This is a genomic window from Piscibacillus salipiscarius JCM 13188, assembly GCF_001311865.1.
Taxonomy (GTDB): domain Bacteria; phylum Bacillota; class Bacilli; order Bacillales; family Alkalibacillaceae; genus Piscibacillus; species Piscibacillus salipiscarius.
The window spans coordinates 1-48,383 of record NZ_BBCD01000022.1; the positions used below are offsets into that span (position 1 = coordinate 1).

The following is a 48,383-nucleotide window of genomic DNA, read 5'->3' on the forward strand; positions in this document are numbered from 1 at the left end:
AGTTACACTCAATATTCGTTTATAGTAAAGCTATTTTTCTTTTGTCATACCCTCATTTTATAATTTATCTCTTTTTTCTGGAACAGGATCAAATCCACCAGGGTGAAAGGGGTGACACTTTAAGATTCGTTTTACTGTTAAATAAAACCCTTTTAAAAACCCAAATCTTTTAAAACGACTCAATGCCATACTGTGAACACGTTGGGTAAAACCTGCAAGATGGTCCTTTTAAAGGAGAGATGAATTTTTGATAAAAACGAATCATGTAAATAAATATATATTTCATTAACATCACTTTTCCTTACGTTTGTCGTACGTAATTGATGCAATGGCGTCATGTAGATGAATAGATTCTTCATTGACACATTTAACATGGAACTGCTTGATAAAATCATGTTCGTATAAATCACTTGATACAAGTCTTACCATATCTTCAACGAAGCGTGGGTTTTCGTAAGCTTGTTCTGTAACCATTTTTCATCAGGTCTTTTTTAAAACAGGGTGAATTCTTGCGCTAGCATTTGACTCAGCAGCTTCAAGTAACACTGTCTTCCAGTCTACATGTTGTTCATCAAACTCGGAATCTAATGTCACTTCAATAATTACATTTCCGCGTTGGTTATGCGCACTGTATTCACTAATTTCTTTAGAACAAGGACATAACGTAGTGATTTTACCTTTTAATCCTACTTTTATATCATAACCATTCTCACGGTGATACTTTACTCGAATCCACGCATCTGCGTGATTCATACCTGGTTTCCCAGTGTAAGGTGCTTCCCTTTCAAAAAACCAAGGAAACTCAACCGATAATTCAGCATCCTTTTGTTTCAACCGACCTTGCAGCTCTTTAGCGAACTGTTTCATTGTATGAATATCAACTTTAAAACCATTTTCGTAATAGTTATTAAGTTGTTCGGTAAAGCGGCTCATGTTTGTTCCTTTTGAGTCTTGAGAAATCGTTGATGCAAAATAAAAGTTCCCAATAGTTGTTTGTTCTTTTGGTTTGATTGAGCTAGGGACCGTAATAGGGTGTTTCACATTTTGGATACCAACTGCATCTAGTTCGAACAGAAAATCTTTTTTGGTATTTTGTAGGTCTGGCATTTTATTTTTTTCTTCTGGTTTGGTTCGTGGCCCAGGTTCTACAGATCCAAATAATTTATGACGTTCTACCTTAGTAGGTAATTGTTTCTTCGTCTTAATCTCGTTCATATCTAGGACTCCTTTCAATTAGAGCAAATCCATAGGCAATATAATTTAAGTATAATTAATGATAATTCGTATATCAATTTATTAAACTTATTCTAAATAAGGAACCACTTCAACTCGATTTGTAAATGTTTGTATAAGTTCTTTTTTATCTTCAAACCATTGCTTAGCATTGGATAAACTATACTGATTAGCTTCTACCAGTGGAACGACTTTATAGTTCTGGAAGTTTTCATATTGGTTGTAAGTCGGCATCATTTTAGCGTCTGAAACTTTATATTCGGTAGTCAAATTAGAGTTAATGGTTTTAGTTAATTTAATCTGCATGATAGCTCCAATTAAACGATCAGTCCCTTTTTGACCAGATAAGAAATTACCAAGTGAGTATGCGACAAATTTATCTTCACCTTCATCAGTCGAGATCCAATCAACCGGCTGTATGACATGTGGATGATGGCCTATAATTACATCTGCTCCGTTATTTGTCAGCAGTTCAGATAAGTGTACCTGCTCGTCATTTGGAAGTGGCTGATATTGGTTACCAAAATGCATACTTACAACAATAAAATCAGTTTTAGGTTTAAGATCTTGGATATCATTTAGTATTTTATCCTCATCAATATAATTTACTAAATGATTTTTACCATCAGGAATTGGAATGCCGTTTGTTCCGTATGTATAGGCCAAGAACCCTACTGCAATACCTTTTCTATGAATAATTCTTTGGGTTTGTTGATCTTTCTCGTTCTGATAAGCACCAACATATTTAATACCAAGTTGATCAAGGTAGTTAGTTGCGTTTAGAATTGCTTGTTCTCCTCGATCTAATGTATGGTTATTTGCCATTGATACGATATCAACCCCAACGTCTTTTAATGTATCACCCAATTCTTGTGGTGTATTAAATTGAGGATAGGTTGATAAGCCAATTTGACTGCCACCAAGTACAGTTTCTTGATTGGCAAAAGTGATGTCTGCATTCTGCAAGTAATATTTAATATCTTTAAACATTGGATTAAAGTCGTAACCAGAACTCGTACGTGCATCTTTATAAACAGTGCTATGTATAAGTAAGTCGCCAATTGCGTTTAAAGTTATAGATGATTCGAAATACTTTTGGTTTTGAAAGTGATTTTCTGCAATTACAGGATGACCGTTTGCTTGTTTTGTAGCTGAACTATTTTGGTAATCAGAATTAGTAAATATGACAATCATTAAAGTAATGAGAAAAAGAGCAGAGCCAATTATAATTTTATTTCTCATGAAAAGCACCTTTCTTCATTGATATTTAAAGTAAAAAAGCCCACCACTAATGGAGGGCTGATGTTTACATCCACGAAATTTTGGGTTCCGTTTTATTTTTAATTCGCTTGATATTTTCTCTATGTCTATAAATAACGAAAATTGCTAAAAGTAGTGTTACAATTATGAGTCCAATATCCTTCATAATAATGGATGTAATAAAAGCTATAACACCAGTTAACATGGATGCTAATGAGACATATTTAAATAACTTTAAGAAAGTAAAGAAAGACAATACAAGAATTAAAAACAATAACGGACTGACCCCTAATAGTACGCCCCCGGAAGTTGCAACAGCTTTTCCACCTTTAAAACGAGCAAACAATGGATATGTATGTCCAAGCACTGCAAATGCACCTATAATTAATGGTTCAGTTGAAGGTGCTAAGAAAATGGCTAAAACAGTTGCAACTGTTCCTTTTAGTATGTCCATAAGTGAAACAATAAGTCCAGCCTTAACGCCTAGAACACGGAAAGTGTTTGTACCGCCTAAATTTCCGCTTCCATGTTCACGAATATCTATTTGATAGAATAGTTTACCAATAATTAAAGCTGAAGGAATTGATCCTAATAAGTAAGCTGTAATAGCAAAAATAATGTAATCCATAATGGTTCCTCCACTTGAGCTTTAGCTTATTATATTCTATCAAATCTAACCTAAATAAAGAAGTGAATTTTAAATTTTATTAAGTTTATCTTACAATTATTATTTGAGAAAAGGTTAAAAAAAAGCTATGCTAATGACAAAGGAAGTTCTCGGAAGGGATGTCAAGTATGAAAAATCCATCGAATGAAGAATTAAAAAGCATTCTAGAAAACTCCAAGACAATCGCTGTTGTCGGTTTATCAGAAAAACCAAATCGCACTAGTTATCAAGTATCTAAAATTATGCAAAATCAAGGATATAATATTATTCCAGTTAACCCTAATGTTGATGAAGTGTTAGGGGAAAAAGCGTATAACTCTTTAGAAGAAATTGATCAGCCAATTGATATCATTAATGTGTTTAGACGTTCTGAACACTTGGTTGATGTAGCTGAAGAGGCCCTTAATACGAACTGTAAGGTTTTCTGGGCTCAGCTTGGTCTTTCCAATGAAAAAGCCTATAATCTATTGAAAGAACATGACTTTACCGTCATAATGGATTTATGTATTAAGGTCGTTCATTCTAGGTTAATCGGGCAATAAAGCGTTTAACTCGGGAAAAATCTCTGTTGACTAACAGGGATTTTCTTAACTTTTACCGAAAGATTAATAAAGAAATAATCTGATAGAATCAGAAAGGGGTCGTACGATTGTCTCAATCAAACCAAGCATATAATGATGATTCAATACAAGTACTAGAAGGATTAGATGCAGTAAGAACGACCTGGTATGTATATAGGAAGTACAGACCATCGTGGGTTGCATCATTTAGTTTATGAAATTGTCGATAACGCAGTCGATGAAGCGTTAGCTGGTTACGGAGAGAAAATTCATGTAACCATTCATAAGGATGAGTCAATAACTGTTAAGGATGAAGGGCGAGGTATGCCGACAGGATTACATAAGACAGGAAAGCCTACTCCTGAAGTTATTTTCACAGTGCTACATGCTGGCGGGAAATTTGGTCAAGGTGGTTATAAGACAAGCGGTGGCCTTCACGGTGTTGGGGCTTCAGTTGTAAATGCGTTATCAGAATGGTTAGAAGTGACAATCTGCCGAGATGGAACTAAGCATTCTCAGAGGTTTGAACAAGGTGGTAAGCCTGTAACTGGTCTTGAAGTGAAAGGTAACACGAATAAAAGCGGGACGACCATCCGATTCAAGCCAGATCCAGAGATTTTCTCTCAAGTTCACTATCAATTTGATATTCTTTCTGAACGATTACGTGAAGCGGCATTCTTATTAAAAGGTATTGAAATCATACTTAAAGACGAACGCAATGACGTTGAAGAGTCTTACAAGTATCCAGATGGTTTAGAATCGTTTGTTGCTTACCTAAATGAAGAAAAAGATGGATTACATCCTGTCATTTCATTTGAAGGTGAACAGAAAGATATCGAGATTGATTTCGCTTTTCAATACAATGATGGATACTCAGAGAATATTTTATCATTCGTAAATAATGTAAGAACTAGAGACGGGGGGGACACACGAATCAGGTGCACGAACAGCGATTACAAGAGCTTTTAACGATTACGCAAGGAAAATGCAGCTGTTAAAAGATAAAGATAAAAATCTAGATGGTAACGATATCCGCGAAGGCTTTACAGCGATTATTTCTTCAAGAATACCGGAGCAGCTTCTTCAATTTGAAGGCCAAACGAAAAGTAAACTCGGTACTCCGGAAGCTCGTAGCGTAACGGAAAGTATTGTATCGGAACAATTAGCTTATTTCTTAGAAGAAAACCCTGAAACTTCTAAAATGCTTATTAAAAAAGCAATCAAGGCAAGAGACGCTAGAGAAGCTGCAAGAAAAGCGAGAGAAGATGCACGTAATGGGAAAAAGCGTAAAAGAAAAGATTCTTTATTAAGCGGGAAGCTAACACCTGCCCAGTCAAAAAACCCGAAGAAAAACGAGTTATTTTTAGTAGAGGGTGATTCTGCAGGGGGATCTGCTAAGCAGGGGAGAGACCGTAGATTTCAAGCAGTATTACCGCTTCGTGGTAAGGTTATTAACACTGAAAAAGCTAAGATTGATGATATTTTTAAAAATGAAGAAATTGCAACCATTGTTCACACGATTAATGCGGGTGTAGGGGCAGATTTTAATATTGAAGATTCGCAGTACGATAAAGTTATTATCATGACAGATGCAGACACAGATGGAGCTCATATTCAAGTGTTGCTATTAACATTCTTTTATCGTTATATGAGACCACTAATTGAACAAGGAAAAGTGTATATTGCATTACCACCTCTTTTTAAGATTTCAAAAGGAAAAAGGAAAAATTATAAAGAGGATTACGCTTGGGATGAAGATGCCATGCAAAATTATTAAAAGAATATAAAAATGGCTACACGATTCAGCGTTATAAAGGTCTTGGTGAAATGAACGCTGATCAGCTATGGGAAACAACGATGGACCCTGAGACACGTACGTTAATTAGGGTTACGATTGAAGATATTGCTAGAGCAGAAAGACGCGTTGCAACATTAATGGGAGATAAAGTTGAACCACGACGTAAGTGGATTGAAACGAATGTTGCATTTGGAATGGAAGATGATGACACGATATTAGATAACGAGAGATTGCATAGCTAGGAGGAAGAACGTTGGCAGAACAAGCGAAGTATTTAGATTTACCATTAGAAGAAGTCATTGGCGACAGGTTTGGTCGCTATAGTAAATATATTATTCAAGATCGCGCCTTGCCTGATGCCCGTGATGGTTTAAAGCCAGTTCAAAGACGTATTTTATATGCCATGCATCAAGAGAGAAATACACATGATAAAGCTTTTCGTAAGTCAGCTAAAACAGTTGGTACCGTCATTGGTAATTATCACCCACATGGTGATACATCTGTGTATGATGCACTTGTTAGACTTAGTCAAACGTGGAAGGTGCGTCAAGAATTAGTTGAGATGCATGGTAATAACGGGAGTATTGATGGCGACCCTCCAGCTGCAATGCGTTATACAGAAGCAAGATTATCAGGAATAGCCTCAGAACTATTAAGAGATATTGAGAAAGATACAGTTGATTTCATACCAAACTTTGATGATACCGACTACGAACCAGTTGTGCTACCTGCTAAATTTCCAAACCTTTTAGTCAATGGTTCAACAGGTATTTCATCTGGTTATGCAACAGATATTCCACCCCATAACTTAGCTGAAGTAATTGATGCAGTCATTAAAACGTATCGAAAAACCTAACTCAACGGTTGATGATTTAATGGACGTTTTGCCAGGACCTGATTTTCCAACTGGTGGAATCATTCAGGGTGCAGATGGTATTAAAAAAGCCTACGAATCTGGCAGAGGTAAAATAGTTGTCCGAGGTTTAGCTGAGATTGAGCCTTTAAGAGGTGGTAAAGAACAAATCGTCATCACCGAATTACCATATGAAGTTAATAAAGCAAATATGGTTAAGAAGATGGACGAACTTAGAATTGAACGTAAAGTAGAAGGCATTTCTGAAGTACGTGATGAAACTGACCGAACTGGGCTAAGAGTGGTTATTGAGCTTAAAAAAGATGCTGACAGTCAAGGTGTTTTAAATTATCTATATAAGAATACAGATCTTCAAGTCTCTTATAATTTCAACATGGTAGCAATTGCCAATAAAACACCAAAATTATGAATCTCACTCAGCTTCTTGATGCCTATATTAACCACCAACGTGAAGTGGTTGAAAGACAAACAAGTATGATCTAAAAAAAGCTAAAGAAAGAGCTCATATTTTAGAAGGTCTTATGTACGCTATCTCAATTCTAGATGACGTTATCGCAACAATTCGCTCATCAGAAAACAAGAAAAATGCTAAAGAACGACTTAAAGAACAATATCAATTTAGTGAAGAGCAAGCAGAAGCCATTGTCATGCTTCAACTCTATCGTTTAACCAATACGGACATAACAGATCTAGAGAAAGAAGCAGACGAGCTTAAAAAGAAAATTTCTGAATTAACGGCTATCTTAGAAGATGAGAAAAAACTCTTCCAAGTTATTAAAAAGGATTTAAAAACTGTTAAAAAGAATTATAAGACGGAACGAAGAACGAAAATTGAATCAGAAATTGAAGATATTAAGATCAACCTTGAAGTCATGGTACCATCAGAAGAGGTTGTGGTATCAATTACTAAAGAAGGTTACATTAAACGAACAAGCATACGTTCTTATGCAGCTTCCAATATGGAAGATTTACAAATGAAGGATAATGATCAAATTATCCACGTTCTAGAGATTAATACAACAGATACACTTCTGTTATTTACAAATAAAGGTCACTATTTATATATTCCTGTTCATGAATTACCTGATATTAAGTGGAAAGATATGGGCCAACATATAGCTAATATTATCCCAATAGACCGTGAAGAGTCGATTATTAAAGCTATTCCAATAAGGGACTTTAATGAACAGCAATATATCTTGACGGTCTCTAAAAATGGCATGATTAAAAAATCTGATTTAGCTGCTCATAAAGTTCAACGTTATTCAAAGCCAATTACCGCAATGAAGTTAAAAGGTGATGATGAGTTAGTTAATGTTCATTTAACCAACGGACATCAAGATCTATTCTTAGCTTCTAATACTGGTTATGGTCTTTGGTACCATGAAAGTGAACTTAAATCTGTAGGGGTTAAAACAGCTGGTGTGAAATCTATGACATTAAAAGACGGTGAATATGTAGTGAACGGAGAAGTGTTTGATGACCTACAATTACCATCACTATTTGTTATCACACAAAGAGGTGCTTGCAAGCGAATGAGCATTTCGGAATTTGAAATGAGCTCTAGAGCAAAAACGCGGATTAATTATGCTAAGAGAATTAAAGCGGAATCCACACCGCATCACAGGGTTCTATCTAGTCAATGATGATACACACATCACCATTGAAACTGAAAAGGGGAAACGAAAGAAGTTAGGCCACTTGAGTTCAGAGAGAGCGATCGTTATAGTAATGGATCCTTTGTTTTAGATACTGACCAACATGGACCAGTCGTTTACACACAAATCAAACCCGAATACGAAAAGGTATTTGAAGATGATCATGAAGAATAAATGATAGTAAAAAGGCTAGCAGTTTTGTTAGCCTTTTTCTTTATTTAACTCAAAATAATACAATATTCCTATTATTTGAATTTTGATATTTATAAAAATTATGATAATATATACATTAAGTAAGGAGGGGGTTATGTCGGAATTACGCGAAAAAATAATTCAATCATCACTCCAGTTATTCTCTGAACAAGGTTTCCATGGTGTATCAGTTAAAGACATAGTCGAACATTGTCAAACTTCTAAAGGTGGCTTTTATCACCATTTCAAATCAAAAGATGAATTGCTTTATGTCATTCATGATACGTTTGTATCCTATGTGTTAAATGAAGCCAACCGAGCAAAAAGAAGGTACCAACACCCAGTTGAACAGCTACATGAAATGTTGAAATCTTTAGTTCGAGTCTATGATCTTTATAATGACCACATCATTGTTTTTAATCAGGAGTATAATTATCTTAAAGATGATTACTACCAGCTTATTAAAAGCAAAAGAGATGAATATGAGGAAATCTTAAAAGGGGTGATTAAAGAAGGGCAACGATTAGGATACATTAGGGAAGAACTACCTACGACTGTTACAACCATGTCTATACTTGGTATGGTCAACTGGACCTACCAGTGGTATAAAAAAGATGGACCTAAAACAATCGATCAAATTGCATCAACATACATAGACATCATTTTCACAGGATTATTAACAGAAGATGCATTCAATCAATATCAGACGTCTAAGCTTTCAAAGGAATTGGAATTTTAGACTTTTTAATAAGCGCTTATAGTAAGCGTTTTCATTAACATTAATACAGACCAACTAGTCGGTCTTATTCTATAAGGGGGGATGAAAGATGAATTTTGAACTGACAAAAGAGCAAGAGATGATTAGAAAGATGGTTCGTGACTTTGCACAGGAAAAGATTGCACCGAGAGCCATAGATATTGATGTCAATGCAGAATTTCCAGAAGATATTTTTAAAGAAATGGGAGAGTTAGGTTTACTCGGTATTCCATTTCCAGAAGAATACGGAGGTTCTGGTGGAGATACTGTATCATACGCATTAGCAGCTGAAGAAATTGCACGCGTATGCGGAAGCACAGGATTAAGCTATGCTGCTGCGATTTCACTTGGATCAAGTCCAGTCTATTATTTTGGAACTGAAGAACAAAAGAGAAGTTTTTGAAACCGCTTGCAAGTGGTAAAGCATTAGGTTCTTTTGGATTAACTGAACCAAATGCCGGATCTGATGCAGGAGGAACGAAAACAACGGCGAAGTTAGAAGGTAATGAGTATGTGATTAATGGTGAAAAATGTTTCATCACGAATGCATCTTACGCTCAACAAATCATCGTAACGGCTGTCACAGGAAAAGATGACCGTGGCAAAAATATCATATCGGCTATCATCGTACCGACTGATACAAAAGGTGTAACGATTACAGACAACTACGACAAATGGGAGTACGTGGGTCGAACACAGCAGAGATTGTTCTTGAAGATGTGCGTGTACCAAAAGAAAACTTACTTGGAGATCCAGATAAAGGGTTTAAACAATTCTTATACACGTTAGATGGTGGACGTATTTCAATAGCTGCCTTAGGTGTAGGTATTGCTCAAGCCTCATTAGATAAGGCCCTTGAGTATGCGAAAGAACGTAAACAGTTCGGTCAGTCCATTTCTAATTTCCAAGCTATTCAATTTAAATTAGCCGATATGGCGATGGAGGTTGAATTAGCACGCACGATGGTCTTAAAAGCTGCTTGGTTAAAAGATCAAGGCAAAAATTTACTAAAGAAGCTGCTTATGCCAAGTTATTTGCATCAGAAACAGCTACTCGATCAGCCAACCAAGCGATTCAAATTCATGGCGGTTACGGTTACATGAGAGAATATGAAGTTGAGCGTTATTTAAGAGATGCTAAACTACTCGAAATTGGTGAAGGAACATCTGAAGTACAGCGTTTAGTCATTGCTAGACAATTAGGTTGTTAATTTTTAAGGAGGTATGGTTGTATGTCATTACTCGAACTAACGATTGGTGAGCTATTAGATAGGAAAGTAAAGGAGCATCCAGACCATGAGGCAGTCGTATATCCTGAAAGAGATATTCGCTGGACGTATCAAGAATTTGATCAAAAGGTAAATGAAGCTGCTAAAGGGCTTATGGCTCTCGGTGTTGAAAAAGGCGAACATGTCGCCATTTGGGCGGATAATAAACCAGAGTGGGTCACAACACAGTTTGCCTCAGGAAAAAATAGGTGCAGTTCTTGTTACGGTTAACACAAGTTATCGTGCTCAAGAATTGGAATATCTCCTACAACAATCTGACACAACAACCTTGATTTTAACGGAAACGTTCAAAGGAACCTCGTATCTCGACATATTAAATGAAATATTACCAGAATTAAAAAATAGTGAAAAAGGAAACATTCAATCTAGTAAACTACCAAAATTAAAAAATGTCATCTTACTAAGTGATGAGGACTGTCCTGGCTGCTATAACTGGCAAGACTTAATTCAGTTAGGTGAGCGAGTGACAGATCGTGAACTTGAAAAGCGCCAAAGACAATTACACTACAGAGATGTTATTAATATGCAATATACATCTGGCACAACTGGTTTCCCGAAAGGTTATGCTTTCTCATTACAATATCGTTAATAATGGTAAACAAGTTGCTGAATGTATTGAATTATCAAAGGAAAGCCGCTTATGTATTCCTGTACCATTCTTCCATTGTTTTGGATGCGTTATGGGAACTTTAGCGACTGTGTCACAAGGTGCGACTATGGTTGTAATCGAACAATTCGAGCCTGAAGCGGTATTAAAAGCGCTGGATCAAGAGAAGTGTACAGCAGTCCATGGTGTGCCAACCATGTTTATTGCAGAATTAAATCATCCTGACTTTGAGAAATATAATCTGTCTTCATTACGCACAGGAATCATGGCGGGGTCTAACTGCCCAATGGAAGTGATGAAAGATGTTATGAACAAAATGGGCGTATCTGATATTACCATTGCTTATGGCCAAACGGAGTCATCACCAGTCATCACTCAAACTCGTACAAATGATTCGATCGAGCGTAAAGTAAGTACTGTAGGTCAAGCTCACCCTAATGTTGAAGTAAAAATCGTACACCCAGGTACAGATGATGAAGTGCCGCCAAACACACCAGGAGAATTATGTACTCGAGGCTATCTTGTCATGGAAGGTTATTATAAGAATGAAGAAGCTACTCAAGCAGCCATTGATTCTGAAGGCTGGCTTCACACTGGAGATATAGGTGTGATGGATGAAGAAGGTTATGTAGAGATTACAGGTCGCATAAAGACATGGTGATTCGCGGCGGTGAAAATATTTATCCTCGTGAAATTGAAGAATTTTTATACACTCATTCTGATATAGTCGATGTTCAAGTGATCGGCGTTCCGGACCCTAAATACGGGGAAGAATTAATGGCTTGGATTATTACGAAAGAGGGTAAAGAACTAACAGCTGATGAGGTTCGCGAATTCTGTGATGGTAAAATTTCGCGTTATAAAATTCCTAGATACATTGAATTTACGGATGAATACCCAATGACAGCAAGTGGTAAAATTCAAAAGTTTAAACTTAGAGAACAAGCAAAAGAACTGATTATGCAAAACAATAAATAGGAGAGATGTTATGTTTAAAACAGTTTTAATTGCAAATCGTGGTGAAATTGCAAGACGAATCATTAAAACTTGTAAACGACTAAACATTCGTACAATCGCTGTCTATTCTGAGGCAGATGAAGAATCATTACATGTTAGAGAAGCAGATGAAGCACATTTAATTGGTCCTGCTCGTGTTAACGAAAGCTATTTAAATGTAGATCGAATTATAGAGGTGGCTAAAGAGACAGGTACAGATGCCATTCATCCTGGTTACGGCTTACTCAGTGAGAATACAGACTTTGCAAAGCGAATTCAAGATGAAGGGATTGCCTTTGTCGGACCTGATGCTTTTGCAATCGAAAAGATGGGTAGTAAACTAACAGCAAGAGCTACTATGGAAGAAGCCGGTGTCCCTATTATCCCTGGTACAAACGACCCTATTGCCAATACAGACGAAGCTAAAACATTTGCAAACAAAACCGGATACCCAGTTATGTTAAAAGCATCTCACGGTGGTGGCGGAATCGGCATGCAAATTGTTCATGACGATGCTGAACTCGAAAAAGCATTTGAAAGTAATGCAAGAAGAGCTGAACAATTTTTCGGTAATGGAACGATGTTTATCGAAAAAGTGATTGAAGATGCGCACCATGTGGAAATTCAATTACTGGCTGATCATCATGGAAATGTACTGCATTTATTTGATCGTGAATGCTCCATTCAGCGTAGACACCAAAAGGTTATTGAAGAAGCTCCTTCACCACTATTAACTGAAGAAACGAGACAAAAAATGGCTGATGCAGCTATAAAAGCTGCTAAAGCGATTGATTACAAAAAATGCTGGTACGATTGAATTTCTAGTAGATGAAGATCAAAACTTTTATTTCTTAGAAATGAATACTCGTTTGCAAGTCGAACACCCTGTAACGGAATTAATTACAGGTGTTGATCTAGTCGAACAGCAATTAAAAGTTGCAAATGGAGAAGAATTAACGTTAAAACAAGAAGACTTAACCATTCAAGGGCATTCACTTGAAGCTAGGATTTATGCAGAAGACCCTAAAACATTCTTCCCGTCGCCAGGTAAAATTACAAAACTTACTTTACCTGAAGCATCTTATATTAGACATGATATAGCTGTTGACGATGGATACCAAGTAACCCCCTATTATGACCCTATGATTGCAAAGTTAATTGTTAGTGGTAATACCAGGGAAGAAGCCGTTGAGAATTTGAAAAAAGCGTTATCAGGTTATGAAGTAGATGGAATTAAAACTAACATTCCATTATTAAGGGATATTGTTGAACTGCAAGCATTTAAAGATGGCCAAACACGTACATCTTTTATTCAAGAACATATTTTAATTAATCAATAGGAGGAATCAATCATGAATCAAGTAACAGCAAACATGGCAGGTAACGTATGGAAAGTAGTGGTTAAAGCAGGAGATCAAGTTGAAAACGGTCAGGATATTGTCATCCTAGAATCTATGAAAATGGAAATTCCGATTGCTGCTGAAGCATCAGGTACAATTAAAGAGTTAAAGGTAAACGAAGGGGATTTCGTTAACGAAGGAGACGTTATTGCCGTTATTGAGTAATTACGATAACAAAGGAGAATCACTATGAGTCTTCCAAAAGAAGTCATCATTAAAGAAGTGGGCCCTCGTGATGGTCTACAAAACGAAAAAGAAGAGATTAAGACTGAAGATAAAATAGAATGGATAAACCAGTTATCAGAGACTGGTTTATCCTATATAGAAATGACGTCATTTGTCCATCCTAAGTGGATCCCGCAATTAAAAGATGCTTTAGAAGTTGCGAAAAGCGTTAAACGTAAAGAAGGTATTACCTATTCTGCTTTAGTACCTAATATGAAAGGTCTAGAAGGGGCTATTGAAGCTGACGTCGATGAAGTGTCGATCTTTATGTCTGCAAGTGAAGCGCATAATAAGAAAAATATTAATAAATCGATCGATGAAACATATCCAGTATTAGGCGAAGTGGTAGATGAAGCTAAAAAAGCTGGGAAGTCAGTTAGAGGTTATGTGTCAACTGTTTTTGGTTGCCCATATGAAGGTAAAGTTGATGAGCAGCAAGTAATCAATGTATGTAAAAATTTATTTGATATGGGAATTGATGAATTATCTTTAGGCGATACCATTGGAGTGGCAAATCCTATTCAAGTAAGACAGTTTTTAAACCTAATATCAACTGAGTTTCCTAAAGATCAAATTGCTTTGCACTTTCATGATACAAGGGGGGATGGCATTAGCTAATACTTTAGTTTCATTAGAACAAGGATTTTTTATATTTGACGGTGCGTTAGGCGGCTTAGGAGGATGCCCTTATGCAAAAGGAGCTTCAGGTAATGTTGCAACGGATGATTTAGTTCACATGTTACATGAAATGGGCATTCAAACGGGTATTGATCACGACCAATTACTTAAAGCAGGTCAATTTATTCAAAATAAGATTAATAAGCCTTTACCTAGTAAACAAATGAATATTTGCACACAAAAAGCATTGAGTTAGGAGGGGAGTTTCATGAGCACGGTCACATTCTCGATTACTGATGAACATGTCGGTGTTTTAAAACTAAACAGGCCAGAAGCGGCGAATGCGTTTTTCTAGGCAGCTTTTATCAGATTTAAATGACGTTTTGAAAGACGTAGAATCAAATAATAATCTGCGAGCAGTGATTATTACCTCGGAAGGTGAAAAAGCCTTCTGTGCAGGTGCTGATTTAAAAGAGCGCGCAACGATGACGCAAGATGAGGTCGTTGAGACTGTTGGTGAAATCGGTAAAGTAATCACTCGAGTGGAAGCACTTGAAGTACCAACGATTGCTGCCATTAATGGTGCTGCCTTTGGAGGTGGCCTTGAGTTAGCTTTAGCCTGTGACATTAGAATTGCGAGTGGTAATGCCAAAATGGGGCTTACTGAAACATCACTGGCGATTATACCAGGTGCTGGGGGTACGCAGCGCTTAGCTAGATTAATAGGACTAGCGAAAGCGAAGTATTACATATTAACGGCCAAACGCTTTGATAGCCTAGAAGGAAAAGAAATTGGCTTAATAGAAGAAGTTGCCCCATTAGACGGGCTCGAGGATAAAGCTTTAGAAGTTGCAAAACAAATCGCATCTAATGGACCAGTTGGAGTGAAAATGGCTAAAAAAGCAATTGATCAAGGCTTTGACCATGATTTAAAAACAGGTCTTAAGATTGAAAGAAATTGCTACATGAATACCATTCCAACTGAAGACCGTATTGAAGCTTTATCGGCATTTAGAGAAAAAAGAAAGCCGAGCTTTACCGGTAAATAACACAGGAAGGGTGAGTAACTTGATCAAAACCGACTTACATGAAGAACTAAAAGAACGTATTGAAAAAGGTGGAGCAGAAAAGTACCACGAAAAGAACGCCGAAAAAGGAAAAAAATGTTTGTTCGTGATCGTTTAAAAATGCTTTTTGATGAAGGAATCGACGTTGAAGATGCCTTTTTCGCAAATTGCATGGATGATAGCCTTCCGGCAGATGGTGTCGTAACAGGCTTAGGTAAAATCAATGGCCAAACGGTCTGTGTGATGGCGAATGATTCTACCGTTAAAGCTGGTTCTTGGGGTAAAAGAACAGTTGAGAAAATTATTAGAATACAAGAGACAGCTATGAAGTTAGAAGTCCCGATGCTTTATTTAGTAGATTCAGCTGGTGCACGTATTACAGACCAAATTGAGATGTTCCCTAATCGCCGCGGTGCAGGACGTATCTTTTATAATCAGGTCAAAATGTCAGGAAGAGTGCCACAAATTTGTCTATTATTCGGGCCGTCCGCAGCTGGTGGCGCTTATATCCCAGCCTTCTGTGATATTGTAGTCATGGTTGATGGAAATGCATCTATGTACCTTGGTTCACCTCGTATGGCTGAGAAGGTTATTGGTGAGAAGGTTACCCTAGAAGAAATGGGCGGAGCACGTATGCACTGTTCAGTATCTGGTGTAGGTGACGTTCTTGTATATAACGAACAGGAAGCTATTGAGTACGCTCAGAAATACCTTACTTACTTCCCAGAGAACTTTAGAAGTAAACCACCAGTAAAAGAAGCGATTAAACCAGAAAAATTTGAAAAGTCTATTAGAGAATTGATACCAGAAAACCAAAACGCTCCATTTGATATGTACGATTTAATTAAACGATTAATTGATGAAGATAGTTTTTGTGAGATTAAACGCGAATTTGCCAAGGAGTTAATTACTGGTTTAGGTCGTATTAATGGTCAAACCATAGGAATTATAGCGAACCAACCAAGAATGAAAGGCGGCGTATTATTCCACGACTCAGCAGATAAAGCAGCTAAGTTTATCCAATTATGCGACGCATTTAATATTCCGCTTGTGTTCCTTGCGGATATTCCAGGTTTCATGATTGGGACTAAAGTAGAACGTGCTGGTATTATCCGTCATGGTGCAAAAATGATCTCGGCAATGAGTGAAGCTTCGGTACCTAAAATCTCAGTTGTTGTCCGTAAAGCTTACGGTGCGGGATTATATGCTATGGCAGGCCCTGCCTTTGAACCAGATGTAACGATTGCACTACCTACAGCTCAAATCGCTGTCATGGGACCAGAAGCGGCCGTAAATGCCGTATATGCGAATAAAATTGCTGAATTACCTGAGGAAGAACGCCCTGCATTCATAAAAGAGAAGCAGGAAGAATATAAAGAAAATATCGATATTTATCGTTTAGCTTCAGAAATGGTCATTGATGATATTGTTCAGCCTAATGATTTGCGTGATCACTTAAGCAAACGATTAGAAGCTTATCAATCCAAAAAATTAACATTTACAGAGCGCAAACATGGAGTTTATCCAGTTTAATACAACAACGAGACCTCGCTGACTATGGCGGGGTCTTTTACCTTATAAGGGGGAATTATATTGGGATTCGATGTAATAGTTGTAGGTGCAGGTTTGGCTGGATTGACAGCAACAGCAGAAATTGCAGACGGCGGTAAAAAAGTGCTTTTATTAGATCAAGAGCCTGAAACGTCAATAGGTGGCCAAGCTTGGTGGTCATTTGGTGGGTTATTTTTAATAGATTCACCTGAACAACGAAAAATGGGTATTAAAGATTCTAAAGAGTTAGCCTATCAAGACTGGATGGGCTCTGCAGGGTTTGATCGATTGTACGATGAAGATTACTGGGCTAAACAATGGGCAGAAGCTTACCTTGATTTTGCGGCTGACGAAAAACGAGATTGGCTAAGATCGCTTGGGATTAAATTCTTTCCAGTCGTCGGTTGGGCTGAACGTGGAGGATATCTTGCTGATGGACATGGCAACTCAGTTCCGAGGTTTCATATCGTCTGGGGAACGGGACCTGCGATTGTTGAAGCATTTGAAAAACGAATCCGAACACAAATAGATCAAGGTCTTGTAACTTATCTCCCTCGTCACCGAGTTGATCAACTCTTAATTGAAAATGGAGCAGCTGTTGGCGTTAAGGGCTCGATTCTTGAACCAAGTAACGCTAAACGTGGTGAAAAAAGTTCAAGGACAGTGATTGATGATTTTACATACAAATCTCCTACAATAGTGATTTCAAGTGGTGGAATTGGTGCCAACTTTGATCTTATACGTAAAAATTGGCCTGAAAGACTCGGATCATCACCACAGAATATGATTTCGGGTGTTCCTGATCATGTGGACGGCAGGATGTTAGAGATTAGCGAAAAAACTGGAGCGAGAATCGTTAACCGAGATCGCATGTGGCATTATACAGAAGGGATTAAGAACCATTCTCCTGTATGGACAGAACATGGTATCCGAATTCTACCTGGGCCATCTTCTTTATGGTTTGATGCTGAAGGTAATAGATTTCAAGCACCAAACTTCCCGGGATTTGATACTTTAGGTACATTAGAGACCATTATGAAGACAGGTTATGACTACTCATGGTTTATCTTGACACAGAAAATAATAGAAAAAGAGTTTGCTCTGTCAGGTTCTGAACAAAATCCAGATCTAACCGGAAAAAGTTATAAAAGGTTATTAGAACGATTAAAAAAGTGGAGCGCCCGGTCCTGTTCAAGCATTTATGGATCAAGGTGAAGATTTTGTAGTGGCTAATAATCTTGATGATCTAGTCAATAAAATGAATGAATTAGTAGATAACTCTCTATTAAATAAAGATGAAATTAAAAAACAAATAGAAGCTAGAGACAGGGAGTTAGATAATCTCTTTACTAAAGATCTCCAAGTTACAGCTTTGAGAGGATCAAGATTTTACCGAGGTGACAGACTGATCCGTACCGCTAAACCACATAAAATATTAGATCCTAAAAATGGCCCCCTTATTGCTGTAAAGCTTAACATTATAAGTAGAAAGACTTTAGGCGGGCTTCAAACTAATTTGTCTGGCCAAGTGTTAAATTCTGATGGATGTGTTATTAAGGGGCTTTATGCAGCAGGTGAAACAGCAGGTTTTGGAGGCGGAGGAGTCCACGGTTATCGAGCACTTGAAGGGTCATTTTTAGGAGGATGTTTATTCACTGGAAAAATAGTTGGAGAGAATATTAGAACTAGTTGATTATAAAAATATTATGTAAACTCAATGTAAAATTTAGGTTCATAATATAAAAATGGAGAACGTTACACTCAGAATATATCTATCAAACTTTGGAAAATTGAGGGGAGATCGTTGCAAAATAAATGTTTATACAAATTGAAAGGAGGTAAAAAGTTGAAAGCTATACTTGCAACAATTATTTTTAGTTATGTATTTGTATATATTATTGGTATTAACCTTGGTTTTTATTCCCAGGGATTAACTCTATTACAGGTCATTTTGGTCCAGTATATACGGGGATTATTTTCTTAAGTGCATTAATTGTAGGCTGCACAATATTTATAATTGAACGTATTGAAAAACTAATTAAAGATAAAGGTTAGTAAAAGTTGATTCGTTATGTACTTTTAGATTAACACAATGAAAGAGCACTCTGAATACACAGAGTGCTCAGTTTCTATGTGGTTTAATTTTTTACACCTTTACCTAACTGTCTAATTTGTTCAACAACATCAGGATTTTCTAATGCCGATAGATCACCAGCGTCTTTATCTAGATAGGCGGATTTAATTGCACGACGCATCACCTTAGCATTACGCGTCTTTGGTAAATCTTCTACAATATGAACGGTTCTTGGAGCAATTGCTTTACCTAGTCTTTGGATAGCATGATCCACTAATACTTGAGTTAATTCTTCTTCATCCAATGGTTGATCTTTTACAACAACAAAAGCAATTGGCTTTTCACCTTTTACTTCGTCTGGTACACCTATGACACCAGCTTCTACAACATCATCGTGCTCTACAAAATCGATTCAAGTTCAGCAGGTCCTAAGCGTTTACCAGCAACATTTAATGTATCATCTGAACGTCCAGTGATTGTGTAAAAACCTTCGTCATCTAAAACTACCCAGTCACCGTGAACCCAAGTTTCTTTATATCGATTCCAATACGTATTTTCATAGCGCTCATTTTCTTTATAAAATCCGTTCGTCATACCTACCCAAGGCTGTTTTAAAACGAGTTCACCGACTTCATTTTTGACAGATTGTCCTTCGTCATCGTAAACATCAACGTCCATACCTGGTAGAGCTGCGTTAAATGAGACTGGAGCAATTGGCTTTACTAAAACATTACCAAAATTCCTCCAGATATTTCTGTTCCACCTGAATAGTTGAAAATCGGAACTTTTCTCTTACATACTTTATCAAACAACCATAACCAAGGTTCTTCATTCCAGGGTTCACCAGTAGAACCAATCATTTTTAATGAGGATAAATCGTTTTTGGTCACATAACTCTCATCTAAATTCATAATGGAACGAATTAAAGTAGGTGAAATACCTAAGTGAGTAACTTTATGACGATCTACAATCTCCCAAATGCGGCTAGGGGTCGGGTAATCGGGCGTACCTTCAAACATTAAAATGGAAGCACCATTTATTAGGCCACCGTAGACTAAGAATGGCCCCATCATCCAGCCCATGTCAGTGTACCAAAAAGGGTATCTCTCTTGCAAACATCCATACAAATCCCAGCATCAAAAGCTGATTTTAATGGAAATCCATTATGGGTGTGTAAAGCACCTTTAGGCTTGCCAGTAGTACCAGATGTATAAATAATCATGAATGGGTCGTTACCATTTGTTTGTTTCGTTTCAAAAGAAGTCTCTTTCGTTCTAATCTCATCCCAAGATACATCTTGATCCGTCCAATTAACCTCTTCATGACTACGTCTAACAACGATGACATTCTCAATAGAAGGAGAGGAGGCAACTGCTTGATCAGCTTCATTTTTAGATTAACAACTTTTCCTCGGCGATAAAACCGTCAGCCGTTAATAAAAATTTTGCTTCAGCAGCGTTAATTCTTTTTGCTACAGCTTCAGATTTATAACCAGAGAAAGCAGGAGAGAAGATGGCGCCGATTTTAGAAATAGCAAGCATACCAATAACTGTTTCAGGTAGCATTGGCATATAAATGGTTACAATATCATTTTCTTGCACGCCTAGATTAACTAAACCATTTGCAATGCGATTCACTTCATCCTGAAGCTCTTTTAAATGTATATTTAACGACAGATCCATCATCAGACTCCCAAATTAAAGCGTTTTCATTTTTTATAGAAGAATCAGATGCCCATTTATCTAACGCATTATGAGCCACATTCATTTTTCCATTTACAAACCATTCAGGGTACATAATACCTTTGTCTAAATTAACCACTTCGTCATAATCCTGATACCACTGAATATCTAAAGCTTTAACAGCTTGATCCCAGAAGGATGAAATATCTTTAATAGTGTGTTTGTAATAATCATCATAATTAGAATAACCGGATTGCTGCATAAGCTCGTATAGACGAGTATTTTTTAATGTAATCGTTACTTGGATTCCAAACTGCTTTAGTCAAAACACAAAACCTCCTGAAAAGAATATTCTTAATTTTATATTACTACAGATCTAGAGATGATTAAATAGTAAAAGGAATATTGTCGTAATCTAGAAGGTTTATATGGAACGATGTATTAATCTACATATAACTCAAATTAATAGCAAATATAGATTATGCTAAATGATCTTAATGTAGTTATAAACTAATAACTTCTTTATCTAACTTCCTATAATATATATTATGTCTACCTAAATATTTTTTAAATAAGTTGAGAAGCCTTTTATTGGCTTCTCAATAATTATTCTAGTATTAAAAGATTCTTTCGCAAGGATATCTCTTAATGAAGTCATAAATTCTTTAGATCCGCCTACAAAGCAAATTAAATAACCAGATTTGTAAATATGCCCATCACCATCAAAATATCCTCTTATAAAATGACTTAAATATCCTTTTGGCACATCTGGAAAAACGGCGTCAATTGATTTGTTATGAGTAACTTTATGATAAATCATTAGCTCATTTTTTAATAATTTACTATTAATAATTAAATTGTAAACTCCGGTTTTGTTATTTATTCTTATCGGGTGGTTAGAATCTAATTCTTTTCTAATGTCCTCCAATATTTTTACATCTTTCTGTGAAAAAGCTACTAAATGATTGTTTTTGCTATATAGCCATCTGCATAAAATCCGAGAATATAAGCCATTTCAGGTGTCCACGTTTAAAGAAATCTTCATTTAATATTTATTATACGAATGTTTGTTCTGTATGTTAAATGTTTTACTCTCCATACAAAAACACCTCAGTTATTAAACGCTTGTGCCGTCAAAAACTGAAGTGCTTTTTGTTTAGTTTGTTATTTTATTTTTTCTTCCTTTTGTTTCTTTTCCCATTAATATTTAAGAACTCACTGTCTTCAGCAAATTCAGTATCATCTGCACGATCTTTCTTGGGTTCTGTATTATACTTAAGTACATTTTTCTGTCTACCTTTGTCTTTGTTCCTATTTTTGTTCTCTTCTGACATGCATATACCTCCTTTTAGAAATAGTATATCCATGCGCACAAATCTTATTTTGAAGCCGTTAACTAGTTCAGGCATCCTTGATTATTTAGCTATTATCATTTTCCTTTTATTCATTGTGTCTGATGATTTAAGTAAAAATCTAATCAGCGAAATAACTAAAACAATAAAAAGTATAACTAAAGCTATACTAAATAATTGAAATAATGTATCAGCTAAATTCATTTTTGAAAAGTTGATCATACAATCACCCAACTTTCTAATTTTAAATAATATAGTAGCATATGGATGAAATACTGAGTCTCTATTGAGGATGTTTCTCCCCCCATATCACGCATTACAATTGTAGAAGAATAAATTTCAATTCTTTTTCTTATTGACTTGTTTTCACCATTTCATAAAGTTTAGGTACTTGTTCTATTAATACTTTCTGATCGGAACGCCACTCAAATGCCTGCCCTACCCCGCCGTATTCAAGAGCAACGACCCATGGTTCCGGCCACTCAATAGTTTTAATATTGTTAAGAGTCCAGTTGGCCAAATCCCAATCATTTTCGGTCATAGGCATGCTATCTCGAAGTCGACCATTTTTATCTTTTTGAATACCGGTTATATGTAATTCTTTTAAGTTTGTAATTGGCATCCTCGATATATAATCTTTAACGTTAAATCCAAGTGATAATGCAGATAGTTGAGCATGAGCAATATCAAGCAGGAAACTGCAGCCTGTTCTATTTACAATCTCAGTTAATACGTTCGGCTCAATTATTGCTTTAAACATGTTTTCTCCTGGTCCTCTACAGATCACATTCTCCATGATGACATTCTCAATTCCAACCGCTTCCCCAAGTTTATTTATATCATTTACAACAGCATCTATAATACGTTCAATATGAGAAGGTTCCTCAGTAAGAACATCCATACCAGGATACTGTTCACAAAATGCTACTGCGTGAACGTTAACATAGGGTGTTTGAGTCATTTGCTTTAACTTAAAAAGTTGATCCCAATCAATATGATTTAATTGCCTGCTTCCAGCATTTAACCCAAAATGAATGTAACATGGTTTAATTTCTTGAGCCTTTTGAATGAGTGATTCACTAAAATCCGGACATTTAAATAAGTCCACATCAATTAGTGAATTTTCAACTAAATACTCTGCTTCTCTAGAGTAATTCACCGCGAATTGCATTTTCACACCCCTCTTTACACAATATTCTTACAATTAAGTCAATAATTATGATATAGTAAAAATAGACTATATACATAAGGTGATGCTATGAAGGATTATGTAATTAAAGTTTTGATTAGGTTTATGATATTATATGCCATTATCTTGGCTATATCATTTTTGGAGGTATTAAAATCGAGTACACTGCGTTTGTTCTCGGTGTCATTGTAGCCTTTTTCACATTAAATAGTAACGGAATATCTAATTACTATGACGCCACTGCCTCTCTTAGTTACGGAAGTGATATGACACCCGTAAAAAAGAAAATCTTTGAAATCAGTCCCACGTTTATTGCAAGTATAATAGTGTTTCTATCTAGCTTTTTATTTTATATGTTTTAATAACACAATTAATCGTTAAATAAAAACCCCAGTTGTGAACACTTGTTTTTGTTCAAACTGGGGTGTGTTTTGTATTAGCTTGTTACCTTTTCAAAGTAATCTTTAAAGAAATCAGTGACTTCGTCAGGAGTTTTAGCATTTGCGCTGTGTAAGTGACCGATCTTCTCACCATTTTTAAATATTAATAAACTTGGAATTCCCATTACTTGTTGTTCTTCTGCAATTTCTGGGAATTGATCACGGTCAATTTCGTAAAATGGAAACTCATCAAATTGTTCTAAGACACTGCCGATGAAAAAGTCCATTCGTTTGCAATCTGGGCACCAGTCAGCTACGAATTTAATGACCACTGGTTCTTCACTTTGGATTAGATTTTTATATTGCTCTTGTGTTTCAATGGTTTTCATCTATTTCCTCTCCTTGTCGGTTGTATTTGGACTTTATGTACAAATTCCTTAGTCTACAACCTGATTTTACCCATTTATTTATATAATTTCAAATACCTGATCTGTTTATTATTGAGATTTATTCTGTGATTTTCTAACCATTTTAATAGCGACTTTTCTCAGCCAGAAACCAATCCACACTCCAATTCCTGCAAAAATAACCGGCAAAAAGACAGGTCCTAGCTTCAAACCAAAAAATCTAATGTTGAAGAAAAGATCAATCCAACTGTAATAAAGTAAGCAGCTACTACAAATGGATAGTAAGCTAAGAATCCGTTTTCACCTTTTGCATCTTTATAAGCATCCCATATCGCAAACATATAAAGACAAGGGTAAAACATTAGCCATTGATAATCCGTCACTTCTATACTTCTCTGTATATCTCCATTAAAAGAGGCAATCATGACAATATTTAATTTTGCTTTGTAATTGACTAAAATGATTAACGTTAATAATACTAACCCTTTTACAATCTGTCCATTTAATAATTGTCCAAATCCAGGTAACAAGATACTCCAAATAATGGCTTCAATCTTATTTGGTTTTTGGTCCATAACATATCCTACTTAGTTCCTTTAGTGTCTTTAGATAGTTTTTCTCGATCTGCGCATGTCGGAGGCTCCTCTAACCATCCATTTTCAATCATAATGTTGAGACCTTTATTTGAGTATTTTGCGATTCCTGCAGACAATGTGACAAATTGGGAGTGAATATCGTGTCGTAATACTTTAGATATGGCGAGGCCATAATTTTGTATTCCGATACCATTTGCTAAAACGTGTGATAAAGCATCAGTTTATCTGAGAATGGTGCTATGGTTGAATCTGAAATATGGGTATCCATTATTTTGGGCGTTGGTAAGTTTTCTTTCATTAACATCTGACCTAAATGGGAGATCTGTTTGTCTGCTAATTGAACTCCTTCATAAAAATATTGACGTAATGCTTCAGAAGAGGCTACTTGACTAAATGCAAGCATGAGTGACTTCCCTAAAGTGTTCGTATTAATATTAATTTGAAGTTGTTTAATTTCAAGTGCAGTTAAAGGCCTTCTCTTTCCTTTTATAAAAGAAGTAAAGCCTTCTTTTTCAATAAAATCAACTTTCTTAGGATATGGAATGGTTGGCGGCGAAGTATCAACGCCTTTTTTCTAGCAGCATATAAAGGGACTTTTCATAAAGCTGAACGTTTTCATCTAAACAGGCTTCAAAATATTCAATGATGTCTTCACGAGTAGATGTACCAATTGCATCAGAAAAAGTAGTCATATTAGCCCTGGTGAGTTGGTTAAAATAAAATAAGATGAAGATATCACTAAATAATCTTGGTGCATCGCTCCTTAAGTCTTGCTCTCCAAAGCCAACGGGAACCGGAATACTTCTTGGTTAAATAAATTTTCTAATTTGGTAATATGGTTTTGGGATATTTCCAAACCCTTGTTTAATAATTCCTTAATTTGCTTATCTTTAATAACCGTTAACTGATGATCAAACATACAGCAATAAAGGGTATCTCCGACGTAATTCGTAAATAAATCCCCTAATTCTGATGCAGATAATTTCCTATTTTGTTGGTGTTCCTTTAAGTTTTCTTTATGTTCATTCATAGTTGAGCCTCCTAGCTTGGAGTGGTTTTTAGATGTTTAATTAAGTAATGTTAAATATATACAATAGTTTTCATCAGTTTGTATAAGTTATTCATATAATATAAAAATCCCGCTGGCATTATTGCCAACGGGATTAATTAATTGATTTTCGTACGAAATAAGGTCGGGTGTGTTTGGGCAACTTGTTCTTCTCCACCCATTTCTCGGATGAGTCTTGTTAACTCTAATTTCATTTGTTCTTCTATCCAAGTGATGTCGTTAAGGTCATTAATTTTAGCATCAATATCCTCTGGTTGATCTACAAAGAACTCTAAACTGTATTCACGTCCACGTTTTAATTTAACAAAGCCAATGTGCTCCGCATCTTGATTTACGATATGAGTCGTTTTTGCTACCACCGTTTGTTTATCAATCGTTTCAGTCATTTGAGTAACACGATCATTATACTCATTTGTGTAGTGCTGAACATTTAATTTATTCATCTTTGCCTCCAACATTTTGACGTACCTTATAAAGGCCTCTTTCTATATTATAACTTACTTTACAGAAAAATGTTGGTATAAAGATTATCTATCTTTCTTCGCAGAATATTATAAGGTTTCCTTCACTATCAGAACGCTTAAGAAAGAATTTCTTCAGCTAATAGCTTGTAAGACTTTAGTTTGGCATTAAAATCATATATGTTGGTAATGATTAAAAAATTCGTCAGTATCATACAAATCTTGTAATGACTCAAGTTGTTTTTTGATTGATCGAGGAGTTCCAATTAATGTGCGTTTACGGTTTTGTTTTATTTCTTCCATCTCTTCTTGGTTATAGGTTCGTTTTTTAGCCAGGTCAATAGGTGGAACCACCGTGCTCTTCCCTCTTCCTACATTCAAAAGCCATAAATCTTGGCTAAGCGCTAATTCTTCAGCTTCTTCTTGTGTTTCAGCACAAACGACAAAATACAGACGTTCGCTTTAGGTTCACTTAAACTAAAAGAAGGTTTAAACCGCTTCTTATACAAATGAATGGCTTCTTTTCCATTATTCGGGTTTATAAAATGACCATATGTAAACCCTACCCCATTTACTGCAGCGTGTTTAGCACCTCGTTCCGATACACCTAACACCCAGATATCTGGTTTACTTTGCACTTTAGGACCAGCTTTAATCCCTCGGTATTCATGATCAATAGGAAATGAATGGTGAATAAACGATTGGAGCTCTTTAACTTGTCTTGAAAATGCGCTTAAGTTTTTGTTATGTCCGTCCGTTAACGCTTGCCTAACCTTCTGTGGTCCCCCAGGAGACCTGCCAACCCCTAAATCAATTCTGTCTGGGTGAAAAGCTGATAACATGTTAAAATTTTCGGCAACTTTTAAAGGACTATACTGAGGTAGTAAAACACCGCCTGAGCCGACTTTAATTTGATTGGTTTGAGCTGCTATTTGCCCTATCAATATTTCTGGGGACGTACAAGCAAGTCCGTTTGTACTATGATGTTCTGCTACCCAATAACGGTGGTAACCTAATTGATCAGTTTCTTTTGCTAGTTGTAAAGAATTTTGTAATGCCTCTTCTGCTGTCTGCCCTTTGGAAATGGGAGATTGATCTAATACGCTCAATTTCATGATGTTAACCCTTTCATATTTATGTTAATGATTCCTTTAAGAAGACATTGTAAACAGGCGTATGTTAATTCGGAATCAACAATTTTTCCTGTTTCGATATTCTTTAATAAATCATTCGTACTCATATTTAATACTTCTATATTCTCATGGCTTTCTAAAGCTTGTCCAATATACTCTATAACATCATCAGTATAGTAAACGTATGTAACCTCATTTGATATCCATGAAGCGGGTCTTAACTTTCCTAAGAAAGTTACTTGGCCACAACGATATCCAGTTTCTTCTATAAACTCTCTTCTTACTGCATCTTCAAGGGGTTCATCTTGATTGACCCCTCCTCCTGGCAACTGAATGGTGTAACCATCAATTGGTTTCCGATATTGGTTAATTAAAATAAAGTTATTATTCATTCTTGCTAGGACAACAACCGATTGATTAGTCATTTTAATCCCCCCCTTCCTTTATAGATTCCATAAATATTTCTAATTCCCTTTTTTCAAACAAACGTTTGTTTGAATTATTTTAAGTCATAATATCTTTAATTGTGACAAAGACTATAGTTACATTTCTAAAATTAATTGGAGGTATATAAGGTGACTGAAAATCGCGATCGGATTATGATTCGAGATGAACAAGGTGAGGAACGAGAATTAATTGTTGAGGCTCTATTTGATATGGAGGATGACTCCTATGCATTATTAAAAGATGATTATGATACTATACTTATGAAAATTGAGCAGGAAGGGTCCGAACAATATTTAGTTCCTATTGAAGATCCAAAAGTTAGAGATTCCATCATTGATGCTTATGAAATTGCTTTAGAAGCAACTCCTGGTGATAACGAAGATTTCTAAGAATTGAGGGATTTGCATGGGATTTATTCAAACACTTTTCTTATCTATTTCACTTTTTGTATCACCAGTAACAGCAACTAATGAAGAACTTCAAGTTGAAATATTTGATATTGAAACTGAAAAAGTTGTAAAAACGATTACTAAATCAGATTCAATACAAGAAGAATCTGAGAAAATTATTAGTAACATATATGATATTTTTAAGGGGATTAATCCAATTCCTGATCGTGGCTTCATGATTAAGATTCCCTTAGAACCTAAGGTAACAATTGATAATGAGTGGCTTACCGCAGAAGTTGATACTGTTATTATTATTCAACCTCTAGATGAAAAACCATACCTATTAACGTTTGATGAGGAAAACAGGCCAAGAGTTTTCTTATTTAATGCACCTATTGATGAACTGTTAAATCAGTTAGATTATCCGAGTAGCTCTGTCTCCCCTACTATTACCTTAATGAGATAAAACCGCTCAGTTATTATTGAGCGGTTAAATAAGTCCTGCTAAATAACCAAACATAATTCCAATAATCATACTTAATAATGTACCAATAAGATAATATTCAGCAAAACGTTTGTCCTCAAATTGCTTAAATCGTGTAATTGACTTAATAGCAAGGATTATGGTAATTCCCATAACTTGGTTTGAAAATACAAACATCATAATTAATGTTCGTTCGAGCATCCCAATATATCGGCCAATTTTATGATTACTGTCTGGATACGATGTCTTACTTCTTGTGATGACTGTATGCACTTGAGGATCTTCATCTTTCTCTTGTCGATCAACTTCTTCTTCTACAATTTGTTCCATCGTGTTTGGTGGTGTTATTTTTTCCAAAACAATTTGAAGGAAATGTGATGCGACTACGGTATTAAGATAGATCAGAATCAAAATAATAATCCAATAATCAAACCCATTATTGACTATATGAAATGACTGCATTAAATAGATAAATGGAATAGTGATGATGATTAAATGTAATAGTTGATCTAATAAAAATAGTAAAGCCTTCCATTTTTGCGATGTCAGCTGTTGATCTAAATGATATTTAGCTGCATCAATCGCATAATGAGTTACAGTCATTAGGGTAATGATAATTATTAACATTAAGAAAATTGATAGATTAATAGATTGAGTTATTAGAATACCAATTAAAGCCAAACTGACTGCTGTAACGAAATGAATCATCACATGTTTTAGTAGCGATCTATTCCTAACTTTAAAATTAGGGTCTTTTCGTCCTTTTATTAAATCGTCACTTTGGAAAGAAAAATCTGCTATAAAATGTGCTAATATTAATAAAGCTAAATAGACCATATTTTGACATCCTCACTTATCTTGTTCAAGCTGTTTTTGGTGAAAATCTAATAATTGAATAAGGCTTTTTTCTGATTCCGATACGAGTTCATGATTAGCAGCATATAGATGATTGCTGACACTCGTTTTAGGGGACTTATAACCAAATCTCTTCCCTATTGCTTCATAGGTATCATCAGGGTTGTTTTTAACTGCTTTAACGATCTCTCTTTGCTTTTCACTACGTTTGTAGATTAATTCGCTAATAAAATAAAACAAAGCATTGACAGAAGAATACGGGAAGTCTTCAGAATAGTAAAATACCTTATTATGAGGTGTTAAATCCCAAACTTTCGCTTCCCTTTCATTTGCTTTAACTATTTGGTCTCGGGCGTATAAAGCGTTGATGATTGCACTGCCGTTTGCGACATGTATACTACTTTTATTCTTCGTATCAATCTTACCAAACCACATCCGATATAAAATGTGATTTTTTGACCATTTTCTTCAATATAATCTTCAATGTCTCTAATTGCTCTGTATAAATCACTAAAAGAATCGAAAACCCCAATTAATTCATCGCCTTTACGGATATCAAATTTAATTGTTAATTGATTTTTGAATTGATCATTCAGATGGTTTTTTAGTTTGACCAATTGAGACTCCACTAGCTGTAAATTATGTGATTGCGATTTTACGACATCTAATGAGAGACAAGCATAATGCTTCAATTATTTATACACCTCCAATTAGTGTACAGCGGAAAGTACATATAATAATCATGTACAAATAGAAATACACTACTTATGCATGTACTAATTATATACTTTTACTTTATAAAAGTCCAATCTACGTATAGAATGAAAAAATTTTACAACAATATATAAAGAAAGGAGGTCTAATGAATGAACCATATGAAATTATTAGCGATTAAATTGGCATCTTGTTTTGTACTATTATATCTAATTTTAGGGTTTGGATATGATGTTTCTTTTGGAAATGTATTGATGATTAGTGTTGTATTAACTCTTGTCTCTTACCTAGGTGATGCATTTATTTTGCCTAGAACCAACAATACTGTTGCAACTATAACTGACTTTATCTTAGCTTACGTCGTGATTTATTTCATGTTAGACATGTTGACAATCGGTGGTGATCTTTTACGGCTTCTCTTATTTCAGCAGCTGGATTAACTATTTTTGAGTACTTCTTTCATAAGTATGTACAAAATGAATACGATGAAGCGGATCGTGAGGAACATCATGGAGCTGATCAATACCAGTTACAAACGGAATTTTCAGAAGAACTTGAACCTGATGAATTAGATATGGATGAAGACCTAGATGAGGATTTAGATGTTAATTCAAAAATATAATCTAGGTCCACGAAGAGACCTATAAAAGTAAGGCGGCTGATTTATAGCCGTCTTATTTAGTTTTTAAATAATCAACTAATTTCACTCCGACACCTACAAATGTTTCTAATATAGCCTGAGCTCCTGCAATAGATAAGATAAAGATAATCGGTAAAGCTATGTTCGGAATAAACATAAACCCTAAGGCTAAGAATATCGCACTCCAAACTCCAGCACACCAGTAACAATTTAATAAATAACCGAACTTAGACTTTGGAACGTCTTTCCTTTCAAGATGTCCTTCTTGATCTTTTATTGTTTGTTTTTTTAAAAACGGTTTTCGTATAAATTCCGTAATTTTATCAAATACAATTAAGTGTGTGAAGCGATAACTTGCTAATATAATCATCAAATATGTAAGCCAGTTTAACTCTTCAAACATGAAAACGCCCCTTATTAAATCCATATTATTATTTAACTTTTGTTTTAAAATGTGGTTCATACATGTTTTTAAGTTATTTATGAAAATTTCTTTAAAAATGAAAAAAATGGAACCTTATTAAAAGGTCCCATTAATAGAACATACGGTTTTTTCGGCGTTTACGGACTATCTTGACAATTAGTAACCCAGCTATAATGACAATGGTACTTGAAACAATTCCCCATGAACTAAATTGATTCAATTCTGTCTTAGTGTGATCAATAGCTTCTGGAGTATTGTTATTTGTAGAAGCTGGCAATACCTCTTGAAGATCATACGCATCTATGGTCATGCCTTGATCATTTTTTATAATGAGTTGACCTTGCTGATTAACTTCGTGTGTCCATACTAAATTTCGATCAGCTGTAAAAACAAAATCATCTTCAAAAATATATTCTCGGTTCCCAATCTGATAATTTTGAGATGTAGCTTCTACAGTGAAAGTTTTAAAATTTTCAAAACCATAATCGAGCAGTTCATTAGTATCTTGATAGGCTGCATCAGCGGTCGTTGAATTTAATGTGACAACAATTAAATCAAGATGCTCTTGGCTTGCGGAGGAGACCAAAGTAAATCCAGATTGACTCACAAAACCATTTTTAACACCTGTTACATCATCACGCTGTCGAACTAATCTATGGTGGTTATAAAGGGTGGTATCCCATCCTTCACCGTCCCACTCCATTTGTTTGGTTCCGACAATTTCTCTGAACGTTTCATTTTGCATCGCATATTGAGTAATCTTAGCCATATCACTAGCAGTCGTCACATGTTTGGGATCATAAAGACCATGTGGGTTTTCAAAATTTGAATTAGTGACACCTATTTCTTCCTTAACAAAACGGTTCATTCGATCGGAAAAATCTTCAACACTTCCATCCATATGCTCTGCAATAGCGACACCTGCATCGTTACCCGAATTAAGAAGTAGCCCCTTTACTAGCTTTTCCATTTTTACTTGTTCACCGGGCTCTAAATAAACTCTAGTACCGATAACATTCCTGGCATTTTCACTAACCGTAACTGTATCACCTAGGTTACCTTGCTCTATTGCAATAATAGCCGTTACAATCTTGGTAATGCTAGCAGGGTACATTGACTTTTCAGCAGATTGGCTATATAAAACTTCCCCAGAATTTGCATCTACTAATATAGCAGCTTCGCTGTTTATATTAATATTTTATGTTCCTCTCCAAATATCTGAAAAGGTGTTAAGAGTATGATGATTAGTATGGGAATAAGTACTCTAGTTAGAAACATGAAATTACCCCTCAGCTATTTTATAAGGTTCAGTATAATCTAATATATGTACAAGGTGCAATAAATCATGAAAGTTGTAACAAAATTTTAAACAGGGTAATTTAACCAAATAAAAAGAGCCCTTTCCGAATGGGCTCTTAGTCATTTGTTCTTGTGACGGATTCAAATCCAATTTCCTTGTGTGACCCATCGCAAAAAGGCTTGTTTTTGGAAGCCCCACAACGGCATAATGAAAAAAGTGGGCTTTGTCTCGTACTTATTTCCTTCTGCATCTAATAATTCAACATCACCTTTAACTAGGATTGAACCATTATCACGCACTTGAATAATTGGTCGATCGCTCATATTTAACTCCCCCTCTATTCTTTTTTATGTTTATCTTACCATGATGTGAGATGGAATTCTAGAAGCGATTATAAGTTCAAGCTAATCAGGTTTTGTTCTATATGAGGTGTTCACTATGCTAGGTTAGATGTATAATTGTTCTATAAATACCATAAAGGATGTTGTAGATGTTTTTCGCACTTATAAAGAAACGTATCCAAAAGATTGATAATAAACTTTTATATGTCATACTGTTAATTGCTTTTATCTTTGTATCTTCCTATATTATTCACTATTTAGAACCAGAAACATTTACATCTTATTTCACCGCATTGTGGTGGATTATGACGACGGTCACAACGGTTGGTTATGGGGATTTATCTCCAGTCACATTGGCTGGTCAATTATATGCCATGACAGTTGTGTACATAGTTGGAATTGGATTAATGGGTGTTGTGATTGGATACATTGTTGATGGGATACAGGAGTATCGTCGTAAAAAGGAGGAAGGTAAGTTGGATTATAAAGAAAAAGGTCATTATATTATTATTAATTATACAAAACGATCAAAAGAAACCATTAATGAATTATTAAATATGCAAGAAAAACGTGATGTTGTATTGATTGATGAAAGCTTAGAGAAAACCCCGTTTAGACATGATAGAGTTCATTTTATTTCGGGTAATCCGGCGTATGTCAATACATTACACCAAGCCAACATTAAAGAAAGTCATGCTGTTTTGATTTTTGCATCAGATGATGTGAAAAATTATTCATTAGCTGACGGACAGACGCTATTAATTACAACAACTATTGAGGGTCTTGGGAATCATGAAGAATTTGAAGTTTATACTATTGCTGAAATCTTGTACGATCATCATATTTCAGCATTTAAACATTCAAAAGTAGATGAATTTATTACTCCTAATCAAACGAGTGCTCACCTCATTGCTAAAAGTGCCACGTTTAAAGGTGCTAGTGAGATGTTTAGGCAACTAACGTCAACTAATTACGGTCATGACCTATATACAATTAAAAAGGATCCTAAATGGAAAACCTATCGTGATGCATACAACGCTTTATTAGATTACGGAGCCACGTTATTAGCTGAAGGTGAACGGTTAGGAATTGCTAAAAAGCAGATGAAAGAATTCCTGACAATACTGAACTAATGATTATATGCGATCAGGAAACCTATGAGGAAATTTCTAATAATATACCAGGATAAAGACAAGGGTTCACTCTTGTCTTTTTTCATTTTATTTCCTTGTATAGTCTCGCCTTTATTTTAAAACCTATTATTGTAGTCAAAAATATGAAACGGAGTGAAGTCAATGATGCAAGAACATAGTGAGACACCTAACAATTTCTTTGATCAATCCATTTTAGATTACAAAGAAGGGTTAAATCATTTAAAGGATCAATTACCTAGGATGACTCAAGGTTATTTTGATTTTACTGAATCTTGTTTTGAAGCTGGTGCAATAGATGAAAAGACGAAGCAGTTAATAGCATTAGCCATCAGCATTTATGCTCAGGATGAGTACTGCATTATTTATCATACAAAAGGTGCAACTGAACACAATGCGTCCGAAAAGGAAATAATGGAAACGGTTGCTGTTAGTGCTGCTTTAGGTGGTGGTGCTGCAATGGCTCAAGGCGTGACATTAACTATGGATTCTTATCACCACTATTCAAATACTGAGCATTAATCCCACTTTCCTGTGACATTCATACAATAATGATGACGAATGTTACAGGAGGTTTTTTATGGCAACTTCTTTAGGTACTTTTCTTAATGAGATGCATTGGTGGCTGATGAATTATAAAGAACAGTTGCATCGTTCAGTTAATTCTGTAAATAACCGAACTGATGTTACTGAAATTGAAAGTAAGCTCAATCTACTAATTAAACGTGTATCCTTCTATTTAGGTCATCAAGATGAATTCACATCTGATAAGGCGCTTGAAATTAAGCAGGATGCTGAAACTTTAGCTCATGAATGGAACCAAATACAGAAATATGACAAGCGTCAATCAAAAATGAAGCAATTGGAATCGGTCAACATCAACTTCCTCCACTCCCCTATTCATACGATGCACTCGAACCATTATTGATGAAAAATCATGAGGCTTCATCACGACAAACACCATTTAAGCTATGTAAATGGACTCAATACGGCAGAACGTGAGTTAGAAAGAGCTCGTAAGACTAATAACTTTGATTTAATAAAACACTGGGAAAGAGAGCTAGCATTTAATGGAGCTGGACATTATTTGCATACTATCTTTTGGAATATTATGAGCCCAGATGGTGGTGGGAAGCCCAAGAGCAATTTACTTAAAGCGATTAATCAATCATTCGGAAATTATGAACAGTTTAAAAAGCAGTTTTCTGAAGCTGCCAAAAGTGTCGAAGGTGTCGGGTGGTCTATTCTCGTTTATTCTCCTAGATCTCATAGATTAGAGATTCTGCAAGCAGAAAAACATCAAAATTTAAGTCAATGGGATGCCATCCCGCTATTAGTATTAGACGTATGGGAACACGCTTATTATTTGCAGTATGAGAATAATCGAGCAAAATATGTTGATGAGTGGTGGAACATCGTAAACTGGGATGAAGTTACAAAACGTTATCAAGCAGCTAAAAAACTTAAATGGGAAGCTTATTAGTTAACATAACAAAATTATGGTTAATTATTTTGTTTTACTCCCTCTTTATCTTTCATTTGATATAATAATAGATAGAAAAACTAGGGGGATTATATTTTGTTTAAAAGAGAGAGATCAAAGCTGACAAAAGATCAATTAATTAAACGAGCTTCTATGACACTAGGTATACTTGGTGGTTTATATGTTATTTTAAACCTAATACCTCTTCATACCATTGACGTTAAACCGTTTTATAAACAAGACAAACCTCTTGTTATAGCCCACCAAGGCGGCGAACACTTAGCACCATCAAGCACGATGCCTGCTTTTAAGAAAGCAAATAAATTTGGTGCGGATGTGCTTGAGACTGACATTCATATTTCAAAAGATGGTTATTTAATTGCGATTCACGATCCAACAGTTGACCGAACTACTAATGGAACAGGATATGTGAAAGACCTTCAATTAAATGAACTTAAAAAGTTAGATGCAGGCTATTATTGGAGTGATCAAGATGGCAATTTTCCTTACAGAGGTCAGGGTGTATCATTAATAACTGTTGAAGAATTATTTAATGCCTTTCCGAATCAGCGATTTTTAATAGAAATTAAAGATACAAATCCTTATAATCGTATAGAAGAAATTTCAAAAAGGCTCAATCACTTAATTACAGAAAATGGCTTAGAGGATCAAGTGACGATAGCTTCTTTTGACCACGATATCGTTGAAACATTTCAAGACGTTGCAGATGATGATATAGCATTATCTGCTGGAGAACAAGAAGTTAGAGAATTTGTCTTGACTCATAAATTCTTTGCAAAAAACCTATACTTCCCTTCTGTTGATTCTATGCAATTACCTGTGCAAGCAAGCGGTTATGATCTAACGACACCCGATATTTTAGAAAGCGCGGAGTCAATGGGTTTACAGATTCACTACTGGACAATTAATGAACCAGAAGTGATGAAAACATTAATAAAGCGCGGTGCAGATGGGATTGTAACAGACAGACCTGATTTATTAATTAAAGTGTTAAAAGAATTAGGATATTAATTCATTGAACTACTCCTACCTAAACTCAAATGCTACTTAAGGAAGGAGTCTTCTACCACCAAAGATAAAAACAGCGCTGTTCACATACAGCGCTGTTTTTAATATGGTTATCTTTTTTATAAAATTGTTTAGCTAAATCGACTACATAACCACTACCGCCATGGTTATGAACACCTTCAACCATAATGGCTAATACCATTTCAGGGTTTGATTGATCATAAGATACGAAGAATCCGTTCTCGGCCCCTTCTTCATCTCGGCTTGTTTTTAATTCAGCTGTCCCCGTCTTACCAGCGATTTTATTGCCTGAAATGTTTATGCTCTTTGCTGTACCTTCTGTAACGACTTTTCTTAAAAGGTTTTGTAATAATTTAGCATTCTCTTGACTGACCATTTGATCTATCCATGCTTCTTGTTCTTCATTAGCTCTAAGTAATGGCTTCATCACAGTTCCATCATTGACAATTCCGCCATATAAAGAAGCTAGATGCACAATATTCATAAGTACTTCGCCTTGGCCATATGCGCTGTCAGCTAATAGAACCTCACGATTTAGGTCACCACTATTTGAAATTTGTGAATCTGCTACAGGATATTCAAATGGAAACTCTTGACCAAAGCCAAGTCGAGTTAGACCTTCTGTGAACGTCTCTGCACCCATCTCAGTTGCCATCATCGCAAAATAAATGTTATCAGAATGAACCATGGCTGTTTCTAAATCAACTTTTTCATATTGTTCATAAACACGTGTAACAGAATAGTTCCCCCAAGAGTCATCTTTACGCCAACTCTTCCCGGTAATCGTTTTTGTTTCATTTGGGTTAAGTTTTCCATGTTCTAACCCAACAGCTGCACTTATTGGCTTCATAACTGAACCCGGAGAAAATGATGCAGCAAAACGATTTAACGTTGGATTCAACTTATTATTAGATAAAGCTTCATAATCGGATTGTTTAAAACCAAGGACATAGTCATTTGGGTCAAACGCTGGGAAACTGACAAGACTTGTCACTTCACCCGTTTTAGGGTTAATCGTCGCGGCGGTACCTGCTTCATCTTTTAAAGTATTATAAAGTTGTTTCTGGAGTTTAACATCAATTGTCAGCTTGACCGTTTCACCGTTTACCGGATCTTTTTAGCGATAGTTTGTGTTGATGAATTCGGTTTAAGGATCTTTAATTCTACCCCGTCTTTCCCCCTAAGTTTCTCTTCATACAGTTGTTCTAAACCACGTTTTCCGATCACATCTTGAGCTGTGTAACCTTGGTCTTTAAACTCTTCTAATTCTTCAGCTGTAATAGAACCGATATATCCTGTTAAATGAGATACTGCTTTACCATAATTATAAACACGATCCATAGTGTAATCAGAACCTACTCCGTCTATGGCAATAGCACGAGTCATTAAATCTTCATCATCAAGGCTCAGTTTCTTAATCGGAACCAACAAGTGAGGCTGCACCCAACTTTGATTGAGTTTCTCTTCGATGGATTCTTTTGATATATCTAAAATTTGGGCTAGTTTAGGTATATTAGAATCGTTAAAATTCTCAGGTACAATTCCAATTTCATAGACCTCACCTTGAGTTGCTAAAAATTTCCGTTACGGTCGACAATGTCACCTCTTTTAGCTGGTGTAGTCGATAGGCGTACCTCATCCCCTTTTTCAAGGTTAGGAAGTATGAAAGAAGGGTCCCATTCAACATGCCAAGGGCTTTCTGGATCAAGTTTTTGATTACTTTCACCTGCATATTCTTCAGATACCACTTTTTCAACATGAAGGTCTTTCTGGTAATCAATCGTTCCCGCTATTGTTTCGAAGGAAATTTTTATAGGTATGTCAAAGCTTTGTAAAGATTTTAGATCTTCTTGAGCTAGTTCTTGTTGTTCTATAATTTCTAAAGAAAGGTTTTTAACCTCTAGTGTCTCATATAAATGTTGGTAACGTTCAACATAGTCTTCCTCACTAAACTCAGCAGTTGTACGTTGTAATAGTAACTCATCGTACATCTTTTGAAAGTTATTTTCTTGCCATAAATTTAGATAATCACTGGCTGCATCATACGGATTGGTGTATTCTGGTTCTTTCTCAGAACAGGCTGATATAACTAATAAAAGCCCCAGTAAAAATATGAATTTTTTCAAACCTTCACACCCCTTTTATGTATTACTCATTTATTCACTGATAGTTCGTTAAAATCTTCTGTAGTTTTAAAGCTTTAGATAAATCCCCTTCAGCTTTGATTTTCCCCATCATGAAGGCAGTCGTCGCATTCAAGTTTCCTTCTAACAATTTGTTAAAATGATTTGAGTCCATTTTCAATATACATGTAGGTGACTCCAGCTTGTGATTAAACAACTCTACATGATTCCCATTAAAATCTACACTCCATATTTCTTCTAAATCAGTAATCTTAAATACAAATGATGATGTCATGCCATCGTAATACTTTGGCTCATCATTCATTTTGTTTTTCAATTGAGTTAATTTAGCTTCTAAAGACACGCACTCTCCCCCTTTTTCTTTAATTATACCAAAATTTGAAGGTTTAGTTTACTAAATATGTCTTTGGGGAATAATTAAAATTAAGAATACTTAAGGAGTGAGGACATGCTCTGGACTATTATTTGGATTATTTTAGGGATTTGGTTAATTGGCTTATTATTAGATTTCGCTGGAGGATTAATTCATATTCTCCTCATTATTGCTGGAATCATTTTTATTTATCAATTAGTAACTGGCAAACGAAAATTGTGAAGAGCTTTGGAGTGTTTAGCACTCTAAAGCTCTTTTACTTTTTCATTCAATATCAGATTGATATAATGTATGTCATAGAGAGGTGAAACTAATGAGTAATCACGTTGAAAAAAGCGACGTTTGCAGGTGGTTGTTTTTGGTGCATGGTTAAACCATTTGATCAGTGGGATGGTGTTATTTCAGTTGTATCCGGCTATACAGGTGGTAATGTTAAAACCCAAGTTATGAACAAGTTAAACTTGGAGATACTGGCCATTATGAAGCGGTTCAAATTACATATAACCCAGATAAAATTGATTATCAAACAATATTAGATCTGTATTGGCCACAAATTGATCCAACTGACGCTGGCGGACAGTTTCATGACCGCGGTTCTCAGTATCGTACTGCAATATTTTACCACTCACCTGAACAAAACGCTTAGCTGAACAGTCTAAACAAGAGTTAGAACAAAGCGGTAAATTCTCTAAACCAATTGTCACTGAGATACTTGAAGCTAGTATTTTTTACCCTGCTGAGGGTGAACATCAAGATTTTTATAAAAAGAATCCTGAAGAATATCAGGAAGACCGTAAAAAATCAGGACGAGATCAATTTATAGAACAATATTGGAAATAAGAAAATGCCAATCTTCCCTTGCGAATTCATCGCGTGAGAAGTTGGCATTTTTAAATTTAAAAGCAAGGAACAGGACGTTCTAGTGCCGACGTGTTCGCAAATGCTTCTTGCATTACTTCTGCTTAAGTTTTGCGCTGAGCAATCGCAGGAGGATGATGTGGCCCGTTTAGTCGGCTCACTGAGTGGTTAAACGGGCGCCCCGCGTCCTTTATTTTAAGTAATAATCAAACCAACCTGCAATATGCTCTAAACGTTCAATTCTGAGGTTCGGTTTACCTGTACGAGATAAATTATGATCTGAATCCGGGAAGCGAACAAATTCAGTTTCGTTTCCTTGATGCTTAAGAGCTATAAATAATTGTTCAGCTTGCTCCATTGGACAACGGAAATCTAGTTCATTATGGATGATTTTAAGAGGTGTTCTCACCTTTTCTACATAAGCAATTGGCGAATGCTTCCAAAGCTTTTCGACTTCCCCTAAATCAGCTTTAATTTGCCACTCATTAAAGTAATACCCTATATCACTTACACCTCTGAAGCTAATCCAGTTTGAAATACTTCTTTGAGTCACCGCCGCTTTAAAGCGATCAGTGTGTCCAACAATCCAGTTCGTCATAAATCCACCATAGCTTCCGCCAGTAACCCCTAAACGGCTCTCATCAATCCAATTATATTTAGATAAAATATAGTCTACTCCATTCATAATGTCTTGGTAATCCCCGTTACCATAGTCTCCGCGAACCGCATCCACAAATTCTTGACTGTAACTATGACTTCCTCTAGGGTTCACGTACAGAACAGCATAACCTTTAGCCGCTAAGTACTGCATTTCATGGAAGAACGTATTTGCGTAAAAAGCATGTGGTCCTCCGTGAATATTAACGACCATCGGATAGGATTTATCCTCTTTAAACTGTGATGGTTTCATAAACCAACCATGAACAGTCCAGTCATCCTTACTCGTATAAGAAATAGCTTCAGGTTCGACAACTTCTACTTCGTCTAGGAAGTCTTGATTAATAGACGTTAATTTTTTAATTCTCCTGAAGTTATATCTAGTTCATACAATTCACTAGGATTTATTGGAGTGCTTATCGTGAGTAAGGCTTTCTGTTCGTCTTTATATAAGTCAAATCCAAATACGTGTAAATTATCTTTTAGTGCTGGATAGAGCTCACCATCAATGTTTCCATAATAGAGATTTACATTACCTTGATCTGATACAGGAAAGTAGAAATCACGATCCGATGCCCATTCAACACCATGTAAATAAGTTGTTGCTGAGTATCTGCCACAACAAAATCACCAATTGGCGCATCTAGTTCAGTTGTTAATGGTGTGACGACTCCAGAGTCTAGTTCATAATGATAGATTTCAGTGTGTGTAGCATTATAATATTTACGGCCCATATGTATAAATAAAAGTTGTTGACCGTTTGGAGAGACGGTAAAGCTTGAGACATAGCCATCTTCTGTTGGAATTTCCTGATCTTCGTTTCGATCTAAATGATGAATATAAACGTTATGATTGAAGTTAAAATCTTGGTTCACATCTTCATCAGTTGAATATACAAATGTTGAGTTGTTAATCCAGGATTGAAAAATAAAATTTTGTTTTCCTTTTTTAACAGTTTTGACATCCTCTGAAGACAAATCTAGTAATTTTAGTTGTTGGTACTTCTCTTTGAGCAAACCTGCCCCATCAGCTTTATACTTCATACGATGAATCACTTTAGGCTTAGGGAGCTCTTGTTCGTCTTTATCCTTATCATCTGAACTGTCATCTCCTTCTAAGCTATAACCTGTCTGATAGATAATTCGCTTAGAATCTGGGGAGAACTCAGCACTTGTTACGCCTTCTTTTTCATCTGTAACTTTTTTAGCTTCTCCACCTTTTGTGGAAAGAATGTAGACTTGATTCTTATCGTCACGATTGGATAGAAATAGAATATTTTGTCCATCATTTGACCATCTAGGGTGTGACACGCTTTGTTTGCCATATGTCCACTGAGTAGCGTCATTGGTTTTTAAATCTAAATGATATAAATTTGATACATATTTATTCTCATCTTGATCTAATGTTGTTTTGACAAATACAGCTTCTTTTTGTAGGTGAGACTCTCGGGTCTGCAACTGAATCAATTCGGAATAAATCTTCTGCTTTTAATACTCTTTTAGTTGTCATCAAATCCCCCTCATTGTTTAATGCAATTAAACAAATTATAGCGAAAGAAACTGTATTTGTCGAATTTTCTTACTATTGAATCTCCTGATAAAGTTGACGGAATGTTTGTAGATAATCTGCATTTTGATAAATTGCTTGCTTTTGACTAATTAATTCTTGTTGCTGTTTCTTTATAATTTTGAATTACTTGATCTTTTGATTTCTTAAATTGAGATTCAAAGTGTGATTTTAGCTCAGAATTAAGAGTTTCTACATTGGATTTCACTGCATTATCCAGTTTGGTATTGAGCTGTTCGAATAATTCTTGGACCTCTTGTTGTTCAAAGAACTCTTTTTTATTTTTATAAATAGCAGATAAATCATCAGCGTTTTGTTCTGTTAAAAGCTCTGTCATTTGGAGTAAATTAGGTTCAGAAAAAGATTTTTCTTTAAATAGTAACTTAGTAAGCTCGGTGTTGTTCTCAATATATTGGTTCACTTGTTTTACCCATTCATCTAACGTTAACGACATCTTTCTTTCAAGTATGATTAGTGTAGTATTAAACTCTTTTGACCATTGTTCAGCAAGATAGCTTTGTAATCTCTTTAGTGCAATCTTGATCTGCTGTCTGCCTTGTTTTCCATTTGCATCAATAGTGACTGGATTGATTGAATCTTTCATTAAGTCCGTTAATTGAATCATAAGTCGTTGGTGTAAATAGTGAGTCAATTCATTAATTTCTTGTTCCAAATGGTTAATGTACAATGCATCAGATTCTTCTTCTGTCCATTTTAAGACTTCTTTCAGTTGTTTTTGTAATTCAATTAGCTTTTGTTCTTGTTCTTCCTTATTTGATTCAGCTTCCTTAATGGTTGATGAAAGATATTCGTTTAATCGCTTAAGTTCTAAATCTAACTGATTAGCCATTATTTCTTTAGCATCTTGCTCGATAAATTGATCAAAACGATGGAAAAACGGTTGATCATCTACCTTTTCTTCCCCGTCCATTAATGCTTTACTTGAAAGTGAATAGACAGAAGGTTGATTAATTCCATATTGTTGTAGTTGATCAACTAAATAATTCTCTACAAGTTTCAGTTCTTGTTGGTCTTTAGCTAAATCGGCCGCATTTAAAATAAAGAACATTTTATCTAATGCAAACGTATCCTTAACTCGGCCTAATTGAATTAAAAATTCTCTATCAGCCCTTGAAAATGCATGATTATAATAGTTAACGTAAATAATCGCATCTGAATGCTTCACATAATGTAATGATGTGTTTGTATGCCTTGAGTGAATGGAATCAGCACCTGGAGTATCCACTAATGTGATGCCTTTTCTGGTTAAATCACAATCATAAAAATGGTCATTTCTTCAATGAAACATGAAATCGATTCAATGGTGACATATTTAGGAAACTCACTAATCGTGATGGCACGCTCTTTTCCTAATTCTGTACGTTTTGTTGATAACCTTCAAGAAATGCTTGGATAAAAGATGCTTCGGTTTGATGCAAATGTTTCAATAACGTTTTGATGTTTTTGATAAATACTTTACTAAATCAGATAAAGCATTAAAGGTCTCGCTCGTATATGGCTCAATAATTTTATATAATTGATTTAATAATTGGTCATCAGTTTTATATTGAACTAACACATCACCATGTTCATGTTTCTCAGAAACAGGAGCGATTTTATTAATAGCCGCTGTTGTAGGATTTGGAGAGGCGGGTAAAACTGCTTCACCTAACCAAGCATTTGCAAATGACGATTTCCCAGCACTAAAGGCTCCAAATAAAGCAATGGTCATTTGTGTGTTCTCTAACTGATTAAATTGTTCTGTAATTGATTTATTAAAAGGCTCTAATGGTGATAAGTCTTTTATATAACTAAGTGCAACTTGACTTCTTTTCTTAATAGCTTCAGCATTTAAACGTTCATCCTTATTCACTGCTTTAGTTTCATGCTCAGTTTCTTCTTCAGTTATGTCACGTCTTAATAGCTCATTAATATCGACACTTTGAGTGTAGAAGAATTCCTTCGCAGCGAGTTCGATTTTATCATTAGATGTATCTTCATTAAAAACTTGGTCTTTGAGCTGAGTAACTAATTGCCCTTTTTGTTCTTCTAATGCGTCAAGATCTTGAAAATCTTCTAGTTCTGATTCAATTTGCTTTATATTTTCATTAATTTTTTCAATTTTTCTATCTTGATGTTGTTTCATAATCCCTTCAAGATCTGTTGTGATTGATGCCGCTTCTTGTTTAACTTTCTTAGATAAATCTTTATGAAGCTGATCAGTATAAATTAAAACAGAATTAGCATTGATTTCTGCTGAAGGATTGACTGACTTATTTAAATCTTCTTCAGTAATCTTTAAACTAAAGTTTTGAATGTTTTCTGTTAGTGCTTGGTCTTCTAATTGTTCTTCGCTCATTATGTCCAATAGCAGTCTGCGAATATGCCAAATCATTTCAGTTTTGACTCGCTCTTGAATAGCTTTCAAAAATTCACTTTGTCTTCTCTGTTTTTCTTCTTCTGTTTTTTTCCTAGAAAATATTCTTCCAACTTTAAACTTTGGCTGAAGGGACTCTAAATACAATTTTGCTGATTCACGAGTTTCAAAAGTCATAATATAAGCGTTTTTGAAACAAATCGTTCATTTTTTGGTTCAGCTTCGAACGAAACTGATCCTTTTCTTCAATGATTAATTTCTTTTCTTCAAACAAACGTTTTGATTGAATTTCGTTTTTCATTTACAGAATCGTATTCATTTTGGTTTAAATCAAGTTTATGATTAGCCCATTCTTCCATTAAGTTTTCTAACTCAAACGATAATTTATCAACGATTAATCGCTCTTGATCTTCAATTAATTGTTGTAAAAATTGTTGAAGGTTTTCGAATTGATTAAGCTCATGTCCCTCATTAATTAAAGACGTATAGAATATGTGTTTTGGCTTAAGTCCCCAAGAACGACAACTCTCCTTTAATGACTGTTTAAATGAGTCGAATTGTAGCTCTTCATCATTGTGCTTATCGACCTGATTAACGACCATTACGTATGGTACTCTGTTATCTTCAAGTTCTCTAAGAAATTTAAAATTCACTTCTGATTGAACGTGATTATAATCCATTACATAAACAAAAAATCAATTAGATACGTGTTAGATAACGTTCTCTTGAACTCTTCATCATCAGAGGAATCGATACCAGGTGTATCCATTAAGTAATGTCATTTTCAACACATTGATAGGTTTTTGGATGGTGATCGATTCAACCGTCTCACCGTTACGTGCAAGTTGTTTAACATGATCTAAATTAATCGTTTCCTCTTTTGCCTGGAGATTGTTAGGAAGATGATAGGTGGTTGATTCCGCATTTCCGTATTGTATTTCGACAATGTTCGCACTAGTTGGAATTGGACTAGATGGGAGAATATCATCTTCTAACAATGCATTAATTAACGTTGATTTTCCTGCAGAAAAATGCCCTGTAAACCCAATCGTTAATTGCCTCTTTTGCCATTTCTTATACAGTTTTAATAACTTTTGATTAATATTTTGATACGGCTCTCTTTCGAATATGTTCCATAAGACATCAAAATTATATGAAGTTTTTATTTTGTCAGTTGTGATCATCATGATTCTCCTATACGTTCATATGATTCCTGAAACATCACTTGGTTTTTCCCATTTGATTTAGCTAAATACATATAGTCATCAGCTCGTTTTAATAATGCATCCTTTTCGTCATCTTCTGCGGAAAAAGCGACTCCATAACTAATGGTAATGTTTTCACCTTTTAATTCCGGAATGAGCTGAATCCCGTGCTGAAATAATTTATTCCATTCATTAATTTGTTGTTCTATAGATCTTTTATGTCGATCAAATAAAATAATCGCAAACTCTTCTCCACCATAGCGAAAAGAGTAGCTCTCCATAGGATCTAACTCATGGATTAAAGTATTTCCAAACGCTGATAATACTTGATCGCCAATAGTATGTCCATATCGGTCATTAATTTGTTTAAAATTATCAATGTCTGCCATAATTAATGTAATTGGTTTTTCACTTTGAGTTAGTTTTGACAACGTGTTTTGGAATGAGCGGTGATTATATAGGCCTGTTACATAATCTTTAATTGATTGGTCGTGAAAAGAAACCTTTTCTTTTAAATGTTTTCGTTCCCTTAATGCTAATATTCCAGCAAATAAGCCAATAATAATAAAGAATGATACATTAAAAAGGTAAGTCCAAATAACATCAGTCGTTATATTACTAGCTTGATAGAATCCAATCATTGTGTAGGCTAAAACAGAAAAATTAAAGACCATAACAACCCTTTTGTTCTCCAGTAGATTGTGGCATGCATAAGAAATAGATAAATGACAGGGATAAACCAACTATTCATACCACCTGATAATGCGATCAGCCAAAAAATAACAATAAAGTCCATCACAATTCCAAGTTTTAAGACAAATTGTTGCAATCGTTCTCTTTTAGAAGTAAAAAATAAGGCAATTTGAGTAATTAACATATATGAAAATGCTGTGATAAATAAATAGTCAAATGTCTCGAAAGTCAGCTGAAGCTGTTGTCTAATTGGTTCATAGTAAAATAAGCCAGAACAAACGATTAAAAACAGCCATCTTAATAATGAGAAGAATTGCTCCGTTTGTGTATCAGTTAGATATAATCGTTTCATATTGTAGACCCCTTAGAAATTATTTCATTAATAAAACCCGCCTTTTGGCGAGTCACGTTAAATTAGGAACATTTTTAAAAACACGTGTTCAAAGAGAAAAAAGGCTGAATAACTATATCCAGCCTTTTTAATACCTTATGTTATTCTTGGAAGAATTTACGGTTAATTTCGATATATTCGCGTTCTTCCTCAGGAAGCTCATCTTCATGATAAATAGCTTCTACTGGACATACCGCTTCACATGCACCACAATCAATGCAAATATCTGGATCTATATAGAACATGTCCTTGCCTTCCTCGATACAATCTACCGGGCAGACTTCAACACATTCTGCAGCTTTTTCATCCTTACAAGGTGATGTAATAATAAATGCCAAAGTAACCACTCCTTTATTTTTCTCTAAAACTATCTTAACACATTGTATATAAGAAACCACGTCTGTGCAATGTATTCTAATAAAATTATAAGCACTTTTTTTGTGAATGTGCAAATATACTTATAATAGTGTTCCATCTTAAATACTTAAGGAGGATTTCAAATGGATTTAGTCATTCAACCTGGAATGACCTACTATAGAATATCAAGCATATTCAATGTTCCTCTTCAGCAATTATTGAACGCTAATCCATACACAAACCCAAGTATGCTAAGGATTGGTCAGGTGATCAAAGTTCCTTATTATCAAACCCACAGTTACAAAATCCAAAGTGGAGATACGCTCTGGAGTGTTAGCCAAAATAATCAAATACCTTTAGATCAGATTCTGGCAACAAACCCTATTGACCCTTATCAACTAAGGGTTGGGGATACCATCACTTTACCAGTCAGAATTAACAATGACATTCTTAACTTTGATCAACTTTATACTTCCGAACGTCTAGAAGATGATTTATTTACGTTGGTAAATCAGTACCCATTTATATCGCTTAGAGAAATCGGTCGATCTGTTCAAAATAAACCTATATATGAAGTTTCAATTGGTGAAGGCGACAAACATGTTCATATTAATGGATCTTTCCATGCTAATGAATCCATTACAACATCAGTTATCATGCGTTTTCTACATGATTACTTATTATCTCTTTCATCAGGTGAACCTATTCGCGATGTAAATATGAATGCTTTTTATGATCAAATCACATTATCACTTGTTCCAATGGTCAATCCAGATGGTGTTGATTTAATTAACCAAGGATTACCAGATGATGAAGCGATCCGCGATTTAGTACTATCCATTAATAATCAAAGTACAAATTTTAATAATTGGAAAGCTAATATCAGAGGAGTAGACTTAAATAATCAATATCCTGCTAATTGGGAAATTGAAAGCAATCGAAAACGGCAGCAGCCTTCACCAAGAAATTATCCTGGTCCTTATCCGTTATCAGAACCTGAGGCTAAAACAATGGCTAACTTAGTTGAAGAAAAAGGATTTGATCGCGTTCTTGCCTTACACACTCAAGGTGAGGTCATTTATTGGGGTTATGAGGGTTTAGAACCACGTGAGGCTCAAACAATTGTAAATGAATATGGAAGGGTTAGTGGCTATATCCCTATTCGTTATGTAGATAGTCATGCTGGATTTAAAGACTGGTACATTCAAGAATATAGACGGCCAGGATATACAGTTGAACTTGGACGTGGGACCAACCCTTTACCGTTTAGCCAGTTCGATGAAATATATGAAGAAACACTTGGAATTTTTCTTGTAAATTTATTTTTTGAAAAAAGAGGCTGGGACAGAATAAAATAGTTAAATAAAACCGAATATTGAGTGTATTTGCC

At 35.3% G+C, this 48,383-nt stretch carries 47 protein-coding genes and 16 pseudogenes; 23 read left to right on the forward strand and 40 right to left on the reverse strand.

Going from position 1 to position 48,383, the window contains the following annotated elements; all coding sequences use genetic code 11:
- Positions 1-57: 57 nt before the first annotated feature.
- The 4 genes and pseudogenes from yidD to plsY all read right to left on the reverse strand — a co-directional run bounded on the left by yidD (position 58) and on the right by plsY (position 3,121).
- Positions 58-286, reverse strand: a pseudogene (yidD, locus tag JCM13188_RS13490) (membrane protein insertion efficiency factor YidD).
- A 5-nt stretch (positions 287-291) separates the two neighbouring features.
- Positions 292-1,215, reverse strand: a pseudogene (gene folE2 / locus JCM13188_RS13495) (GTP cyclohydrolase FolE2).
- Between the two features lie 87 nt (positions 1,216-1,302).
- Entirely contained in the window at positions 1,303-2,475 is a 1,173-nt protein-coding gene (locus tag JCM13188_RS13500) for a CapA family protein (protein WP_054754592.1), read from the reverse strand.
- Positions 2,476-2,539: 64 nt separating this feature from the next.
- Complete coding sequence (gene plsY, locus JCM13188_RS13505; RefSeq protein ID WP_054754593.1) at positions 2,540-3,121, reverse strand: glycerol-3-phosphate 1-O-acyltransferase PlsY; 582 nt, start codon at positions 3,119-3,121, stop codon at positions 2,540-2,542.
- 167 nt (positions 3,122-3,288) lie between these two features.
- Here plsY and JCM13188_RS13510 point away from each other — a divergent pair, with 167 nt between their 5' ends.
- From JCM13188_RS13510 to JCM13188_RS13565, 12 genes and pseudogenes are all read left to right on the forward strand, one after another.
- On the forward strand, positions 3,289-3,702 hold the full coding sequence (locus JCM13188_RS13510; RefSeq protein WP_054754594.1) for a CoA-binding protein: 414 nt from the start codon (positions 3,289-3,291) through the stop codon (positions 3,700-3,702).
- A gap of 107 nt (positions 3,703-3,809) precedes the next feature.
- Positions 3,810-5,760: pseudogene (gene parE / locus JCM13188_RS13515) on the forward strand (DNA topoisomerase IV subunit B).
- Between the two features lie 11 nt (positions 5,761-5,771).
- Positions 5,772-8,224, forward strand: a pseudogene (gene parC / locus JCM13188_RS13520) (DNA topoisomerase IV subunit A).
- 133 nt (positions 8,225-8,357) lie between these two features.
- Complete coding sequence (locus JCM13188_RS13525; RefSeq protein WP_054754595.1) at positions 8,358-8,981, forward strand: TetR/AcrR family transcriptional regulator; 624 nt, start codon at positions 8,358-8,360, stop codon at positions 8,979-8,981.
- An 88-nt stretch (positions 8,982-9,069) separates the two neighbouring features.
- A pseudogene (locus tag JCM13188_RS13530) lies at positions 9,070-10,209 on the forward strand (acyl-CoA dehydrogenase family protein).
- A 21-nt stretch (positions 10,210-10,230) separates the two neighbouring features.
- Positions 10,231-11,872, forward strand: a pseudogene (locus JCM13188_RS13535) (AMP-binding protein).
- Between the two features lie 10 nt (positions 11,873-11,882).
- Positions 11,883-13,230 (forward strand): annotated as a pseudogene (locus tag JCM13188_RS13540) (acetyl-CoA carboxylase biotin carboxylase subunit).
- A gap of 12 nt (positions 13,231-13,242) precedes the next feature.
- Positions 13,243-13,455 carry an acetyl-CoA carboxylase biotin carboxyl carrier protein subunit gene (locus tag JCM13188_RS13545; RefSeq protein ID WP_054754596.1) on the forward strand — a complete coding sequence of 71 codons (213 nt, stop codon included), beginning with the start codon at positions 13,243-13,245 and terminating at the stop codon, positions 13,453-13,455.
- 24 nt (positions 13,456-13,479) lie between these two features.
- A pseudogene (locus JCM13188_RS13550) lies at positions 13,480-14,389 on the forward strand (hydroxymethylglutaryl-CoA lyase).
- Positions 14,390-14,401: 12 nt separating this feature from the next.
- Positions 14,402-15,182: pseudogene (locus JCM13188_RS13555) on the forward strand (enoyl-CoA hydratase-related protein).
- 19 nt (positions 15,183-15,201) lie between these two features.
- A pseudogene (locus JCM13188_RS13560) lies at positions 15,202-16,733 on the forward strand (acyl-CoA carboxylase subunit beta).
- 60 nt (positions 16,734-16,793) lie between these two features.
- Positions 16,794-18,444, forward strand: a pseudogene (locus JCM13188_RS13565) (FAD-binding dehydrogenase).
- Positions 18,445-18,889: 445 nt separating this feature from the next.
- On the opposite strand, the gene JCM13188_RS21280 reads toward JCM13188_RS13565, so the two are convergent.
- From JCM13188_RS21280 to JCM13188_RS13610, 18 genes and pseudogenes are all read right to left on the reverse strand, one after another.
- Positions 18,890-19,237 (reverse strand): AMP-binding enzyme, encoded by a 348-nt coding sequence (locus tag JCM13188_RS21280; protein WP_369405049.1) that lies wholly within the window; start codon positions 19,235-19,237, stop codon positions 18,890-18,892.
- Positions 19,225-19,503, reverse strand: a complete 279-nt coding sequence (locus JCM13188_RS21285; protein ID WP_369405043.1) for a hypothetical protein — start codon at positions 19,501-19,503, stop codon at positions 19,225-19,227. The genes JCM13188_RS21280 and JCM13188_RS21285 overlap by 13 nt, the downstream gene beginning before the upstream one ends.
- Before the next feature lie 44 nt (positions 19,504-19,547).
- Positions 19,548-19,940, reverse strand: a complete 393-nt coding sequence (locus JCM13188_RS21290; RefSeq protein ID WP_369405044.1) for an AMP-binding protein — start codon at positions 19,938-19,940, stop codon at positions 19,548-19,550.
- Positions 19,895-20,179, reverse strand: a complete 285-nt coding sequence (locus JCM13188_RS21295) for an AMP-binding protein (protein ID WP_369405050.1) — start codon at positions 20,177-20,179, stop codon at positions 19,895-19,897. The genes JCM13188_RS21290 and JCM13188_RS21295 overlap by 46 nt, the downstream gene beginning before the upstream one ends.
- Positions 20,180-20,216: 37 nt before the next feature.
- Positions 20,217-20,507 carry an AMP-binding protein gene (locus JCM13188_RS21300; RefSeq protein WP_369405045.1) on the reverse strand — a complete coding sequence of 97 codons (291 nt, stop codon included), beginning with the start codon at positions 20,505-20,507 and terminating at the stop codon, positions 20,217-20,219.
- Complete coding sequence (locus JCM13188_RS21305) at positions 20,464-20,769, reverse strand: acetyl-coenzyme A synthetase N-terminal domain-containing protein (protein WP_369405046.1); 306 nt, start codon at positions 20,767-20,769, stop codon at positions 20,464-20,466. Before JCM13188_RS21305 ends, JCM13188_RS21300 begins: the two co-directional genes overlap by 44 nt.
- 294 nt (positions 20,770-21,063) lie before the next feature.
- Positions 21,064-21,435, reverse strand: coding sequence for an LAGLIDADG family homing endonuclease (locus JCM13188_RS13575; RefSeq protein ID WP_054754597.1), 372 nt, complete (start codon positions 21,433-21,435; stop codon positions 21,064-21,066).
- A 241-nt stretch (positions 21,436-21,676) separates the two neighbouring features.
- Positions 21,677-21,841: a hypothetical protein gene (locus JCM13188_RS19370; RefSeq protein ID WP_279401863.1), complete on the reverse strand. Its 165-nt coding sequence runs from the start codon at positions 21,839-21,841 to the stop codon at positions 21,677-21,679.
- 370 nt (positions 21,842-22,211) lie between these two features.
- Complete coding sequence (locus tag JCM13188_RS13580) at positions 22,212-23,030, reverse strand: multinuclear nonheme iron-dependent oxidase (protein ID WP_054754598.1); 819 nt, start codon at positions 23,028-23,030, stop codon at positions 22,212-22,214.
- A 454-nt stretch (positions 23,031-23,484) separates the two neighbouring features.
- A complete protein-coding gene (locus JCM13188_RS13585) occupies positions 23,485-23,817 on the reverse strand; it encodes a thioredoxin family protein (RefSeq protein ID WP_054754599.1) in 333 nt (110 codons plus the stop codon).
- Positions 23,818-24,041: 224 nt separating this feature from the next.
- The gene (locus JCM13188_RS13590) at positions 24,042-24,410 is read right to left on the reverse strand and encodes a hypothetical protein (RefSeq protein WP_369405047.1); all 369 of its coding nucleotides are present in this window, start codon (positions 24,408-24,410) and stop codon (positions 24,042-24,044) included.
- 8 nt (positions 24,411-24,418) lie between these two features.
- Positions 24,419-24,619, reverse strand: coding sequence for a DUF3231 family protein (locus JCM13188_RS19375; protein ID WP_369405051.1), 201 nt, complete (start codon positions 24,617-24,619; stop codon positions 24,419-24,421).
- Positions 24,620-24,627: 8 nt separating this feature from the next.
- Positions 24,628-24,975: a DUF3231 family protein gene (locus JCM13188_RS21310; RefSeq protein ID WP_369405052.1), complete on the reverse strand. Its 348-nt coding sequence runs from the start codon at positions 24,973-24,975 to the stop codon at positions 24,628-24,630.
- 16 nt (positions 24,976-24,991) lie between these two features.
- A pseudogene (locus JCM13188_RS21315) lies at positions 24,992-25,461 on the reverse strand (DUF3231 family protein).
- A 137-nt stretch (positions 25,462-25,598) separates the two neighbouring features.
- The gene (locus JCM13188_RS13600; protein ID WP_054754600.1) at positions 25,599-25,943 is read right to left on the reverse strand and encodes a hypothetical protein; all 345 of its coding nucleotides are present in this window, start codon (positions 25,941-25,943) and stop codon (positions 25,599-25,601) included.
- Between the two features lie 192 nt (positions 25,944-26,135).
- Positions 26,136-26,315 carry a hypothetical protein gene (locus tag JCM13188_RS19395; RefSeq protein ID WP_279401866.1) on the reverse strand — a complete coding sequence of 60 codons (180 nt, stop codon included), beginning with the start codon at positions 26,313-26,315 and terminating at the stop codon, positions 26,136-26,138.
- A 50-nt stretch (positions 26,316-26,365) separates the two neighbouring features.
- Positions 26,366-27,076: an MsnO8 family LLM class oxidoreductase gene (locus JCM13188_RS13605; RefSeq protein ID WP_279401867.1), complete on the reverse strand. Its 711-nt coding sequence runs from the start codon at positions 27,074-27,076 to the stop codon at positions 26,366-26,368.
- Positions 27,073-27,519 carry an NUDIX hydrolase gene (locus JCM13188_RS13610; RefSeq protein WP_054754601.1) on the reverse strand — a complete coding sequence of 149 codons (447 nt, stop codon included), beginning with the start codon at positions 27,517-27,519 and terminating at the stop codon, positions 27,073-27,075. The genes JCM13188_RS13605 and JCM13188_RS13610 overlap by 4 nt, the downstream gene beginning before the upstream one ends.
- A gap of 150 nt (positions 27,520-27,669) precedes the next feature.
- On the opposite strand from JCM13188_RS13610, the gene JCM13188_RS13615 reads away from it, so the two are divergent.
- A complete protein-coding gene (locus JCM13188_RS13615; protein ID WP_279401868.1) occupies positions 27,670-27,930 on the forward strand; it encodes a DUF1292 domain-containing protein in 261 nt (86 codons plus the stop codon).
- A gap of 16 nt (positions 27,931-27,946) precedes the next feature.
- Positions 27,947-28,396 (forward strand): hypothetical protein, encoded by a 450-nt coding sequence (locus tag JCM13188_RS13620; RefSeq protein WP_054754602.1) that lies wholly within the window; start codon positions 27,947-27,949, stop codon positions 28,394-28,396.
- A 24-nt stretch (positions 28,397-28,420) separates the two neighbouring features.
- On the opposite strand, the gene JCM13188_RS13625 is transcribed toward JCM13188_RS13620, so the two are convergent.
- Together JCM13188_RS13625 and JCM13188_RS13630 are read right to left on the reverse strand one after the other, a co-directional pair.
- Positions 28,421-29,251 (reverse strand): DUF3307 domain-containing protein, encoded by an 831-nt coding sequence (locus JCM13188_RS13625; RefSeq protein WP_054754603.1) that lies wholly within the window; start codon positions 29,249-29,251, stop codon positions 28,421-28,423.
- Positions 29,252-29,263: 12 nt separating this feature from the next.
- On the reverse strand, positions 29,264-29,704 hold the full coding sequence (locus JCM13188_RS13630; protein ID WP_054754604.1) for a hypothetical protein: 441 nt from the start codon (positions 29,702-29,704) through the stop codon (positions 29,264-29,266).
- A 431-nt stretch (positions 29,705-30,135) separates the two neighbouring features.
- Here JCM13188_RS13630 and JCM13188_RS19400 point away from each other — a divergent pair, with 431 nt between their 5' ends.
- Together JCM13188_RS19400 and JCM13188_RS19405 are read left to right on the forward strand one after the other, a co-directional pair.
- The gene (locus JCM13188_RS19400) at positions 30,136-30,423 is read left to right on the forward strand and encodes a DUF2512 family protein (RefSeq protein WP_279401869.1); all 288 of its coding nucleotides are present in this window, start codon (positions 30,136-30,138) and stop codon (positions 30,421-30,423) included.
- A gap of 2 nt (positions 30,424-30,425) precedes the next feature.
- A complete protein-coding gene (locus JCM13188_RS19405; protein WP_279401874.1) occupies positions 30,426-30,605 on the forward strand; it encodes a hypothetical protein in 180 nt (59 codons plus the stop codon).
- A 52-nt stretch (positions 30,606-30,657) separates the two neighbouring features.
- Here the strand turns inward: JCM13188_RS19405 and JCM13188_RS13640 are convergent, their stop codons facing one another.
- The 3 genes and pseudogenes from JCM13188_RS13640 to JCM13188_RS13650 all read right to left on the reverse strand — a co-directional run bounded on the left by JCM13188_RS13640 (position 30,658) and on the right by JCM13188_RS13650 (position 32,670).
- Positions 30,658-31,026 carry a DUF1360 domain-containing protein gene (locus JCM13188_RS13640; protein ID WP_054754605.1) on the reverse strand — a complete coding sequence of 123 codons (369 nt, stop codon included), beginning with the start codon at positions 31,024-31,026 and terminating at the stop codon, positions 30,658-30,660.
- A 130-nt stretch (positions 31,027-31,156) separates the two neighbouring features.
- Positions 31,157-32,242, reverse strand: coding sequence for a D-alanyl-D-alanine carboxypeptidase family protein (locus JCM13188_RS13645; RefSeq protein WP_369405053.1), 1,086 nt, complete (start codon positions 32,240-32,242; stop codon positions 31,157-31,159).
- Between the two features lie 220 nt (positions 32,243-32,462).
- Positions 32,463-32,670, reverse strand: a pseudogene (locus tag JCM13188_RS13650) (CDGSH iron-sulfur domain-containing protein).
- A 167-nt stretch (positions 32,671-32,837) separates the two neighbouring features.
- Here JCM13188_RS13650 and JCM13188_RS13655 point away from each other — a divergent pair.
- The 4 genes and pseudogenes from JCM13188_RS13655 (at position 32,838) to JCM13188_RS13675 (ending at position 36,354) form a co-directional block, all read left to right on the forward strand.
- On the forward strand, positions 32,838-33,821 hold the full coding sequence (locus JCM13188_RS13655) for a potassium channel family protein (RefSeq protein WP_054754607.1): 984 nt from the start codon (positions 32,838-32,840) through the stop codon (positions 33,819-33,821).
- Positions 33,822-33,983: 162 nt separating this feature from the next.
- Entirely contained in the window at positions 33,984-34,361 is a 378-nt protein-coding gene (locus tag JCM13188_RS13660) for a carboxymuconolactone decarboxylase family protein (RefSeq protein ID WP_377326663.1), read from the forward strand.
- Between the two features lie 58 nt (positions 34,362-34,419).
- A pseudogene (locus tag JCM13188_RS21320) lies at positions 34,420-35,322 on the forward strand (superoxide dismutase).
- Between the two features lie 96 nt (positions 35,323-35,418).
- The gene (locus JCM13188_RS13675) at positions 35,419-36,354 is read left to right on the forward strand and encodes a glycerophosphodiester phosphodiesterase family protein (RefSeq protein ID WP_279401870.1); all 936 of its coding nucleotides are present in this window, start codon (positions 35,419-35,421) and stop codon (positions 36,352-36,354) included.
- Positions 36,355-36,406: 52 nt separating this feature from the next.
- On the opposite strand, the gene JCM13188_RS13680 is transcribed toward JCM13188_RS13675, so the two are convergent.
- The 4 genes from JCM13188_RS13680 to JCM13188_RS13695 are packed head-to-tail and all read right to left on the reverse strand — an operon-like array spanning position 36,407 to position 38,859.
- Positions 36,407-37,459 carry a penicillin-binding transpeptidase domain-containing protein gene (locus JCM13188_RS13680; protein WP_369405054.1) on the reverse strand — a complete coding sequence of 351 codons (1,053 nt, stop codon included), beginning with the start codon at positions 37,457-37,459 and terminating at the stop codon, positions 36,407-36,409.
- 17 nt (positions 37,460-37,476) lie between these two features.
- Positions 37,477-37,920 (reverse strand): hypothetical protein, encoded by a 444-nt coding sequence (locus tag JCM13188_RS13685; protein ID WP_369405055.1) that lies wholly within the window; start codon positions 37,918-37,920, stop codon positions 37,477-37,479.
- Positions 37,921-37,943: 23 nt separating this feature from the next.
- A complete protein-coding gene (locus JCM13188_RS13690; protein ID WP_054754612.1) occupies positions 37,944-38,498 on the reverse strand; it encodes an NTF2-like N-terminal transpeptidase domain-containing protein in 555 nt (184 codons plus the stop codon).
- Between the two features lie 34 nt (positions 38,499-38,532).
- Positions 38,533-38,859 carry an SCP2 sterol-binding domain-containing protein gene (locus JCM13188_RS13695; protein ID WP_054754613.1) on the reverse strand — a complete coding sequence of 109 codons (327 nt, stop codon included), beginning with the start codon at positions 38,857-38,859 and terminating at the stop codon, positions 38,533-38,535.
- A 105-nt stretch (positions 38,860-38,964) separates the two neighbouring features.
- Here JCM13188_RS13695 and JCM13188_RS19415 point away from each other — a divergent pair, with 105 nt between their 5' ends.
- The gene (locus JCM13188_RS19415) at positions 38,965-39,111 is read left to right on the forward strand and encodes a lmo0937 family membrane protein (protein ID WP_279401871.1); all 147 of its coding nucleotides are present in this window, start codon (positions 38,965-38,967) and stop codon (positions 39,109-39,111) included.
- Positions 39,112-39,254: 143 nt separating this feature from the next.
- Positions 39,255-39,729, forward strand: a pseudogene (gene msrA, locus JCM13188_RS13700) (peptide-methionine (S)-S-oxide reductase MsrA).
- A 208-nt stretch (positions 39,730-39,937) separates the two neighbouring features.
- Here msrA and JCM13188_RS21325 read toward each other — a convergent pair.
- From JCM13188_RS21325 to JCM13188_RS13740, 9 genes and pseudogenes are all read right to left on the reverse strand, one after another.
- Positions 39,938-40,768 carry an alpha/beta hydrolase family protein gene (locus JCM13188_RS21325; protein ID WP_369405056.1) on the reverse strand — a complete coding sequence of 277 codons (831 nt, stop codon included), beginning with the start codon at positions 40,766-40,768 and terminating at the stop codon, positions 39,938-39,940.
- 163 nt (positions 40,769-40,931) lie between these two features.
- Positions 40,932-41,870 (reverse strand): TolB family protein, encoded by a 939-nt coding sequence (locus tag JCM13188_RS21330; protein ID WP_369405048.1) that lies wholly within the window; start codon positions 41,868-41,870, stop codon positions 40,932-40,934.
- A 188-nt stretch (positions 41,871-42,058) separates the two neighbouring features.
- Positions 42,059-43,243 (reverse strand): annotated as a pseudogene (locus tag JCM13188_RS13710) (dynamin family protein); the annotation flags it as partial.
- 171 nt (positions 43,244-43,414) lie between these two features.
- Positions 43,415-44,524 (reverse strand): dynamin family protein, encoded by a 1,110-nt coding sequence (locus JCM13188_RS13715; RefSeq protein ID WP_054754615.1) that lies wholly within the window; start codon positions 44,522-44,524, stop codon positions 43,415-43,417.
- Positions 44,525-44,613: 89 nt separating this feature from the next.
- A complete protein-coding gene (locus tag JCM13188_RS13720) occupies positions 44,614-45,027 on the reverse strand; it encodes a P-loop NTPase family protein (RefSeq protein WP_054754616.1) in 414 nt (137 codons plus the stop codon).
- A gap of 60 nt (positions 45,028-45,087) precedes the next feature.
- The gene (locus tag JCM13188_RS13725; RefSeq protein WP_054754617.1) at positions 45,088-45,531 is read right to left on the reverse strand and encodes a dynamin family protein; all 444 of its coding nucleotides are present in this window, start codon (positions 45,529-45,531) and stop codon (positions 45,088-45,090) included.
- Positions 45,531-46,226, reverse strand: coding sequence for a GGDEF domain-containing protein (locus tag JCM13188_RS13730; protein ID WP_054754618.1), 696 nt, complete (start codon positions 46,224-46,226; stop codon positions 45,531-45,533). The genes JCM13188_RS13725 and JCM13188_RS13730 overlap by 1 nt, the downstream gene beginning before the upstream one ends.
- Positions 46,202-46,597 carry a hypothetical protein gene (locus JCM13188_RS13735; RefSeq protein ID WP_054754619.1) on the reverse strand — a complete coding sequence of 132 codons (396 nt, stop codon included), beginning with the start codon at positions 46,595-46,597 and terminating at the stop codon, positions 46,202-46,204. Before JCM13188_RS13735 ends, JCM13188_RS13730 begins: the two co-directional genes overlap by 25 nt.
- A 140-nt stretch (positions 46,598-46,737) precedes the next feature.
- Positions 46,738-46,974 (reverse strand): ferredoxin family protein, encoded by a 237-nt coding sequence (locus JCM13188_RS13740; protein WP_054754620.1) that lies wholly within the window; start codon positions 46,972-46,974, stop codon positions 46,738-46,740.
- A gap of 162 nt (positions 46,975-47,136) precedes the next feature.
- Here JCM13188_RS13740 and JCM13188_RS13745 point away from each other — a divergent pair, with 162 nt between their 5' ends.
- Positions 47,137-48,351: a M14 family metallopeptidase gene (locus JCM13188_RS13745; protein ID WP_054754621.1), complete on the forward strand. Its 1,215-nt coding sequence runs from the start codon at positions 47,137-47,139 to the stop codon at positions 48,349-48,351.
- Positions 48,352-48,383: the final 32 nt, after the last annotated feature.

What these genes read in the sequence shown, in the direction of transcription:
- JCM13188_RS13500 (WP_054754592.1), bottom strand. Translation starts at nt 2,475, where the DNA reads ATGAGAAATAAAATTATAATTGGCTCTGCTCTTTTTCTCATTACTTTA.
- plsY (WP_054754593.1), bottom strand. Translation starts at nt 3,121, where the DNA reads ATGGATTACATTATTTTTGCTATTACAGCTTACTTATTAGGATCAATT.
- JCM13188_RS13510 (WP_054754594.1), top strand. Translation starts at nt 3,289, where the DNA reads ATGAAAAATCCATCGAATGAAGAATTAAAAAGCATTCTAGAAAACTCC.
- JCM13188_RS13525 (WP_054754595.1), top strand. Translation starts at nt 8,358, where the DNA reads ATGTCGGAATTACGCGAAAAAATAATTCAATCATCACTCCAGTTATTC.
- JCM13188_RS13545 (WP_054754596.1), top strand. Translation starts at nt 13,243, where the DNA reads ATGAATCAAGTAACAGCAAACATGGCAGGTAACGTATGGAAAGTAGTG.
- JCM13188_RS21285 (WP_369405043.1), bottom strand. Translation starts at nt 19,503, where the DNA reads ATGGACGTTGATGTTTACGATGACGAAGGACAATCTGTCAAAAATGAA.
- JCM13188_RS21300 (WP_369405045.1), bottom strand. Translation starts at nt 20,507, where the DNA reads ATGGATCTGTCGTTAAATATACATTTAAAAGAGCTTCAGGATGAAGTG.
- JCM13188_RS21305 (WP_369405046.1), bottom strand. Translation starts at nt 20,769, where the DNA reads ATGCAGCAATCCGGTTATTCTAATTATGATGATTATTACAAACACACT.
- JCM13188_RS19370 (WP_279401863.1), bottom strand. Translation starts at nt 21,841, where the DNA reads ATGTCAGAAGAGAACAAAAATAGGAACAAAGACAAAGGTAGACAGAAA.
- JCM13188_RS13580 (WP_054754598.1), bottom strand. Translation starts at nt 23,030, where the DNA reads ATGCAATTCGCGGTGAATTACTCTAGAGAAGCAGAGTATTTAGTTGAA.
- JCM13188_RS13585 (WP_054754599.1), bottom strand. Translation starts at nt 23,817, where the DNA reads ATGAAAACCATTGAAACACAAGAGCAATATAAAAATCTAATCCAAAGT.
- JCM13188_RS13590 (WP_369405047.1), bottom strand. Translation starts at nt 24,410, where the DNA reads ATGGACCAAAAACCAAATAAGATTGAAGCCATTATTTGGAGTATCTTG.
- JCM13188_RS13600 (WP_054754600.1), bottom strand. Translation starts at nt 25,943, where the DNA reads ATGAATAAATTAAATGTTCAGCACTACACAAATGAGTATAATGATCGT.
- JCM13188_RS13605 (WP_279401867.1), bottom strand. Translation starts at nt 27,076, where the DNA reads ATGAAATTGAGCGTATTAGATCAATCTCCCATTTCCAAAGGGCAGACA.
- JCM13188_RS13610 (WP_054754601.1), bottom strand. Translation starts at nt 27,519, where the DNA reads ATGACTAATCAATCGGTTGTTGTCCTAGCAAGAATGAATAATAACTTT.
- JCM13188_RS13620 (WP_054754602.1), top strand. Translation starts at nt 27,947, where the DNA reads ATGGGATTTATTCAAACACTTTTCTTATCTATTTCACTTTTTGTATCA.
- JCM13188_RS13625 (WP_054754603.1), bottom strand. Translation starts at nt 29,251, where the DNA reads ATGGTCTATTTAGCTTTATTAATATTAGCACATTTTATAGCAGATTTT.
- JCM13188_RS13630 (WP_054754604.1), bottom strand. Translation starts at nt 29,704, where the DNA reads ATGTGGTTTGGTAAGATTGATACGAAGAATAAAAGTAGTATACATGTC.
- JCM13188_RS19400 (WP_279401869.1), top strand. Translation starts at nt 30,136, where the DNA reads ATGAACCATATGAAATTATTAGCGATTAAATTGGCATCTTGTTTTGTA.
- JCM13188_RS13640 (WP_054754605.1), bottom strand. Translation starts at nt 31,026, where the DNA reads ATGTTTGAAGAGTTAAACTGGCTTACATATTTGATGATTATATTAGCA.
- JCM13188_RS13655 (WP_054754607.1), top strand. Translation starts at nt 32,838, where the DNA reads ATGTTTTTCGCACTTATAAAGAAACGTATCCAAAAGATTGATAATAAA.
- JCM13188_RS13660 (WP_377326663.1), top strand. Translation starts at nt 33,984, where the DNA reads ATGATGCAAGAACATAGTGAGACACCTAACAATTTCTTTGATCAATCC.
- JCM13188_RS19415 (WP_279401871.1), top strand. Translation starts at nt 38,965, where the DNA reads ATGCTCTGGACTATTATTTGGATTATTTTAGGGATTTGGTTAATTGGC.
- JCM13188_RS13715 (WP_054754615.1), bottom strand. Translation starts at nt 44,524, where the DNA reads ATGACTTTTGAAACTCGTGAATCAGCAAAATTGTATTTAGAGTCCCTT.
- JCM13188_RS13720 (WP_054754616.1), bottom strand. Translation starts at nt 45,027, where the DNA reads ATGGATTATAATCACGTTCAATCAGAAGTGAATTTTAAATTTCTTAGA.
- JCM13188_RS13725 (WP_054754617.1), bottom strand. Translation starts at nt 45,531, where the DNA reads ATGATCACAACTGACAAAATAAAAACTTCATATAATTTTGATGTCTTA.
- JCM13188_RS13730 (WP_054754618.1), bottom strand. Translation starts at nt 46,226, where the DNA reads ATGGTCTTTAATTTTTCTGTTTTAGCCTACACAATGATTGGATTCTAT.
- JCM13188_RS13735 (WP_054754619.1), bottom strand. Translation starts at nt 46,597, where the DNA reads ATGAAACGATTATATCTAACTGATACACAAACGGAGCAATTCTTCTCA.
- JCM13188_RS13745 (WP_054754621.1), top strand. Translation starts at nt 47,137, where the DNA reads ATGGATTTAGTCATTCAACCTGGAATGACCTACTATAGAATATCAAGC.